The organism is Streptomyces sp. 8N706 (assembly GCF_052245415.1).
Classification (GTDB): Bacteria; Actinomycetota; Actinomycetes; order Streptomycetales; family Streptomycetaceae; genus Streptomyces.
The window spans coordinates 1-52,258 of sequence record NZ_JBQQBW010000048.1 but is presented as its reverse complement, the minus strand read 5'-3'; the positions used below and the strand labels follow the sequence as shown (position 1 = coordinate 52,258).

Sequence of the window (52,258 nt, the reverse complement as noted above, 5' to 3'; positions counted from 1 at the left end):
GCGGCCTCCCGTCGCCCGACTCCCCGTTCCGCGCCGCCTGTTCCGCCTCCGCGGCGGCCCGCAGCCGGCGCGCCCGGCGCCCCTCGCCCTCCATGGCCTGCGCCGTCACCGCCGCGGCCTCGTGCTCCGGCAGGTCGTCATCGACGTCCCGGCGCCGTCCCGGGAGGGCCAGCACCAGCACGACGAGCGCCAGCAGCCCCTGGGTCCAGACCCAGGCCGTGCGGGTCATCGGTGTCTCGTGCGTCAGGTCCAGCCGGCCGCCGCCCGCGGGCAGTTCGAAGCCCTGGGCCCAGCCGTCGACCGTGGTCCTCGTCAGCGGCGTGCCGTCGAGGGTGGCCTGCCAGCCGTCGTCCGCCTTGTCGGCGATCCGCAGCACCCGCCCGTCGCCGCCGGCCGGTACGTCGGCGTGCGCCTCGACCGGCCCGGCGGCCACCGGCAGCGCTGCGTCCGCACCCCGGCCCTGGTCCTGCCGCGGTCCGGACGACACGATCGTCGCCCGCGCGACCCGCTGGTCCAGCCGCCACAGCGCGCTGCCGTCCTCCTGGCTGAGCCGGGTCAGACCGGGCGTCGCGTCCAGCACCCGGCTCATCTCGCGGGGTGCGCCGTCCCGTACGAGCACATAGCGCACGGCGTAGCCACCCAGCTGGCTGGTCTGGTCCGCGCCCGATCCCGCGACCAGGTTCGCCACGATGCCGTCCAGCCTGGTGTCGCCGCCGCTCGCCGCCGCGACATCGGCGTCGCCGAGCCGCGCGCCGGAGCCGCGTACCAGGGAGTAGGACACCCGGGCCGCCTGGTCACCGCCGATGACGAGCGTGCGGGCCTGATCCCGGGTGCCGCTCTCCTCGGCGACGAACGCGGGCACCTGGACCGGCTCACGCCGCTCGACCGGACCGTCGGCGCCGCTGATCATCCATCCGACGGCGGCGACCAGCGGGGCCGCCCCCGCCGCGAAGGCGATCAGACCCGCGACGGGCTGCCGCCAGCCGAAGTTCTGTGCGGCGACCCGTTCACGCGCGCCCTCGGCTCCGACGGCGGCGGCCGCGAGCAGCGCGATGCCGTAGACGAGGGTGGCCGGTCCGGCCCAGGCGGAGCCGTTGGACAGCGCCGCGAACAGGAGGCCGGTCAGGGCGACGACCCACGCGGTACGGATCGCGGTCTGCCGCTCGTCCCGCATCAGGGCGGCGAGCGCGGCCAGCACCACACCGATCAGCAGCAGACCGCCGGTGGCCTTCGGACCGCCCGGGCTGAGGGCCAGCAGGTCCAGCGCGGAGGCGGAGCCGGTGCCGTAGTCCAGTCCGACCTCCTGCAGGAAGGCCGAAGGGCTGGTCAGCAGCGACAGCGACCAGGGGGCGAGGACGACCATGGGGGTCGCGAGCACCGCCAGGAAGCGCAGCCCGTAGGCCGCCAGCTGGTCCCTGCGGCCCCCGAGTACGAGGATTCCGACGGCCAGGACGAGGGCGATGGGCCAGACGACCGGGGTGAAGGCGGTGGCGAGGGTCAGCAACAGCGCGTACGCCCAGACGGCGCGCCAGCCGGGCCGCGCGTCCCCCTGCCGTGGGAGCCGCAGACCGCTCGCGGCCACGCCCGCACGGGCCAGGAGCGGCAGCAGCACGGCGAGGACCGCGGTGCCCAGCCGCCCGCCCGCGAGCGCACCGGTCGCGGCGGGCAGAAAGGCGTACGCGACGCTCGCCCAGGCCCGCAGCAGTCGGGACTCGACCAGCGGGCGGGAGGCGAAGTACGCGGTGAGCCCGGCGAGCGGCACCGAGCAGACGAGCATCAGGGTGATCGCCAGGCCGGTGCTGCCGAGCAGCACGGTCGCCAGTGAGGCCACGACCGCGAGATAGGGCGGCGCCGACTGGGTCCCGCCGACACCGACGGGATGCCAGGCCGCCGCGTACCGCGCCCACAGCTCCGAGGCGTCGCCGGGCGCGGGCAGCAGGGCGCCGCCGGACAGCGCGCCCGAGCCGAGCAGCCCGCGGCAGGCGATGAGCGAGACCAGCAGCAGGACGAGGAAGAGGACGGGGCCGGGCTTGCGCCCGATCCGCTTCAGCCGGGCGAACTGCTCGATCTCCAGGAAATCCGCGTCGTCTCCGCCGGGTCCGGACTCGACGGCCCCATGCCGTCCACCGGACGCCAGTTCGGGCTCCGACCGCCCGACGAAGTTGCCCGCGACGGACTCCACGGTGGCGCGCAGGGTCGCGCCGGGCGGCGGGAACAGCGGCCGGAGCTCGCTCGCCTCCACCACGGGCCGGCCGCGCCGTTTCCGCGCGGCCAGGATCCTGCCGGGCCGCAGCAGGACACCGAAGAGCCCGGCGACCTCGTCCAGTGCCTGACCGGGCACCTTGCCGACCAGATAGGCGAGGGTGCGCACCAGGGTGCCGACCACGAGCCGCAACAGCACGTACGGAAGGACGGCGCCGCGGCTGTTCACCAGCATCGTGTAGACCGCGCCCGCCTTGTCGACCCGGTGCGGGTTCGCCGCTGACCGGCCGACGCAGTCGATGGGGCGGCGCTCGCGGGCGGACGCCTCGGCGTGCCGCAGTACGGCGTCGGGGGCGATCAGGACCTGGTGCCCGGCGGCCTGGGCGCGCCAGCACAGGTCGACGTCGTCACGCATGAGCGGCAGCCGCCGGTCGAATCCGCCGAGCTCCTCCCACACATCACGGCGGATCAGCATGCCGGCGGTGGAGACGGAGAGGACGGGCTTGACCTGGTCGTGCTGCCCCTGGTCCTGCTCACGCCGCTCCAGGCCGGTCCAGCGGCGGCCGCTGTTGGCGATACTGACGCCGGCCTCGAGCAGCTGCCTGCGGTCGTACCAGCTGCGCAGCTTGGGTCCGACGACGGCGGTGGAGGGGCTGGAGTCGGCCACCCGCAGCAGTTCGGCGAGCGCGTCGGGCTCGGGCGCGCAGTCGTCGTGCAGCAGCCACAGCCACTGGACGGGCTCGCCGTGCGGCAGGTCCGGCAGGTCGTACGCGTCGTCGCGCCAGGTGCGGCTGACGGGGTCCCATCCGCTGGGCCGCTTCAGATACGGCAGGTCCTCCGGGGTCAGCACGCCCGCCGTGCGGACCGCCTCGTCCACGGCGGTGCCGAAACCGCTGCGGCGGGCGAGGTGCAGGACCCGCTCGGTGCCGAGGGCGTCGGCGAGGAGAGCCGCGGAGTCGTCCGCGCTGCCGGTGTCGGCGGCGATGACGTTCTGGACCGGGCGCTCCTGGCCCGCCAGGCCGGCGAGCGCCTGGGGCAGCCAGCGGGCGCCGTCGTGGGAGACGAGTACGGCGGTGACGACATGCCGCGGAAACTCGGGAGTGGCGGCCCCGTATTGGGCTGCCGAGTGGCTGTGCACGGACATCGAGGTACGGGCCCCGGTTCGCTGGACTGCGGTGGACGCGCACGCCCCACGGGGGCGTTGGTGCGTCTCGGACGGCCCTCACACTAACGGCTCGCCGGCGTGCCAAGACCTGCCGTGTACGGCGGTGCCGGCGGACAGCGGCGCACCTCCGCGCGCGCGGTTGGGGAATCGGCGGGGAAGCTGCGGGGAAGGCAGACCGGGCAGCCCGGGACATGGGCACGCATATGAGCGGCGACGTACGCGGTGGTCGCGGGTGCGCCCCGGAGTTCGTGCCGGTCCCTCCCCGATCCGTCGCGGCCGACCGGAGGGACCGTCAGACAGCGGCCTTCTTCAGCCGTCGGCGCTCACGCTCGGACAGGCCGCCCCAGATGCCGAACCGCTCGTCGTTGGCGAGTGCGTACTCCAGGCACTCGGAGCGGACCTCGCACGCCAGGCACACCTTCTTGGCCTCGCGGGTGGACCCGCCCTTCTCCGGAAAGAACGACTCGGGGTCGGTCTGCGCGCACAACGCGCGCTCCTGCCACCCGAGCTCCTCGTCCGCCTCCTCGACCAGCAGTTGCTGGAACAGCTCGGTCATGTGCGCCCCTGTCTGTCTTTGCGTCCCCGTGATGATGCCGTTACCGATCACGGCTGAACGACACGAGTGAAATTACAAGTGTGCGGATCCAGGCCAGTCAAGCCGAGATCTGCTATTGAGCCCCTTATTCACCCTGCGGAACCAAAGCCGTGCGGAAAGTGTTCAAATCGCCATAAACCACAATCCGCTCACGCTGAGCGGTCTTCGCTCCTCTCCTTTCGGAGAGGGACGCGACCGCCACCTGTTCCGTTGCGATTCGATCACGAAAGCAGAGTGGATCACAGTCTGGTGACGAGAAGGTAACGGCGTTTCAGGGCAGATGCTCCGCCGCCTGTCCGCCAACTCTTGCGCACAAACCTTTCGTCGGACGGAGCAACCGGATGTGGTGAAACATGACTGATAAAACGGGCGTCAAGTTGACATCGGAAGGGTGACACGCTGTCCTTGAGGGCATGCCAGTGACGCCCGCTCCCCTTGCCTCCGGCACGGGAGACCGCTTCCGGACCCGCCCCCGCGGGTTCCGTTGCGCTGTCCAGGCCCACTGTCGCTGTTCCAGCTGTTGATGCCTTCGAGCTCCAGCCATCTGTGCCCAAGACCTTCTTCCGAGGAAACCCTCCGCACATGAACAGCGACGTATCGATCGCCGGTGATCCGCTGGCCATCCCGCACCTGCTGCCGCCCGTCCCCGCGCACCCCTCCACCGTCGCGGAGTTCGCCGGCATCGCCCGCGCCATCGCCGCGGACCGCGCGAGCTGGGCGCACCTCGTCCAGTACGACGCCACCAGCCGCTGGTACCACCGGCTGCGCACCGGGCCCGGCTATGAGGTGTGGCTGCTCAGCTGGGTTCCCGGCCAGGGCAGCGGGTTGCACGACCACGGCCGCTCATCCGGCGTACTGACCGTCCTCGAGGGCGAGTTGACCGAGCAGTCGGGGCGGGTGCGTCGCACGCTCGGGGGCGGGGCCCAGCGGGTCTTCGGACCCGGCTACGTCCACGAGGTCACCAATGACGCGCTGACCCCGGCCGTCAGCCTCCATGTGTACTTCCCCGGTCTGACCGAGATGACCATGCACAGCGGTCAGTGCGCCGCCCGCACCGACGAGGCCGTCACCGCCTGACAGCGCCCCGGTCGCCGACGCCACGGTTCTCCGGCGGAACAGCCTCCGACCGACAGCCCCACCCCTCACCCACCACCACCCTCAACGGAACAGCCTCCGGCCGACAGCCCCACCCGTCACCCACCACCACCCTCAACGGAACAGCCTCCGGCCGACAGCCCCACCCGTCACCCACCACCACCCTCAACGGAACAGCCTCCGGCTGACAGACTGTCTTTATGCGCATTGTGGTTCTGGCCGGCGGCATCGGCGGCGCCCGTTTCCTTCGCGGTCTCACCTCGGCCGCCCCCGACGCGGACATCACGGTCATCGGCAACACCGGTGACGACATCCATCTCTTCGGGCTCAAGGTCTGTCCCGACCTCGACACCGTGATGTACACGCTCGGCGGCGGCATCCACGAGGAGCAGGGATGGGGGCGGGCCGACGAGTCCTTCGCGGTGAAGGAGGAGTTGGCGGCATACGGTGTCGGCCCCGAGTGGTTCGGGCTCGGCGACCGCGACTTCGCCACCCATATCGTCCGTACCCAGATGATCGGCGCGGGCTATCCGCTCAGTGCCGTGACCGAGGCGCTGTGCGCACGATGGCAGCCGGGCGTACGGCTGCTACCGATGTCGGACGACCGCATCGAGACCCATGTCCTCATCGACGCCCCTGAGGGCGAGGGGCGCAAGGCCGTCCACTTCCAGGAGTACTGGGTGCGGCTCCGGGCCTCGGTGCCCGCGTACGCGGTGGTGCCGGTCGGCGCCGAACATGCGAAGCCCGCGCCCGGCGTACTCGACGCCATCGCCGAGGCGGACGTCGTGATCTTCCCGCCGTCCAACCCGGTGGTCAGCATTGGCACGATCCTTGCCGTGCCCGGGGTGAGGGAGGCCATCGCCGACGCCGGAGTACCGGTCGTGGGCCTCTCCCCCATCGTCGGTGACGCGCCCGTACGAGGCATGGCCGACAAGGTGCTCGCCGCCGTGGGCGTGGAGTCGACGGCGGCCGCCGTCGCCCGCCACTACGGGTCCGGGCTTCTCGACGGCTGGCTGGTGGACACGGTCGATACCGCCGCCGTGGACGAGGTCGAAGCGGCGGGCATCCGCTGCCGGGCCGTCCCCCTGATGATGACCGACGTCGACGCCGCGGCCCGTATGGCGCACGAAGCGCTCGCGCTGGCCGAGGAGGTGCGGCCGTGAGCGGCACCCAAGAGGTGCCGTCGTACACCGTATGGGCGCTTCCGGGCTTTCCGGAGGTGCAGCAGGGGGACGACCTCGCCAAGCTCATCGCCGACGCGGCCACCGCGCGGGGTCTGCCCGGCCTCGCCCACGGCGATGTGCTGCTGGTGACGTCGAAGGTCGTCAGCAAGGCCGAGGGGCGCGTCGTCGAGGCCGCGGACCGCGAGGCCGCGATCGACGCGGAAGCCGTACGGATCGTCGCCCGGCGCGGCCCCACCCGGATCGTGGAGACCCGGCACGGCTTCGTCATGGCGGCGGCCGGAGTCGACGCGTCCAACACCCCTCAGGGCACGGTGCTGTTGCTGCCGGACGACCCGGACGAGTCGGCGCGGCGCATCCGGAAGGGCGTACGGGACGCGCTCGGCGTGGACATCGGTGTCGTGGTCACCGACACGTTCGGCCGACCCTGGCGCAACGGGCTGACGGATGTCGCCATCGGGGCTGCCGGAGTGCGCGTCCTGGACGACCTGCGGGGAGGCACCGACGCCTACGGCAACCCGCTGAACGCGACCGTCGTCGCGACGGCCGACGAGCTGGCCGCCGCCGGCGACCTGGTGAAGGGCAAGGCCGAGGGGCTGCCGGTCGCCGTGGTGCGCGGCCTTCCGCACATGGTCGAGGACGAGGACGGCGAGGGCGCGCGGACGGTGGTACGCGCCCCCGTGGACGACATGTTCCGGCTGGGGACCTCGGAGGCCGTACGGGAGGCGGTGACGCTGCGCCGTACGGTGCGGGAGTTCACCGACGAACCCGTGGACCCGGCCGCGGTACGGCGGGCCGTCGCGGCGGCGGTGACGGCGCCCGCGCCGCATCACACGACGCCGTGGCGCTTCGTCCTGCTCGAGTCGGCGGGGGCCCGGGAGCGGCTGCTGGACGCCATGCGCGACGCGTGGACCGCCGACCTGCGGGGCGACGGGTTCAGCGAGGAGAGCATCGCGAAGCGGGTGCGGCGCGGGGATGTGCTGCGGCGGGCGCCCCATCTCGTGGTGCCGTGCCTGGTGGCGGACGGCTCGCATCCGTATCCGGATGTCCGGCGCAGCACCGCCGAGCGGGAGATGTTCGTCGTGGCGGCGGGCGCGGGTGTGCAGAATCTGCTGGTCGCGCTGGCGGGTGAACGGCTGGGGTCGGCGTGGGTGTCGTCGACGATGTTCTGCCGCGATGTGGTGCGGGACGTGCTGGGGCTGCCCGGGGACTGGGACCCGATGGGTGCCGTCGCCGTGGGCCATGCGGCGGCGCCGCCGAAGCCCCGGCCCGGGCGGTCCGCGGAGGCGTTCATCGAGGTGCGGTAGCGCCGTCCGGCTCGGTTCCGGTCGGTCGGGTCTGCTCCGGCCGGTCCGGGACGGTCGGGTCTGCTCCGGCCGGTCCGCTCAGTTCCGGCCGGTAGGTCGGTTTGGTCGGGTCCGGGTTCCGGGTGGTTCGGCCCCGTGCCGGGTGCCGGGGGGACGCCCTAGAGCACGCTGATGTCCTTCGGCGCGAAGCGCGGGGCACGGCGGGGCGGGGTGCGGCCCGACAGGAGGATGAGGCGGCACGCGCGGTGGCGCTGGCCCTCGTACGGGGCCAGAAGCTCCAGCATCGCGGCGTCGTCCGTGCCGCGCCGCCCGGTCAGTGCATAGCCGACGATCTTCGGGACGTGCAGATCGCCGACCGTGATCGCGTCGGGATGCCCGTTGCTGCGCTGCAGGGTCTCCGCCGCCGTCCACGGGCCGATGCCCGGGATGAGCTGGAGGCGGGCGGACGCCGCGGGGAGGTCCATGGCCACGGCCTCTTCGAGGCGGCGGGCCACCCGGGCGGCGCGCACGACCGTCGCCGAGCGCTTGCCGTCCACGCCCGCGCGGTGCCACTCCCAGGACGGCAGCATGGCCCAGCCGCGTGCGTCCGGCATCACATACAGGCGGTCGAGCGGCCCGGGGGCCGGTTCGCCGTGGCGCTGGAGGAGCAGCCGCCAGGCGCGGTACGCCTCGTCGCTGGTGACCTTCTGTTCGAGGATCGAGGGGATGAGGGACTCCAGGACCAGCCCGGTGCGGGTGAGCCGCAGGCCGGGACGGCGGCGGTGCATGTCGTGGACGAGACGGTGGCGCGGTGTGAAGGCCGTGGGGTCGTCGTCGCCGCCGAGGAGGGCGGGGAGACCCTCGAGCAGCCAGTCGGCCCCGGGGCCCCAGGCCTCGGCCTCGATCTCTCCCGAGCGCTGGGCGAAACGGAGCGTGCCGGGGCCCGCGGGGGTGCGGCTGGCGCGCCAGACCGACCCGTCCGGGGTGACACGGAAGGCAGGATCCCCCGGGCCGCGGCGCAGCGGGCCGATGGTCACACCCAGTTCCAGGGGACCGGAAGGGGTCCAGCGGCGCACCGCCGGTGTCTCGCGCCGGGGGGTCGGTACGCGTAGCCGACCGCCTCGGACGGTGGTGCGGGTCAGCCGGTCGTCGGGGTTCACGGAAGCCTTCCTCGCCGGGGTCGCCCTTTGAGGGTAGGCGTGGCTACTGGTCGGAGGAGAAGCGGACCGCCCCCGCGGGGATCTCGGCACCGCACCATACGCGGACGCCGTCCCGCAGCTCGTTGTCGGCCCCGATCACGGCACCGTCGCCGATCACCGCGCCCGCGAGGACCGTACGGGCCCCGATGCGGGCCCGCGCGCCGATCAGGGAGTCCTGGACGTGCGCTCCGGCCTCCACGACCGCGCCCTCCAGAACCGTGCTGCCGTCGATCCGCGCGCCCTCGCCGACGCGTGCGCCCGGGCCGACGACCGTGCCGCCGGTCAGCTTGGCATCGGGGGCGACCTCGGCGCCCTCGAGGACGAGGCGGTCACCGCAGCGTCCGGGGACCGCCGGGGAGGGCGCGCGGCCGAGGACCAGGTCCGCGGAGCCCCGTACGAAGGCCTGCGGAGTGCCGAGGTCCAGCCAGTACGTGGAGTCGACCATGCCCTGGAGGTGTGCGCCGGAGGCGAGGAGGCCGGGGAAGGTCTCGCGCTCCACCGAGACCGGACGGCCCGCCGGGATCGAGTCGATCACGGAGCGGTTGAAGACATACGCGCCCGCGTTGATCTGGTCGGTGACGATCTCCTCGGGGGTCTGGGGTTTCTCGAGGAAGGCCGTGACCCGTCCGGCGGCGTCCGTGGGGACGAGACCGAACGCACGGGGGTCCTCGACCCGGGTCAGATGCAGCGAGACGTCCGCGCCGGAGGTCCGGTGGGTGTCGACCAGGGCGCGGATGTCCAGGCCGGTCAGGATGTCGCCGTTGAAGATGAGCACCGGCTCGTCGGGCCCGGAGCGAAGACGCGAGGCCACGTTGCGGATCGCGCCGCCGGTGCCGAGCGGCTCGTGTTCGGTGACGTACTCCAAGTGGAGCCCGAGGGAGGAGCCGTCGCCGAAGTACGGCTCGAACACCTCGGCGAGATAGGACGTGGCGAGCACCACGTGCTCGACCCCGGCCGCACGGGCGCGCGCCAACTGGTGGGTGAGGAACGGCACACCGGCCGCGGGGACCATGGGCTTGGGGGTGTGCACCGTCAGCGGGCGCAGCCGCGTGCCCTTGCCGCCGACCAGGAGAATCGCTTCTGTCACCTTGTCGTCTCTGCTTCCTGCCAGGGGTCGGCTGATGTCCCCGCGCCGGAGGCGAGGCCGACGGCCAGTCTATGCAGACGGCAGGCAGTCGATGCGGACTGACGCACAGTGCCTCGTCGGTGGACCGGAACAGCCGTCAGCGCCCCTGGAGCCGGGCGGATGTGGTCCGTGTCGTGCCGAGCTTGCTGTAGAGGTGGCGTCCCGGGCAGTCCGTGGCAAAGCCGTCGCGGTGTCCGGAGATGACGTTGAGCTTGACTTTGGTGCCCTTTTTGAACTTGTTGCTCCCGGCGGAGACCAGGTGGGTCTGGCCGCGGGGGTTTCCACCGAACAGTCCGAGCTTCCAGGCGGTGAGCGCGGCGACGGACTTCACCGCGGCGGCGGGCGGTTTGTCGTTGGTGAAGCTTCCGAGGACCGCGATGCCCATGCTGTTGCTGTTGAAACCGAGGGTGTGCGCCCCCATGACGGCTTTGGCCACACCTCCCGCACGGCCTTCGTAGACGGTTCCGCACTTGTCGATGGCGAAGTTGTAGCCGAAGTCACGCCAGCCGCTGCTCTTGACGTGGTAGCGGTAGATACTGCGCAGAACCGACGGTGCCTGCGCGCAGGTGTAGTTGTTGCCGCTCGCGGTGTGGTGCACGAAGGCGACCTTCACCGACTTGGTGTAGAGGAAGTCGCGCTCGCGCAGCTTCTCGTCCGCGCCCCATCCGGCCCGGGTGATGATGCGCGGCCGCGGGCCGATGAACGGGCGCCCGGCGGCGGGCCCGTTCGCCCCGTCGGCGGCGTCCGGGTCGGCTGCCGAGTCGTCCTTGGCGAGAGCCGAGATCTCCTTCGCTCCCATCGGAGCCAGCTCCGCGTTGACCGCGGAGGCCGCGGCCTCCTCCGGCGTCTGCCCGGGCGGGTCCGCGGCCGTCCGGCCGGCCGGGGAGTCCGGCGCGTCACCCGGGTCGACCAGTTCGATGCGCAGTCCGCCGGGGAGGGCGGGCGGTACGGCGCGGTCGGAGGCGGGTTCGGGAAGGGCCTGGACCTGCACCGCGTCGGAGTCGCCGACCCACAGGGGCGCGGTGCTGCCGCGCATACGGCCGCCGTGCCGCTCGGGCGAGTCCAGGTCGGGGACGTCGTCGTTGTGGGTCTGGAGGTCCTGCCACCGCGACCAGCGGCCGGTACCGGCGGCCCGGGTACGCACCCGTACCTGCCCGTGGAATTCGGCCTTGGCGTCGTCCCAGACGACACCGACCAGGGAGAAGGGCCGGACGTTCCGCTTCGGGAGACCTTGCGCTGCGCGGGTGCCCGGGGCCGCACTCAGGGCCCGGTCGGAGCCGTCGAGCGGCCCGAGGGGCAGCGACTGCGTAGTGCCGGGCAGTTGGGCGGCGGCGGGTCGGTGGACGGCCGCCGCTCCGACGGGCAGAGCGAGCGGGATCGCGAGTGCGGCCGTGCAGCCGACGCCGATCGAGGAAGCAAGGAGTGCACGCATGAATGAGATCGTGGACATACCTCAATAATTCTGTCTATTCGTGAACTGACGGTTCGTCTGCCGAACAGGTGACGGCAGCCTCTGCGTCCGCCCTCGCGAGCACTGGGCCGCCGCGTACGCTTGCGCGGATGAACGCAACCGACCGCACCCCTGCCGACCTGCTGCGATCCGCGCTCGCCGCGGACCCGGCCCGCCCCCTGGTGACGTTCTACGACGACGCCACCGGCGAACGCGTCGAACTCTCCGTGGCGACCTTCGCCAATTGGGTGGCGAAGACCGCCAATCTGCTGCAGGGCGACCTCGGAGCCGAGCCCGGCGACCGGCTGGCCCTGCTGCTGCCCACCCACTGGCAGACCGCCGTATGGGTACTCGCCTGCTCCTCCACCGGAGTTGTCGCCGATCTGGGCGGTGACCCCGCCTCCGCCGACCTGGTGGTCAGCGGCCCCGACACCCTGGAGGAAGCGCGCGCCTGCACCGGGGAGCGCATGGCACTCGCCCTGCGCCCGCTGGGGGGCCGCTTCCCGCAGCCCCCGGCGGGCTTCACCGACTACGCGGTGGAGGTGCCCGGCCAGGGCGACCGCTTCGCGCCGTACGCGCCGGTGGACCCGGACGCCCCCGCGCTGGCCTTCGCCGGATCCGGTGAACTCACCGGATCCGAAGCGGTGGAGCAGGCCCGTACGGATGCGGCGGCCCGGACCCTGACCCCCGCCTCCCGGCTGCTGTCGGGCCTGCCCTACGGCACCTGGGACGGTCTCTCGGCCGGGCTGCTCGCCCCGCTGGCCGCCGGCGGCTCGGTCGTGCTCTGCCGCCATCTCGACCAGCTGGCGCCGGAGGCGCTGGACCAGCGGCGGGAGGCCGAACGGGTCACCGCGACGGCCGTCTGAGCGCCCTCCCGGCGCCTCCCGGCAGCACCACCCGTCCGGCGCACAGCGGGCCTGGCCTGCGGGATCCGCCGCAGCCGCGGAGTGATGATGGGCGAAAGTGCGACCCCACGCACAACCAAGCGAGGGGCTCGGCCGTCTGCTCCTGTGACCGGCGGGCCCGCGCGGAGCGACACCGCCTTACTCCGTGAGGGATGGACGCAGACGTGACCGACAGCGCTGGCACGCCCGACGGGCCGGACGGCCGCACCGACGCGGAGACGCCGGACGGCACGCCCGGGCCCGCCGCGGAGACGCCGGCTGCCGGAGGGCGCCGGGACGACGGCCCACCCGAGCCCATCGCGGAGCCCCAGGACGACAGCGCATCGGGACCCGGGGCAGAAACCCCGGACGCCAGCACACCCGGACCCGACGCAGAAACTCCGGACGACAGTGCATCGGGACCCGGGGCAGAAACTCCGGACGACAGCACACCGGGACCCGAGGCCCTACCGCACGACAGCGAAGCCGTCCCGCACGACAGCACACCCCCACCCGACGCACAGACACCGCACGACAGCACACCCGCACCCGACGCACAGACACCGCACGACAGCACACCCGGACCCGACGCACAGACACCGCACGAGAGCGCACCGGGGCCCGAGGCCCTACCGCACGACGGCGAGGCCGTACCGCACGACAGCGCACCCGCAACCGGGGCCGAAGCTCCGGACGACAATGCACCGGGGCCCGAGGCCGTACCGCACGGGCGGTGGCGGCCGTGGCTGCGCCGGACCGCGCTCATCTCCTCGGTGCTGGTCCTGGTCGCCGCCGGCGCGAGCTGGATGATCTACCAGAAGCTCGAAGGCAACATCACCACGGACACGGGCACGGCCGAAGAGCTGAAGCGGTACGAGGCCGAGCGCCCCACGGCGATGGTGCACAACGCCAGAAACGTCCTGCTCATCGGCTCCGACACCCGTGGCGACGGCAACGACAAGTACGGCCGGGACAACGGCACCCAGCGCTCGGACACCACGATCCTGCTGCACTTGGCGGCCAACCGGAAGAGCGCCACCGCCGTCAGCATCCCCCGCGATCTGATGGTGGACGTCCCCTCCTGCCGGAAGCCGGACGGCAGCCGCAGCGAAGCGCGGTTCGCCCAGTTCAACTCGGCCTTCGAGGTGGCGGGACCGGCGTGCACGATCCGTACGGTCGAGAACCTCACGGGCATCCGTGTCGACCACCACATGATCGTGGACTTCAACGGGTTCAAGAGGATGGTGGACGCGGTGCACGGCGTCGAGATCTGCCTCAAAGACCCCATAAGCGACGCGGAGGCCCGTCTGGAGCTGCCGGCCGGCCGGCAGAAGCTCGACGGCGAGCAGGCACTGGGCTACGTACGCGCCCGCTACAGCATCGGTAACGGCAGCGACACCGAGCGCATGGACCGGCAGCAGCAGTTCCTCGGCGCGCTGGTGAAGAAGGTCCAGAGCAACGGCGTCCTGCTGAACCCGACCCGGCTCTACCCGGTGCTGGACGCCGCGACCTCGTCGCTCACCACGGACTCGGGGCTGGACTCCCTGCGGGAGCTGTACGAACTCGTCCGCGGTTTGCGCAAGATCCCGACCGACCACGTACAGTTCCTCACCGTGCCGCGCCGGGCGTACTCGCTCAACGCAAACCGTGACGAACTCGTACAACCCGATGCGGCCCAGCTGTTCAACCTGCTGCGCAACGACCTCGGTGTGACCGTGTCACCGAAGCGCCGGCAGGGCGAAGCGGACGCCACCGCCACCGCCCGGCCCGACGCCGAGCCCGGGACGAGGGCCGAGGATCCGAAGCCGGACGACCCGAGCGCCGAGCCGACGGATCCGGCCCCCACGTATCGCGGAACAACCGCGGCGAACAGCATGTGCGGATAAAGAAATACAGGGGGTGCAAGGCCCGGCGCGAAGGATTGGGTGGATTGCCCAGGTGTAGGGGAGGGGAATTTGTCACCGGCGTCGCTCGACGCTGAACTGGGCGGATAGTGTGAGCGACCCGGTGCTGCTCGACCTGCGGAGCCGGGCACCCGAAGACGATGGATCGAGCGCCTTGAGGGGGAGGCGCCGCGTGGCACCGACGGAGGATTCAGGCAACCGTGGACGCGCAAGAACGTGGGCGGGCGGGCGATATCGACCCCGCCGACCAGTGGGTGTTCGACCCGAACACCGGTAATTACGAGCTGCGACTGGGTCCTTCCACAGAGGAGTCGGCTGCCCCCACGTCGCGCAGAGCGTCCAGAAGGGCCACCCCGGCCGAAGAGGGCACCCGCCGTCGTCGCGAGGTCCCTCCGCAGCGCGGCGGCCGCCGCGCCGCCGGAGGACGCGGCACCCCGCCCGGCAGCAGCCGGCGCAAGCCGAAGCCGCAGCCGACGGGCAAGAAGAAGGCGATGTACTGGACCGGCGGAGTGATGGCCTTTGTGCTGGTCGCCGGCGGCACGGGCGCGTACTTCGTGTACCAGCACTTCAACGGCAATCTGAACACGGTCGACATCGGGGACGCGGGCAGTGGCGACGCGATCCCCGACGGGCCGATGAACATCCTCGTGCTCGGTACGGACGTCCGTACCGGCAAGGGCAATGAGGGCTACGGCGACTCCGGCAGCGTCGGCCACGCCGACACCACGATCCTCTTCCATGTCTCCGAGGACCGCAGCAACGCCACCGCGCTGAGCATCCCCCGCGATCTCATCACCGACATCCCCGACTGCCCGACCAAGCAGAAGGACGGTTCGATGAAGGTGATCCCGGGGACGCCCGAGACCCGGTTCAACAGCAGTCTCGGGCAGGAGGGGCGCGACCCGGGCTGCACGATGCGGACGGTCAAGAAACTCACCGGCCTCCAGGTCGACCACTTCATGATGGCCGACTTCAACGCGGTCAAGACGCTGACCTCCGCGGTGAACGGCGTCGATGTGTGCCTGGGCAAGGACATCGACGACCCGGACTCGCATCTGAAGCTCAGCAAGGGCCTCCACACCCTCAAGGGCGAGCAGGCGCTGGCGTTCGTACGGACCCGCCACTCCGTGGGTCTCGGCGGCGACTTGAGCCGGATCGAGCTCCAGCAGCAGTTCCTCAGCTCGATGATCCGCAAGATGAAGTCCAACGACACCCTCACCGACACCAGCAAGCTGTGGAAGCTGGCCGACGCCGCGACCAAGGCCCTGACCGTCGACACCGGCATAGGCAGCATCAAGAAACTCAGCGATCTGGGCAGGAACCTGAGCGGGGTCGACACCAAGAACATCACCTTCGCGACCCTGCCCGTGATAGACAACCCGGCCGAAAATGTCCCGAGCACGGTCGTCCTCAACAAGCAGCCCGCCGAGCAGCTGTTCGCCATGATGCGCGCGGACAACTCCCTGACCGAGGTGAAGAAGAAGGCGAAGGCCCGGGAGGCGGCCCGGCTCAAGGGCCCCAAGGCCGATCCGTCCGAGGTCAGGGTCGAGGTGCTCAACGGCGGAGGGCCGTTCGGAGCCGCCCAGGACACCGTCGACTGGATGCAGAACACCGAGGGTGTGCTCAAGTCCAGCAACGGCGGCAACGCCCCGGGCCCGAAGCAGGAGAAGACCACTCTGGAGTACGCGCCCAACCAGGCCGACCAGGCACGCCGGCTCGCCGACATGATGGGAATGCCGGCCTCCGCCCTGCGGCCCGGGACCAAGGACGCCGAGCCGACGGCGAGTATGAAGCTGACGCTCGGGGCCGACTTCAAGGGCGCCGGCACTCCCCTCACCGCTCCGGAAAAGGCACCCGAGGGAGTCCAGAAGGTGCACGCGGACAAGGAAATCTGCGCGAAGTGACACGGCCCCCCATCGGGCCGTCCAGGACAAACGGAATTCACGGGGGAGGCCCGATGCGGCAGAGCAGTGTTCGAGGACCGGGGGCGCAGCGTGGCGCCCCCCAGGCCGAAACGGTGGACGGGGACGCGGGAGCGCACGGCGGCCCGGGCGGAGCGGGAGCGCGGGGCGGGGAGCCGGGGGATACGCCCGACGGCGGTCATCATCGCGGCGGCCCCCCGCAGCGCAGGGGCAAACGCCGGATACTCCGGTGGTTCACCACCACCCTGTCCGTACTGATACTGGGCACGGCCGGCGCCGGATACCTCTACTACGAGCACCTCAACGGCAATCTCGACAAGGACGATCTGAACCTCGGCGACAACAGCCTCGACAAGAGCGCACCGAACGCCGAAGGACAGACCCCGCTCAACATCCTTCTCCTCGGCTCCGACAGCCGGAACTCCAAGGAGAACGTCCGGCTCGGCGGCTCCCGGGCCGAGGCGGACCGCCCGCCCCTCGCCGATGTGCAGATGCTGCTCCATGTCTCGGCGGACCGCAGCAACATGTCGGTGATCAGCGTCCCGCGCGACACTCGGGTCACCATTCCCAAGTGCACCGACACGGACGACGGCAAGGTGTACCGGGAGACCAGCGCGACCATCAACTCCAGCCTGCAGAACGGCGGTCCGGGCTGCACGGTCGCCACCTGGGAGGAGTTGACCGGCATACCGGTCGATCACTTCATGATGATCGATTTCGCCGGCGTGGTGGACATGGCCGACGCGGTCGGCGGGGTCCCGGTCTGTGTGGACAACAACGTGTTCGACAGCAAGTCCGGTCTCCGACTCAGGAAGGGCGAGTCCGTCATCAAGGGCGAGCAGGCCCTCCAGTGGCTGCGTACCCGGCACGGCTTCGAGGACGGCAGCGACATCGGACGCGCCAAGGCGCAGCATCTCTATATGAACTCCATGGTCCGACAGTTGAAATCCGGGACGAAGCTCACCGATCCGGACAATCTTACCGACCTCGCGGAGGCGGCCACCAAGGCACTCACCGTCGACAACGGCCTCGGCACGGTGAAGAAGCTCTACGACCTGGGCAACGACCTCAAGCGTGTCCCGACGGGGCGGATCACCATGGCGACCATGCCCTGGGTCCCCGACGAGCAGAACCCGGCGCACGTCGTTCCGAAGCCGAAGGACGCCGACAAGATCTTCTCGCTGATGCGCAATGACATCGCGCTCGACGGCAAGGACAAGAAGAAGAAGCCCGGCGCGAAGAAGAGCCCGGAGCCCAGTGACCCGGCGGCACCGAACGGCGAGATTCCGGTGACCGTCCAGAACGGCACGGGCACGGCGGCACAGATCGCCGTCCGCGGACGTGCCGCCTTCGTCGCGAGCCATCTTGTCCAGCTCGGCTTCGCCCAGGCCGTCGCGGACGCGACTCCGAAGTCACGGGCGGACACCACGGTCTCGTACCCGACGGCGGATCTGCGCGGTGACGCCCTGGCCGTGGCGAAGGCGCTCGGACTGCCCGAGAGCGCGGTCCGGCACTCGGCTGACGTGTCGCAGATCACCCTCGTCATCGGCGCGGACTGGCGTACGGGGACGGCGTACCCGAAGTCCGACGGCTCCGGCACCGACGACAACAAGGCCCCGGACAGCGCGGACGCACTCAAGGGCGATGACAAGTCCGCCTGTATGAAGGTGAACCCGGCGAACGTCTGGTAGCCGACCCGCCCATGCCGAGGGGCCGGGCCCGTGGGGTCCGGCCCCTTTGTCCGTACGCGTTTGTGCGTGCGCGTTCGTCCGTACGAGCTTCCCGCCGCGCGCGGAGGAGACCCTCCGCGCGGCGCGGCCCTCCGCGCGAGAGGGTTACCCGGCCGGCACCGCCGGACGCCGGCTCGCGATGACCTTCTTCGCGAGGGCCCGCGGACTCGTCAGAAAGCCCCAGCCCCACGACAGGTGCATCGTCGCCAGCGCCACCGGGATCCGCAGCCGCGCCTTCAGCGGCAGGCCCCTGCCCGCCGGGACCGAGCCCGCCACGATCGCCGCGAGGTAACCGCCCGGAACCACGAATCCCCACCGGGACACCGCGGCGCCCACGACCAGACCCGCGACGATGGCCGCCAACGCGGTCGGCGGAGCCAGATAGCGCAGGTTGATGGAGCCTTGGTGGTAGCGGGCGACCACATGACGCCAACGCCCGTAGTCCTTGTACTGCTTGGCGAGGGCACGTACGTTCGGCCGGGGCCGGTAGGAGACCTTCAGCTCCGGCGAGAACCAGATCAGGCCGCCCGCCTCCCGGATCCGGAAGTTCAGCTCCCAGTCCTGGGCGCGTATGAACTCCTCGTTGTAGCCGCCCTGCTGCTCCAGCGCCTCCCGGCGGAAGACACCGAGATACACCGTTTCGGCGGGACCCGCCTGGCCGCCCGTGTGGAAGGCCGCGTTGCCCACGCCGATCCGCGAGGTCATGGCGGCGGCGACGGCGTGCTCCCAGTCGTTCTCACCCTCGGCGTGCATGATGCCGCCGACATTCTGCGCGCCCGTCTCCTCCAGGAGCCGGACCGCGGTCGCGATGTAATCCGGCGACAGCATCCCGTGCCCGTCGACCCGCACCACGACCGGATGCCGGGACGCCTTGATCGCCGCGTTCAGCGCGGCGGGCGTACGGCCCGTGGGGTTCGGCACCGTGTGCACGCGTGCGTCGTCGCGAACGAGCTCGGCGGCGATCTCGTCCGTACGGTCCGTCGACGGGCCGAGAGCGATCACCACCTCCAGTTCACCGGCGTACTCCTGCTCCAGGATGTGCCGGACCGCATTGCGCAGATGGCGTTCCTCGTTCAGCACCGGCATGATCACGGAGACCGCCGGGAGCTTCGATTCGGGTGCTGCGGGCACGGAAGTCCTCGGGGGTACGGGGGTCGCCCCCCGGGAGAGTGCAGTATCGCTCTCACGTTACCGCGAATGGCGGACACCCCCGTACGCGGCGGAGTGCACGGCGGCCGGCGGGCGGCGTGGGGCCACGAGACGCAGATCCTACGGACCTACCGTGAGTTCGGTCACTCCCCACGCCCCAGCTGAGGTGTCCCCTGTGACCACACCGGCTCGCTCCTCCCAGCCGCACCCCCACCCCGTCCCCCCACGGCGCCGACGGCGTTGGAGAGTGCAGCTGGCCACTGTGGCCGCGGTGCTCCTGCTGGCCGGCGCCGGAGCGGGACACGCGATCGTCTCCGGGCTGGACACCGCCATCGGCCGAGTCGACCCGTTCGAAGGCCTGAACGACCGCCCGCGGGGCAGTGAGGGGCTGAACTTCCTGTTGGTCGGCACCGACAGCCGGAAGAACCTCACCCCGGAGGCCCGGAGGAAGTACCGCCTGGGGGGAGCCCCTTGCCACTGCACCGACACGATCATGCTGGTGCATCTGTCGGCGGACCGGAACCGTGCCAGCGTCGTCAGCATCCCGCGCGACTCGTACGTTCGGCTGCCCGCGTACACCGACCGGTCCACGGGAGAGAGGTTCCCCGCTCACCCGGGGAAGATCAACGCTGCGTACGCCCAGGGAGGCCCGAGGCTGACCGTACGCACGATCGAACAGATGACCGGCCTCCACATCGACCACTACCTCGAAGTGGACTTCACCAGCTTCATGAAGACCGTCGATGTCGTCGGCGGGGTCGAGGTCTGCTCGGTGCGCCCGATGCGGGACAGCTACACCGGGCTGCGTCTGCCGGTCGGCACGACCAGACTGAACGGTGGCCAGGCCCTGCAGTACGTACGCGCCCGCTATGTCGACGGCGCCGCCGACCTCGGACGGATGCGGCGCCAGCAGCGCTTCCTCGCGGCCCTTGTCCACCGGGCGACCAGCAGCGGCGTGTTGATGAACCCCGTGAAGTTCAATGAGGTCGCCTCCACCCTCGTCGGCTCGGTACGCGCCGACCGGGGCTTCGGCACGGACGAGCTGGTGGACCTCGGCCGAGCGATGCGCCGCTTCAGCGCGGCTTCCTCGGAATTCGCCTCCGTGCCGATCGAGGACGCCGCATATCCGGTCCCGGGCCTGGGCTCCACCGTGAAATGGGACGCCCGGAAGGCCGGGAAGATCTTCCGTGCCCTGCGCGCCGACCGGCCGCTCGCCGTGCACCGACGGCCCGGGGAGCGCGCGGCCCTGGTGGACGTCGCACCCCAGCGGGTACGGGTGCGGGTCGAGAACGGCACGGACCGGCCGGACCTGGAGGAGCGGGTGAGCCGGGAGCTGCGCGCGACCGGCTTCCTGGTCAGCGCCCGCTCACGCGACACCGCCCGCGCCACCGGCGACCGCTCACGCAACGCCGTCGTGGGCTCCCGCGACACCGGCCGATCCCACGACACCGGCGGATCCCACGACGCCCGCGGATCCCACGACGCCCGCGACGGCTCCCGCGACGCGGATGCCCCGGCCGGCCGCACGGTGATCGCCTACGACCCGGGCTGGGACCGCTCGGCGCGTACGGTCGCGGCGGCCCTCCCCGGAGCCAAGCTCCGGCGCGTCTACGGGCAGGGCCCGGTGATGCGTGTCACGGTCGGCGCGGATTTCCGCCGTGTGCAGCGGGTGCATGTGGAGACCGTGATGGATGACACGGCGGTCCGGGGCGACGAGGTCATCTGCCACCGGGCACGGCCCCGCCCGTAGGCGACTGACGGGGCGCCGGGTGTCGGACATCGGGCGTCAGGCGTCAGGCGTCAGGCGCGCGAGCCTCCCCCGCCCCTATGTCCCCGGATCCCGGGCCCCGGGCTCCCGGCAGAGTCCTCGATGCCTCAGTCCTCGATGCCCTCGGCCGCCCGCTTCCGGCGGAGCTCCTTGATGGCACGGCGGCGGGCGAGCCGGTGTGTACGCCGGATCTGCGCCTCCTGGTAGCGCCGCTTGTCCTGCTCGGTCTCGGGCAGCACGGGCGGTACGGGGCGCGGCTTGCCGTCGGCGTCGACCGCCGCGAAGACGAGATAGGCGCTGCCGACCTGGGAAGCCGGCGTGGATTCGTTCCAGCGCTCGGCCAGCACCCGGACGCCGACCTCCATCGAGGACCGGCCGGTCCAGTTCACCTGAGCCTTCACATGGACGAGATCCCCGACCCGGACGGGCTCCAGGAAGACCATCTCGTCCATGGACGCCGTGACCGCCGGCCCGCCCGAGTGCCGCCCGGCGACGGCACCCGCCGCGTCGTCCACCAACTTCATGATCACGCCACCGTGGACGGTGCCGAGGAGATTGGTGTCACTCCCCGTCATGATGTGCGACAGAGTGGTACGGGAAGCGGAGGTGGGCTTGCCCGGAATCTCAGCTTCCGGGCGATGGGCCTGGTCAGTCATGCCGTCCACCCTATGCGGGCATCCGCCCCGACCCCGCCCTCTCCCCTTTGCATCAGGTCTGCTACAGCGGCGGTGCGATTCGCCACTCGGCCTGTATCGGAGGCGGCCGGGAAGGCACACTTCCCTCTATGAATGATTGGCCCCAGGGATGGACCGGCGACAGCAGGGACGGTTACGGGCGCGGTAGCGCCAGTGCCCGGCCCGAGTCAGCGCGCGCCATGCGCCGTGTGCAGCGTGGCGGCGGTGGCTACGGCGGTCAGCAGTACGCGGAGCCGGCGCTGCCGCCGCAGATGTCGCCGCACCGCGGTGGCATCCCGGGCCAGCGGGGCTATGACGACTACGACGACGGCTACAACACGGGCCAGGTCTACGGCGGTGGCGGCGGGCGCGGCGGCGATCCGTACGGCCGCCCGGCGCCGAACTGGCGCCGCCGCTTCAAGATAGGCACGATCACTCTGCTGGTCGTCGCCCTGGCAGCCTCCCTCACCACCTACTTCTGGGCCGACTCCAAGCTCAAGCGTGAGGTGGATCTCAGCAAGGTGATCGAGCGGCCGGAGACGGGCGACGGCACCAACTACCTGATCGTCGGCTCCGACAGCCGCGAGGGCATGACCGCCGAGGAGAAGAAGAGGCTCCGCACCGGGTCCGCCGAGGGCAAGCGCACCGACTCGATGATGATCCTCCACGTCGGTAGCAACGGATCCACCATGATCTCGCTGCCGCGCGACTCGGACGTGGAGATTCCCTCCTTCCGCGGCTCCGACTCCGGCAAGCTGTTCCCGGCGGAGGGACGGCACACCAAGCTCAACGCGGCCTACTCGGAGGACGGCCCGGAGCTGCTGGTCCGCACCGTCGAGTCCAACACCGGACTGCACATCGACCACTACGCGGAGATCGGTTTCGGCGGCTTCGCCAAGATCGTCGACGCGGTGGGCGGCGTCGAGATGAACATCCCCAAGGGCTTCAAGGACGAGAAGTCCGGTGCTGACTTCACGTCGGGCAAGCAGACCCTGGACGGCCAGCAGGCCCTCGCCTTCGTCCGTACCCGCTACGCCCTGCCGGGCAGCGACCTCGACCGTACGAAGAACCAGCAGAAGTTCCTGTCGGCTCTCGCGAACCAGACCGCGACACCGTCGACCGTGCTCAACCCCTTCAAGCTCTACCCCACGATGGGCGCGGGCCTGGACACCCTCGTGGTCGACAAGGACATGGGCCTGTTCGACCTGGCCGAGATGTTCTGGGCGATGAAGGGCGTCTCGGGCGGCGAGGGCAAGCAGATGAACATGCCGGTCTCGGGCAACAGCGCCAACGGCAACCTCCAGTGGGACAGGGCCAAGGTCAAGCAGCTCGTGAACGAGCTCAAGAACGACGAGAAGGTCACTGTCTCCAGCGACTGACCTCAGCGCTTGCCGCAAGCGACCGGGCCCCCGCCGATATGCGCGATATCGGGCGGGGGCCCGTCGCGTGGACAGGGGCCTGTCCGGTGGATCTCCGCCCTGCGGTCAGGTGATCGGCGGCTTCCGCCCGTGGGCCCGGCTCCCCGCTCCCGGGGAGATCGCGGGATCATGACCTGGCCCCGGTGAGCTCCGGGGGCAGTACGGGCGGCGTGCCCTGTGTCCAGGTGATGTGCAGGTCGGCGCGGTGCAGCCGCCAGCCGTCGGCGGTCCGCACCAAGGCGTTGTCCGCGCGGCCGGCGGAGATGAAGACGTCTTCGCCGCCGACGAGTACATGGGTGCTGAGCTGGTGCGCGCGCAGGAGCGCCCGATCGCCGTCCACCTCGATGACGTAGTCCGAGCCGACGTGCACGGTGCGGTCGAAGAGGCTCATGGCCGTGCGGACGTTCTCCAGAACGGCGTTGCGCCCCTGGACCTTTCCCGCGGGGGTCGCGGTGCTCGCGTCCTCGGTGAAGAACCTCGCGGCCCACGCCTCGTCGAACTCCCGGTCGTCGAGGGAGTGCAGATAGCGACCGAACAAGTCGGCGATCTCGGAACGGTCGGTCAGAGCCCTGATGTCGGCGTGCAGTGTCTCGATGTCCATGCGACGAGCCTCACCCCTCAAGTTGACTTGAGGTCAAGCCCCGGGAGCGCACCGTACGACCCCACGCGAAGCGGCCGTGTCACCCCTCGTGCGCCCTACTCCACGCAGTGCGCGCTGTATTCGTTCTGGTAGGCGTCGCGTTGCGAGATATCCGACTCCAGCTCGCGTTCCAGCAGTTCTGTCCGCTCCTCCAACGACGCAATGAGCTGGAGGTCCGGTTGGGGCCGGCCCTGCAACTCGGCGATCCGTTCCCGCAGAAATCCGATGTGGTCCAACTTGGACTCGATCTGCTGCTGGATGTACTCGATCGCTTCTTTCATCATCGTGCATGCCGAGCGGATTCCGGTCTGCGTCATCGCGGCCCTCCTTGGATGCACCCCCCGCAGCCCCGCACCCAGCCCCCGGGCGCCCGTTCTGTCCAACGTAAGCCCGGCCGGACACCCCGGCAACCGCACGCTTCCCCGTCGCGTCGGGACAGTTCGCCGCGCCGGAAGGGAGCACAGGCCGCAAGGTGACGGGATGTCAGGAGTACGTCGGGCGAGCGCACGTATCCCCCGCTCTCCGGCATGCGCTGGTTCATCCACCCCGACGCGCCCGTACGGCGGAACGTCGACCGAGCCCGTGGGGATCCGTCACGGTCCGGTCAGGCAGTCGAAGCACCGAAGAAGCCCCGGCCGGTGACCGGGGCTTCTTGATTCTCTCGGCAGGAGCAGTGCTCCGGGAGCTCTACGGCAGGTTGCGCGCCATCACGATGCGCTGGACCTGGTTCGTGCCCTCGTAGATCTGGGTGATCTTGGCGTCGCGCATCATGCGCTCCACCGGGTAGTCGCGGGTGTACCCGTAGCCGCCGAGCAGCTGGACCGCGTCCGTGGTGATCTCCATGGCGGCGTCCGAGGCATAGCACTTGGCGGCCGCCCCGAAGAAGGTCAGATCGGCGTCGAGGCGCTCGGACTTCGCGGCCGCCGCGTAGGTGAGCTGACGAGCGGCCTCGAGCTTCATCGCCATGTCGGCGAGCATGAACTGGACGCCCTGGAAGTCCGCGATCGGCTTGCCGAACTGCTTGCGCTCCTGGACGTAGCCCTTGGCGTAGTCGAGCGCCCCCTGGGCGATGCCGAGCGCCTGCGCGGCGATGGTGATGCGGGTGTGGTCGAGGGTCTTCATCGCGGTGGCGAAGCCGGTGCCCTCCTCGCCGATCATGCGGTCCGCGGGGATCCGGACGTTGTCGAGGTAGACCTCACGGGTCGGCGAGCCCTTGATACCGAGCTTCTTCTCCGGGGCGCCGAAGGAGACCCCCTCGTCCGACTTCTCGACGACGAAGGCGGAGATGCCCTTCGTCCGCTTCTCCGGGTCGGTCACGGCCATGACCGTGTAGTACTCGCTGACACCGGCGTTGGTGATCCAGCGCTTCACGCCGTTCAGGACGTAGTGGTCACCGTCACGGACCGCCTTGGTCTTCATGCCGCCCGCGTCCGAGCCCGCGTCCGGCTCCGACAGGCAGTACGAGAACATCGCGTCGCCCTGGGCGAGCGGCCCCAGGTACTTCTTCTTCAGGTCCTCGGAGCCCGACAGGACGACCGGGAGGGATCCGAGCTTGTTCACGGCCGGTATGAGGGAGGAGGACGCACAGACACGCGCCACCTCCTCGATGACGATCACGGTCGCCAGTGCGTCCGCGCCCGCGCCGCCGTACGACTCGGGTACGTGGACGGCGTGCAGATCGGATGCCACCAGGGCGTCGAGGGCCTCCTGCGGAAAGCGGCCCTCCTCGTCGACCTCGGCGGCGAACGGCGCAATCTTCGTCTCCGAGAGCGCACGCACCGTGTCGCGGAGCATGTCGTGCTCCTCGGACGGCCGATAGAGGTCAAAATCAGTCGCTGTGCCGTTCCCCGAGGGCGCCACGGTGTCCTCACTCCCAAAAATGCTAACTACCGTTAAGTAACTCAATTCTAGGGGCGGAGCCCCGCCGGGCATAGGTGAGCTTGCCGACAGCGGGCCCCATGCCCGGTCACGGTCCCGACTATGCTCGGGCCCGCAGTCCAGCCCGTACGACCATGGAGCACACATGGCCCCGAAGATCACCGTGATCGGCACCGGATACCTCGGTGCCACCCATGCCGCCGCCATGGCGGAGCTGGGCTTCGAGGTGCTGGGGCTGGACATCCTCCCCGAGAAGGTCGAGATGCTCTCGGCGGGCCGGGTGCCGATGTACGAGCCCGGGCTGGAGGAGCTGCTGCGCCGGCACGTCGCGGGCCTGGAGGGCTCCAGCGGGCGGCTGCGCTTCACCACGTCGTACGCGGAGGCCGGCGAGTTCGGGGACATTCACTTCGTCTGTGTGAACACACCGCAGAAGCACGGCGAGTACGCCTGTGACATGAGCTTCGTGGACAGCGCCTTCGAGTCGCTGGCCCCGCATCTGCACCGGCCCGCGCTGGTGGTCGGCAAGTCCACCGTGCCGGTCGGCAGCGCGGCGCGGCTGTCCGCCCGCCTCGCGGAGCTGGCCCCCGTCGGCCCGGACGCCGAGCTGGCCTGGAACCCGGAGTTCCTGCGCGAGGGCTTCGCCGTCGACGACACCCTGCGCCCCGACCGGATCGTGGTCGGCGTCACGAGCGAGCACGCGGAGAAGCAGCTGCGCGAGGTCTATGCGACGCCCATCACGGAGGGCTCGCCGTTCGTCGTCACCGACTTCCCGACCGCCGAGCTGGTCAAAACCTCCGCGAACTCCTTCCTCTCCACCAAGATCTCCTTCATCAACGCGATGGCGGAGGTCTGCGAGGCGGCCGACGGCGATGTGGTGAAGCTCGCGGAGGCCATCGGCTACGACGAGCGGATCGGGAAGAAGTTCCTGCGGGCCGGGATCGGATTCGGCGGCGGCTGCCTGCCCAAGGACATCCGGGCCTTCATGGCCCGGGCGGGCGAGCTGGGCGCCGACCAGGCCCTGACGTTCCTGCGCGAGGTCGACTCGATCAATATGCGCAGCCGTGGGCGCATGGTGGAGCTGGCCCGCGAGGCCGTGGGCGGCGGCAGCTTCCTGGGCAAGCGGGTGGCGGTGCTCGGCGCGGCGTTCAAGCCGGACTCCGACGACGTGCGGGACTCCCCCGCGCTCAATGTCGCCGGGCAGATCCACCTCCAGGGCGGCCAGGTCACGATCTACGACCCCAAGGCCATGGAGAACGCCCGCCGTCTCTTTCCCACGCTCGGCTACGCCCCGACGGCGCTGGACGCGGCGCACGGGGCGGATGTGGTGCTGCATCTGACCGAGTGGCGCGAGTTCCGCGACCTCGACGCGGCGGCGCTGGGCGAGGTCGTCGCGGAGCGGCGGATGCTGGACGGGCGCAACGCACTGGACCCGGAGCGGTGGCGCGAGGCGGGCTGGACGTACCGGGCCCTCGGGCGTCCGCGCGCCTGACCTCAGGGGCCCGTACGGGACGTACGGTCTGGCCCCGGGGACCGGACGGGACGTACGACCTGGCCCGGGACCGTGCGAGCGGCAGGGGCCCTGGTCCGTTCCGGCGCGCCTGACCCACCCGGGACCGCTCCCGCTTCCGCCCCCCGCGGGCCGGGGAACCCGGGCCCAGGAGCCCGGAGGCCGTCAGCCCTCCACCGTGAGCCCCCGGCCCTCAGCCGTCGAGCTGTTCGATGGTCGCGTTCGAGGGGCGGCATCGCGGGTCCGCCTGGAGGCCGCGCGCGACGTCCTCCGCCGCCCGGAGCGTACGGACCGCGTTCTCCCAGGTCAGCTTGGCCAGGTCGGACGATGACCAGCCTCGGAGCAGCAGCTCGGCGATCAGGTGGGGATAGCCCGCGACGTCCTCGAGGCCGTCGGGGGTGAAAGCGGTGCCGTCGTAGTCGCCGCCGATGCCGATGTGGTCGATGCCCGCGACCTCGCGCATATGGTCGAGGTGGTCGGCGACGGTGGCGGCGGTGGCGACCGGCCTCGGGTGGGCGGCCTCGAAGGCGCGCTGGACCCTCATACCGGCCCCGGTGGTGTCGAGCGGGTGCAGTCCGTGGGCGCGCATGTTCTCGTCGGCGGCCTGGGTCCACTCGATCGCCGCGGGGAGGATGAACTTGGGCACGAAGGTGGCCATCGCCACACCGCCGTTGGCGGGGAGCAGGGCCAGGACGTCGTCGGGGATGTTGCGGGGGTGGTCGCAGACGGCGCGTGCAGAGGAGTGCGAGAAGACCACCGGTGCCGAGGTGACGCGCAGTGCGTCGCGCATCGTGCCCGCCGAGACATGCGAGAGGTCCACGAGCATGCCGGTGCGGTTCATCTCGCGGACGACCTCCTCGCCGAAGCGGGTGAGGCCGCCCGCCTGGGGCTCGTCGGTCGCCGAGTCCGCCCACGGGATGTTGTCGTTGTGGGTGAGCGTCATATAGCGGACGCCGAGGTCGTGAAAGGCGCGCAGGGTGGCGAGCGAGCAGTTGATGCTGTGGCCGCCCTCGGCACCCGTGAGGGATGCGATACGGCCCTCGGCGCGGGCGGCCTCCATGTCGTCGGCGGTGAGCGCCCGGCGCAGGTCGGCGGGGTAACGGTCGACCAACTGCCCGACGACGTCGATCTGTTCGAGGGTGGCGCTGACGGCCGCGTCCCCGGTCAGGTCCGTACGGACGTACACCGACCAGAACTGCGCGCCGACGCCGCCCGCCCGCATCCGGGGCAGGTCCGTGTGGAGATGGGCGCTCTGGTCGGTGGCGATGTCGCGCCGGTCGATGTCGTAGCGGACCTGCTCGCGCAACGCCCAGGGCAGGTCGTTGTGGCCGTCGACGACGGGGTGGGCGGCCAGGAGTTCGCGGGCCCGGGCGAGGTGGTCGGTCATGGACGGCGGCCTACTTGCCGAAGCCGAAGCCGGCGCTGCCGTCGACCTTGGCCCGCAGCCGCTTGCCCTTCTCGGTGGCCTGGTCGTTCAGGTCGCTCTGGAACTGCCGCATACGGTCGCGGAGTTCATCGTCGTGCGCGGCGAGCATCCGGACGGCGAGCAGGCCCGCGTTACGGGCACCGGCGACGGAGACCGTGGCGACCGGGACGCCCGCCGGCATCTGGACGATGGAGAGCAGGCTGTCCATGCCGTCGAGGTGCTTCAGCGGTACGGGGACGCCGATCACCGGGAGCGGGGTCACCGAGGCGAGCATGCCGGGCAGATGGGCGGCGCCGCCCGCGCCCGCGATGATCGCTCTGAGACCGCGGTCCGCCGCCTGCTCGCCGTAGGTGATCATCTCGCGGGGCATCCGGTGGGCGGAGACGACGTCGACCTCGTAAGGCACCTCGAACTCGTCGAGCGCCTCGGCAGCGGCCTCCATCACCGGCCAGTCGGAGTCGGAACCCATCACGATGCCGATGAGAGCGGAGGGACGCGCGTCAGCGCCCGTACCGGGTCGGTCGCCGGGTGACGGGCGGGCACTGCTCATCTCTGGGCTCTCCTCTTCGGCCGCGGGACTACTCAACGATGATCCCGCGCAGATAGTCGGCGGCATGCCGGGCGCGCTCGCGGACGTCGGCCAATTCGTCGCCGTAGGTGTTGACATGCCCGACCTTACGGCCCGGCTTCACGTCCTTGCCATACATATGGATCTTCAGCTGCGGGTCCCGGGCCATGCAGTGGAGATAGGCGCCGTACATGTCGGGGTAGTCACCGCCGAGGACATTGGCCATGACGGTCCATGGGGCGCGCGGACGGGGGTCGCCGAGCGGGAGGTCGAGGACGGCCCGCACATGGTTGGCGAACTGGGAGGTGACGGCGCCGTCCTGGGTCCAGTGACCGGAGTTGTGCGGACGCATCGCGAGCTCGTTGACGAGGATCCGCCCATCGCGGGTCTCGAACAGCTCGACCGCGAGATGGCCGACCACGCCGAGCTCCTTGGCGACGGTCAGGGCCAGCTGCTGCGCCTGGACGGACAGCTCCTCCGGCAGGCCTGGCGCGGGGGCGATCACGGTGTCGCAGACCCCGTCGACCTGGATGGACTCCACGACGGGGTAGGCGACGGCCTGCCCGTGCGGGGACCGTACGACGTTGGCCGCCAGCTCCCGGACGAAGTCGACCTTCTCCTCGGCCAGGACCGGGACTCCCGCCTTGAAGGCCGCTCCACCGGACTCGGGCAGCCTCGCCTCTTCCGCGCTGCCGACGATCCAGACGCCCTTGCCGTCGTATCCGCCGCGCACGGTCTTGAGGACGACCGGGAAGCCGTCCCCCGGCCCGCCTCCGAGGCCTTCGGAAGCGAACCGCACGACATCGTCGGGATCCGACACGATCCGGTGGCGGGGGCAGGGCACGCCGATCTCCGTGAGCCTCGCCCGCATCACGCCCTTGTCCTGGGCGTGCACCAGCGCGTCGGGGCCGGGGCGCACGGGAACGCCCTCCGCCTCCAGCGCCCGCAGATGCTCGGTGGGCACATGCTCGTGATCGAAGGTGATCACATCGCAGCCTTGTGCGAACGCACGAAGCGTCTCCAGGTCGCGATAGTCGCCAACGACGACCTCGTTCACGACCTGGGCCGCAGAGTCCTGCGGGGTGTCGCTGAGGAGCTTGAACTTCAGGCCGAGGGGGATGCCCGCCTCATGGGTCATACGGGCGAGCTGGCCGCCGCCGACCATGCCGACTACCGGGAACGTCACCCACCCAGAGTATCCGGCGGCCGGAGCGGACCTCACCCACCCTTGGAGGATCCTCCGACGGCGGGGGTGGTTCCGCTTGCGCTCATTTCCGTGCGGTACGGGCGCTTCGGCGCTGTCCGAGCGGCGCGACGAGGGGCCGCTGGTTAGCATGAGGAGGCCGGGCCAAGCCGATCAACGCCAACAACGGAGCCAGACGATCACCATGAGTGAACGGCGCACACTACGTTCGCGGCTGCAGCAGCTGGCCCGCGAACTCGCCAAATTCGGGACGGTCGGCGCCGTCGGCTTCCTGGTCAACTTCGTGGTCTTCAACCTGTGCGTCCACGCCTTCGGCCTGGCGGTGGTCCGCTCCGGGGTGATCGCCACGATCATCGCGATCGGCACCAACTACATCGGCAACCGCTACTGGACCTACCGGAGCTGCGACAAGTCCCGGCGCAGCCGTGAGCTCTCGCTCTTTCTGCTGTTCAGCGGGATCGGACTGATCATCGAGAACGGCATCCTGGCCCTCTCGCACTACGGCTTCGGGTTCACCTCGACGGTCGCCGACAACGTGGCGAAGAACGTCATCGGGCTCGGCATCGGCACGGCGTTCCGCTTCTGGTCGTACCGCACGTGGGTGTTCCGGGCGCAGCCCGCGCGTGAGGCGGTCGAGACCGCTGAATCGTTCCTGGAGGAGGACGCTCTGCTGTCCGACCCCACGTACCGGGTGAACCGGCTGAAGTAGCGCGGCGGACCGCCCTCCGGTTCCGCGGTCCGGCAGACCGCCTCACCCCCGGTCCACACCATGCTTCCCGCCCGTCCGCACCCCGCCGCGTGCCCGGTCCGCACCCCACCTCACGCCCGTCCGCTCCCGCCTCACGCCGGTCCGCTGCCCGTCTCATGCTGGTCCGCCTCGCGGCTCAGGAAGAGCGCGAACACCGGCGGGTGCTGCTGGAGCAGCTCCAGACGGCCGCCGTCCGCCTCCGCCAGATCCCGGGCCACCGCCAGCCCCAGCCCCGTCGAGTTCCGCCCGCTGACCGTGCGTTCGAAGACCCGAGCCCCCAGGTCCGGCGGTACGCCCGGGCCCGCGTCCGTCACCTCCACGACCACCTGGTTGCCGGTGACCCGCGTCCGGATGGCCACCGGGCCCGCGCCGTGCATCAGTGAGTTCTCGATGAGCGTCGCCAGCACCTGCGCGACCGCACCCGGGGTGCCCACCGCCCGTAGCCCCTTCTTGCCCGAAAAGACAATGTCCCGCCCGGCGCTCCGGGAGGCGGGCCGCCACTCCTCGATCTGCTGCTTGACCACCTCGTCGAGATCGAAGGCCACCGCGGATCCGGTACGCGGATCCCGTGCGTTGGTCAGCAGCCGCTGCACCACGTCCGTGAGCCGCTCGACCTGCCCGAGGGCGATCGTCGCCTCCTCCTTGACCGTCTCCAGCTCATCGGTCCCGGAGATTTCCTCCAACCGCATGGAGAGCGCCGTGAGCGGTGTACGGAGCTGGTGGGAGGCGTCCGCGGCGAGCCGTCTCTCCGCCGTGAGCATGCGGCCGATACGGTCCGCGCTGGCGTCGAGAACGTCCGCGACCCGGTCCAGCTCCGGCACGCCGTACCGCCTGTGCCGCGGCCTCGGGTCGCCGGAGCCGAGCCGCTCGGCCGTCTCCGCGAGGTCGGTGAGCGGCGCGGTCAGCCGGTGCGCCTGGCGTACGGCGAGCAGCACCGCGGCGACGACGGCGAGCAGCGCGACCGCGAGAATGATCAGAAGAGTGCGGCCGATCTCCTCACTGACCGTGTTCGCGGACACCTGGACCGTGACGGTCTCGCCCTCCTCGCCCCTCTGACGGGACTCGATGACGTCGCCCCCGGGCCGCTCGCCGAGCTCGATGGGCTGCCGGCCGGGTACCTCGATCCGGGCGTAGCGCTCGGGAGTGATCTGGTCGCGCAGCACTTCCGTGCTCACCCGCTCACCGCCCAGCAGCCGGCTGTCGACGATGCTGACCAGACGTACGGCCTCGGAGCCGACGCTCTCCCGGGCACTGTTCTCGATCGTGCGGGTTTCCACGATGACGAGGGAGACGCCGAAGACGGCGATGACGACGAGCACCACGGCGAGCGTGGAGTTGATCAGACGGCGGCGCACTGTGCCCTCCGGGCGGGGTCATACGGGTCGGGGCTCCGCGGGAGCGGAGCGCGGCGGGTGTTCCCCGCCACCCGGTACCCGATGATGTCGCATCCCCGGCGTCCGCCGGGCGGGCGCGGCGGGCGGCTGACCGCCACCGGATGCCGCGCCGCCCCTTAATGAGGGCCCGCGGGGCAGGCCTCAGCTCTTCTCGAACCGGAAGCCGACACCTCGCACCGTGGCGATGTAGCGCGGGTTCGCAGCGTCGTCGCCCAGCTTCTTGCGCAGCCAGGAGATATGCATGTCGAGCGTCTTGGTGGACGACCACCACGTGGTGTCCCAGACCTCGCGCATCAGCTGGTCACGGGTGACCACCCGGCCCGCGTCCCGCACCAGCACCCGCAGCAGATCGAACTCCTTCGCCGTGAGCTGCAGCTCCTCCTCGCCCATCCAGGCGCGGTGCGACTCGACGTCGATCCGTACGCCATGGGTGGCGGCCGGCTGCTGCTGGGCCTCGACGGCGCCCCGGCGCAGCAGCGCCCGCACCCGCGCCAGGAGTTCTGCCAGACGGAACGGCTTGGTCACATAGTCGTCGGCGCCCGCGTCGAGGCCGACGACGGTGTCCACCTCGTCGGCCCGGGCGGTGAGGACCAGCACCTGGAAGCCGTGGCCCTCCGTCCGGAGGCGCCGGCAGACCTCGAGACCGTCCATGCCCGGCAGCCCGAGATCGAGGACGAGGAGGTCGACACCTCCCTGGAGGCCGGCGTCCAGTGCGGTGGGCCCGTCCTCCCGCACCTCGACCTCGTATCCCTCACGGCGCAGTGCGCGGGCGAGGGGCTCCGAGATGGATGCGTCATCCTCGGCGAGCAGTACTCGGGTCATGGGGTGATGGTAGTCCGCGCAGGTGGTGGGGCGGGCCGCACTGACGGAGCCGGGCTGCTCGGCCGAACGATCTGTCAGCTGCCCCTCGGACGGGCGCCACGGTCCGGCGTCGTCTGTGATCCCTCGCCCAAGTCCGTCCGCATACGGCTCCGGTGTGACGTATGGTTTTGAGGCGTCCATAGCACCACCGAGGGACCTTTGGCACGTACGACACGCCGAGGGTCCTTTTTGGTGCCGGGCCGGCATCACCGGCATTGGACAGAGTGAATGACCTGTGGGCCGGGCCCGCGCGCCACAAGCGCGACGGCGTGGCTCCCCGTGTACTTACTTGCTCCGGTGCCGCCTCCCCCCCATTGCGGGCGCGCACCCCACCCGGCGGCGCGTCCCGAGCAAGCAAGGAACCACCATGGCGTCCAGCCTGACGAAGGACGCCGCATCGCAGGAGACCCCTGCCGGCGGCAAGACCTTCTTCGGCCACCCCCGCGGTCTGGCCACTCTCTTCATGACCGAGATGTGGGAGCGTTTCAGCTTCTACGGCATGCGGGCCCTGCTCGTCGTGTACCTCATCTCCGGCGGCCCCGACGCGAAGCCCGGCAGCCAGGGCGGCGGCCTGGCGATGCCCGAGGGCAACGCGGTCGCCATCTACTCCGTGTACCTGGCCATGGTCTATCTGCTGGCCCTGCCCGGCGGCTGGTTCGGCGACCGGGTCTGGGGACCGCGCAGGACGGTGGCCGTCTCCGCCGGCGTCATCATGGCCGGTCATCTGGCGCTGGCCGTGCCCGGCCGGGCCATGTTCTTCGTCGGACTGGGTCTCGTCGCCCTCGGCTCGGGTCTGCTGAAGGCCAATATCTCGACGATGGTGGGCCACCTCTACAACGGTCCGCAGGACCCGCGCCGTGACGGCGGCTTCACCATCTTCTACATGGGGATCAACCTCGGTGCCTTCGCGGCCCCGCTGGTGATCGGCACCGTCGGCCAGAGCGTCAGCTGGCATCTGGGCTTCGCACTCGCCGCCCTCGGCATGGGACTGGGTCTGGTCCAGTTCCTCATCGGCTCCCGGCATCTGAGCGACCGCAGCAGCGTGGTCCCGACGCCGCTGTCGGCCGAGGAGCGCAACGCCACCCTGCGCAAGGGACTGCTCTGGCTCGTCGTCGCCACCGTGTTCTACGGCGCCGTCGCCCTCAGCGGCAGCTTCACCCTCAACTGGGCGCTTGTTCCCATCACCTTGCTCGGCCTGGTCATTCCCACCGCGGTCCTGGTCCGCATCAAGCGCGACAAGGAACTGACCGCCGCCGAGCAGACCAGGATGAGCGGCTACATCTGGTTCTTCGTCGCGGCGGCGGCCTTCTGGATGATCTACGACCAGGGCGGCTCCACCATGGCCGCCTTCGCCGAGACCAGGACCGCGGACACGCTGCTCGGGATGAGCTTCCCGTCCTCCTGGTTCCAGTCCCTGAACCCGCTGTTCGTCATGGCGCTGGCCCCGGTCTTCGCCTGGCTGTGGCTGTGGCTGGCGCGGCGGGACCGGGAGCCGAGCACCACGGTGAAGTTCGCTCTGGCCCTGGTGTTGATCGGCGCCTCGTTCTTTGTGTTCGTCGCGCCGATGATCATGGTCGGGGACGGTACGAAGGCCAGCCCGATGTGGCTGGTCTCGATCTACATGCTCCAGACCATCGGTGAGCTGTGCCTCTCGCCGGTCGGCCTGTCGGTGACCACCAAGATGGCGCCCGCCAAGTACGCGAGCCAGATGATGGGGGTCTGGTTCCTGGCCGTCACCGCGGGCGACTGCGTCACCGGGCTGCTCTCCCTCGCCGGTGTCGACCTGGGCGGGGCGGGTGTGGTGGCGGCCGAGGCCTCCCTGGCCGCACTGGCCGGGTTCGCGGTCCACCTGTACCGCAAGAAGGTCATGCGGCTGATGGGCGACGTCCACTGACGCGGCCGGCAGGCCGTTGACACGGTCCGTACGCCGCCGGCGCGGTGGGGTGTACGGACGCCGCTGACGTACGGCCGGCGCCAGGCCCCCGGGGCTACGTTCCCCGGGGGCCTGGCGTCCCCCGGGCGGCATTTCCGGGGCCCTGGCGTGCGCGGCCCCAGGACTCCTCGGCCGTATGTGCCGCGGTGTCACGGGCGTGGCGCCGGGTCGCGCGCGTCCTCCGGAACGGCCGTACGTTCCCCTGTGCGCCGGGCGCCGGAGCGCGCGCCCGGGGCACTGCGGCGCCCGTGATAGGCTCACGGAGTTGCAGTTGTGGTACCCATGAACTCTGTGTGCGCCTGGTGGATTGTAATCCCTGGGCGCGCTTTGTTTTTCCGGGCCTGATCCGGAGCGGGGCGATCATCTCGGCGACGCGGAGGCCGCACCGTGCGGCCCCGGCAGTGCCCCACGAAGGAGAAAACTATGGCTTCCGGCACCGTGAAGTGGTTCAACTCGGAGAAGGGCTTCGGCTTCCTGGAGCAGGACGGCGGCGGCCCCGACGTCTTCGCCCACTACTCCAACATCCAGGCCCAGGGCTTCCGTGAGCTCCTCGAGGGCCAGAAGGTCGAGTTCGACGTCACGCAGGGCCCGAAGGGCCCCCAGGCGGAGAACATCCGCCCGGTCTGACGTTCGTCCGACGCTCCCGGCGTCGAGGGCCCGCGCCACGGTGCGGGCCCTTCCGCTTGCGCGGCCGACCGGTCGCGAGACCCTGCCGCAGAGAGGTTGTCCGTGCCCCGGCCCACCGTGTCGTTCGCAGAACTCCCCCTGGCCCCCGCTCTCGTGACCGCTCTGGCCGAGCACGGCGTCACCGAGCCGTTCCCCATTCAGGCGGCCACGCTCCCCGACTCGCTCGCCGGACGGGACGTCCTCGGCCGCGGCCGGACCGGCTCCGGCAAGACGCTCGCCTTCGCGCTGCCGTTGCTGAGCCGTACGGCCGGACAGCGCGCCGGGAGCAAGCGCCCGCTCGCGCTGGTGCTCGCCCCGACCCGCGAGCTGGCCACCCAGATCACCACGGCACTCACGCCGTACGCCGCCGTGCTGGGCCTGCGCACGGCCACCGTCGTCGGCGGAATGTCCATCAACCGCCAGGTCGAGGCGGTGCGGAAGGGCGCCGAGGTACTGGTCGCCACCCCCGGCCGGCTGGCCGATCTCATCGACCGGCGCGCCTGCATGCTCGACCAGGTCGCGATCACCGTGCTCGACGAGGCGGACCAGATGACCGACATGGGCTTCCTGCCGCAGGTCACTCGGCTGATGGAGCAGGTCGCACCCGGCGGGCAGCGGATGCTGTTCTCCGCCACCCTCGACCGGAACGTCGACAAACTGGTCCGCCGCTTCCTGGTCGATCCCGTCACGCACTCCGTGGATCCGTCGGCCGCGACGGTCACCGCCATGGACCACCACGTCCTCCAGGTGAACGACACGGACAAGAAGGCCACCGTCACCGAGATCGCCGCCCGCGACGGCCGCGTGATCATGTTCGTGGATACCAAGCGCGGCGCGGACCGGCTCACCAAGCACCTGCTCGCCTCGGGCGTACGGGCGGTCGCCCTGCACGGTGGCAAGTCCCAGCCGCAGCGCACCCGGACGCTCGAACAGTTCCGTACTGGCCATGCCACCGCGCTCGTGGCCACCAATGTCGCCGCTCGCGGCATCCACATCGACGGGCTCGACCTGGTCGTCAACGTCGACCCGCCGACCGAGGCCAAGGACTATCTGCACCGCGGCGGGCGCACCGCCCGGGCCGGAGAGGCCGGGACGGTGGTCACCCTCGTCACGCCGAGCCAGCGCCGGGACATGAGCCGGCTGATGTCGCAGGCCCGCATCACCCCCGGTACGGCGCGGGTGCGGCCGGGGGATCCCGAGCTGATCAGGATCACCGGGGCCCGTACGCCGTCGGGACAGGCCGTGGTGATCAACGCTCCGGCTCCGGAGACGGCCGCGCCGACGCAGCAGAAGCAGAAGCAGCGGGCACCGAGGGCGGGGGGCGGCGCGCCGTACCGTCCGCGCAGTGGTGAGGGCCGCAGCAGGCGCCGCCGCTCGAGCCGCGGCAGCGGCAACGGCAACGGCAACGGCAGCGGGCCCCGCCGCGTGGCCTGAACCGCAGGCGGCAGGACGGAAACCCGGGCAGCCGCGGGACGACCGTCGCTCGATCGGCGATACGGCGCCCTTGTTCCTGATCGTGGTCCTGCACTGGGAGTCGACTCGGCGGGGCGGCGGGGGCCGCCCAGAGCACGGCCGAGGCGGACACTGCCGCGGCCACCGCGAGCGCTCCCCGCGGCCGCCCGGCGCTTCGTAGGGGACACCTGGGCTCCCCTCTCCTCGGGTGCCGCCGACGGATCTCCCCAGGTGTCAACTCGCAGCGCGCCGACGGAGCGCGACCGGGCCGCGCGGAGGCGGCCGCAGCTCGCAGATTCTGACGCCACATCAGATCGGTGCCGACAGAACGCCGGGGACCTTGCGGAGGGAAGACAAAGAACACGCCGATCGGCGTGTTCACAAGGAGAGATGAGAGAAGGGGCCCACGCTAAGCCGGTGCGGCCAGCTCCGCCCATACGGTCTTGCCGGTCCCGCCCTCGGGGTTGCGCACGACACCCCAGTCGAGACACAGCCGCTGGACGATGAACATGCCGTGGCCGCCGGGCCGGCCGGCGCGATGCGGTGTGCGGGGCGCGGGCGACCCCGTACCGAGGTCCACGACCTCGAGCCGGAGGACCTTTCCCACGACGCCGACCCTCAGCTCCTCCGGGCCCTCGGCGTGCAGACAGGCGTTGGTGACCAGCTCGGAGACCACGAGCAGCACATCCTCGGCCGCGGCGCGCTGGTCACCGGTGGCGGCGGGCAACCAGCCCCAGTCGTAGAGAGCCTGCCGCGTGAAGTCCCGGGCGCTCGGGACGATGCCGCTGGCCCCGTTGAGCCGCAGTCTGCGCACCTGTCCAGCCGCTGGAACGGCAGGGGAAGCACCGTCCGACTCCGGGCCACGATCGCCCGGCGAGTACGGCCGAGTGGTGCTCATCAGCGCTTCACCTCACCGATTCGCCGATAGACAGGTAACCAGTACCTGACAGATTCATCAGATTCAGCTGTCTCCTGCCCGACCGATCCATGAGAACACCCACTTCTTCGGTAGGAAACGTGTGACGCGCGTAACGCGCGCATCACACACCCCGGGCGGGAGGGGTGGAGCGGTCAGTCGGTCGGCGAGTCGGCGAGCGCCTCGTCGAGGGTGTCATGCACGGTGAAGACCGCCTCGGCACCCGTGATCTCGAACACTCTTGCGACTACAGGGAGCATGCCGGTCAGGTGGACACCACCACCGGCCGCCTCGGCCTTGAGCCTGGCACCGAGCAGCACATTGAGGCCCGTGGAGTCGCAGAACTCGAGCTGGGAGCAGTCCACCACGAGCCGTGAACGGCCCTGGTCCACGCACTCATCCAGCGGCTCCCGCAGCAGCTCGGCCGTGTGGTGATCGAGCTCACCCGCCGGTATCACGACCGCGCTGGAACCCTGGTGCCGAACCTCGACCTGGAGTCGGCCCCTGTTGGTACTGCCGACCATCCCGCGGTCCATGCGCACCCCTTCTGGTTGCTTGCGACGGCGCACTACGAACCCTACGCCTTCGATACGCCGTCTGGTAGCCGAACATCCCCTCGAAACGGGCATACCATCATAACTCGGCCTTGCTTTGTTCGGGTCGGACCGGGTAGGGCTAGTAGGGACACGTTCAAGCACGGCCGGCTCGGAGGCGCCGCACACCGCAGGAAGAGATATCGGCATCGGCAGCCATATGCCGAGAATGATGGAGGAGACCATGTCACCCCGGCTCGACGAACCGCGCACCGTTGACAGCGCCCATGAAAGCGCACGGATGGCGACGTCGACAACCGCCCCCTCCCCGCGGGTGGACCCCCTGCCCGAGCAGATTGACGCAGAGCAGATCGAGCACGAGCTCCAGGACCACAGCGAAGAGCTCTTCGCCGGCCTCCCGGACATCCCGCCGTACGGCGAGGTGGGCCCGGTGGACGCGAGGGCCCTGTCCAAGACTCTCTTCGAGCGGCTGGAATCCCTCGAGGAAGGGACGCACGAGCACGCGTACGTCCGTAACACCCTGGTCGAGCTCAATCTGGCGCTGGTGAAGTTCGCGGCCTCCCGGTTCCGCTCCCGCAGCGAACCGATGGAGGACATCGTCCAGGTCGGCACCATCGGGCTGATCAAGGCGATCGACCGCTTCGAGCTCAGCCGCGGCGTCGAGTTCCCCACCTTCGCGATGCCCACGATCATCGGTGAGATCAAGCGGTTCTTCCGCGACACCAGCTGGTCGGTGCGGGTACCGAGGCGGCTGCAGGAGCTGCGGCTGGACCTGGCCAAGGCGGGCGACGAGCTGGCGCAGAAGTTCGACCGTGCCCCCACCGTGGGCGAGCTGGCCGAGCGCCTGGGGATCACCAAGGACGAGGTCGTCGAGGGCATGGCGGCGAGCAACGCGTACACCGCGAGCTCGCTGGACGCCCAGCCCGAGGAGGACGACACCGAGGGCGCGCTGGCGGACCGGATCGGCTACCAGGACCACGGGCTCGAAGGCATCGAGTACGTCGAGTCGTTGAAGCCGCTGATCGCCGAACTGCCGCAGCGCGACCGGAAGATCCTGTCGCTGCGCTTCGTCTGCAATATGACGCAGTCGGAGATCGGCGAGGAGCTGGGGATCTCTCAGATGCATGTGTCGCGGCTGCTGACGCGGACGTTGGGCCGGCTCCGCAAGGGTCTGATGATCGAGGAGTGACGGACCGTCTCCGACGAGGAGCGCGCGCACGACGCGCATACAGTGAAGGGCCCGCCCCGGCGAGGGGACGGGCCCTTCAGCCGTGACGAACGGCTCGTCGGTCCGGACCGGCGCTCAGCGCGGAACACCCGACGCCGTACGCCCTTCCCCGCCCGGACACCGTATGCCCGTCCCTGCCGGGGGAGGTGCGAGCCGCCTGCCGCGTCGCACGTGGCCCGGCAGGGAGGCGTCCGGAGCGGGTGCGGTCAGACGAGTTCGCCCCGGTGCCAGACGGCCGACACCAGCGGCACGCCGGGGCGGTACGCGAGGTGCACATGCGACGGGGCGTCAAGGAGGACGAGGTCGGCACGGGCTCCCGGGCTGATCCGCCCGACGTCGCTGCGGCGCAGCGCCGCTGCGCCTCCGGCCGTCGCCGACCACACCGCCTCGTCGGGTGTCATGCCCATCTCCCGTACGGCGAGGGCGATGCAGAAGGCCATGGAGCTGGTGAAGGACGAGCCGGGGTTGCAGTCCGGGGACAGGGCCACGGTCGCGCCCGCGTCGAGCAGGCGGCGCGCGTCGGGGTACCGCGCGCGGGTGGAGAACTCGGCGCCGGGGAGCAGGGTCGCGACCGTCCCGCCCTGCGCCAGGGCGTCGACGTCGGCCTCGGTGAGGTGGGTGCAGTGGTCGGCGGAGGCGGCGCCGAGTTCGACGGCGAGTTGCACGCCGGGGCCGTAGGACAGCTGGTTGGCGTGGACCCTGGGGGTCAGCCCGCGGGCGGCACCGGCGGTCAGAACCGTACGGGCCTGGTCCCCGTCGAACGCGCCCTTCTCGCAGAAGACATCGATCCAACGGGCGTACGGGGCACAGGCGTCGAGCATCGGACCGGTGACGAGACGGACGTAGGCGGCGGGGTCGTCGGCGAACTCCGGGGCGACGATATGCGCGCCGAGGTACGTCACCTCGTCGGTGTGGGCGGCGGCGATGCTCAGCGAACGTGCCTCGTCCTCGGTGGTCAGGCCGTAGCCGGACTTGATCTCGAGGGTGGTGGTGCCCTGGCGCAGCGCCTCGCGGACGTAGCGGGCGGCGTTGGCGTGGAGGACGTTGTTCGAGGCGGCGCGGGTGGCGGCGACGGTGGTGCGGATGCCGCCCGCGGTGTAGCCGCGGCCCGACATACGGGCGTTGAACTCCTCGGTGCGGTCACCCGCGAAGACCACATGGGAGTGGGAGTCGACGAAGCCGGGGACGGCGGCCCGCCCCTCGGCGACGACGCGGTTGTCAGTGCCGGGTGCTTTGCTCGATGCACCGACCCAGGCGATGCGGTCGCCGTCGATGACGACGGCCGCGTCCTGGATCAGTCCGAGGGGGCCCGCGCCGAGGGAGGGGTCGTTGGTGACGAGGCCGGCGATGTGGGTGATGGCGGTGGTGGCCATGAGCGCGCTGTGCTCCTTCAGCCGCTGGTCTGTCGGTGGCCCGGCGGCGGCTTGCCGGCGGGTCAGGTGCGGAGGGCGGCGATCGCACCGGCCAGTGCCGCCGGGACGTCGGGTACGAGCTGGTGGGCTCCGTCACGGACGACATGACGGCCCGCGACCACGGTGTGCCGCACGTCCGCGTTGGTCGCCGCGAATACGGCGGTCTCGGTGCCGAGCCGGGGCAGCGGTCCCGCCGTACGGACCGAATCCAGCGCGACCGTGGTGAGGTCGGCGAGGGCGCCCGTCTCGATGCGTCCCGCCTCGTCCCAGCCGAGCGCGGCGTGCCCCTGTTCGGTGGCGGCGCGCAGCAGTTGGGACGCCGTCCAGTGGCCTCGCGCGCGGGTGCGCAGGCGCTCGTCGAGCTCCATGGCGCGGGCCTCTTCGAGCAGATCGATGACGGCGTGGCTGTCGCTGCCGAGGCAGAGCGAGCTGCCCGAGGTCTGGAGCCTCTTGGCGGGTCCGATGCCGTCGGCGAGATCCCGTTCGGTGGTGGGGCACATGCACACACTGGTGGACGAGCCGCCGAGAAGGCCGATGTCGTCGGTCGTGAGGTGGGTGGCGTGGACGGCGGTGGTGCGGGGTCCGAGGACGCCGTGGTCGGCGAGGAGCCGGGCGGGGGTGACGCCGTGGACGGCCAGGCAGGAGTCGTTCTCGGCGGTCTGCTCCGAGAGGTGCACATGGAGCGGGGCCTCCCGGTCCTTGGCCCACTGGGCGACGGTGCCGAGATCCGCGGCCGGGACGGCCCGTACGGAGTGGATGGCGGCGCCGGTCCGGGCGTGATCGCCGTGTGCGGCGGCGGCGAGGGCCGAGACGCGCTCGGCCCAGGCGTCGGCGCTGCCGTCGCTGAAGCGGAGCTGGTGGCGGTTGGGGGCCACGCCCCTGCCCCGTTTGCCGATGTCGGAGGAGAGATAGCAGGTGTCGAGGAGAGTGATACGGATACCGGCCTCGGCGGCGGCCGCGATCACGGCCTCCCCCATGGCGTTGGGGTTGTCGTAGCGCGCACCGCCCGGGCGGTGGTGGAGGTAGTGGAACTCCCCGACGGTGGTGACGCCCGCCAGGGCCATCTCGGCGTAGACGGCGCGGGCCAGGTCGAAGTAGCTGTCGGGTGTCAGGCCCGCCGCGAACTGGTACATGATCTCGCGCCAGGTCCAGAAGGTGCCGGAGCCGACCTGGACGGTGCCGCGCAGGGCGCGGTGGAAGGCGTGCGAGTGGGCGTTGGCCAGACCGGGGACGGTCAGGCCTCGCAGGGTGACCGATCCGGCCGGCGGTACGGTCACACCGGTCCGTACGGCCGTGATCCGGCCGCTGGTCGCGGTCTCGATCACGACCGCGGGTTCGACGACTCCATTGAGCCAGGCGTGCTCCGCCCAGTAGGTCTGCGCCGTCAGTGACACGCCAGGCCCTCCAGTACGTCGGCGAGTGCCTGCACCCCGGCGAGGCAGTCGTCCTCGGCGGCCGTCTCGGCTGGTGAGTGGGAGACACCCGTGGGGTTCCGTACGAACAGCATGGCGGTGGGCACGGAGGCGGACAAAATGCCCGCGTCGTGGCCCGCGCCGGTGGGGAGGAGCGGGACGGGGGTGCCGTCCCGGCCGAGCAGGCTCGCGAGGGTGTCGCGCAGTCCGTGGGCGAACTCGACCACGGGGGTGAAGGACTCGCGGGTGACGCTCACCTCGACACCGTCGAGCGTGCCGCGCTCGACGGCCGCACGCTGGATCCCGTCCACCACTGCGACGAGGGTCTCCTCGTCCGCGGCGCGGGAGTCGAGCCAGCCACGGACGAGGGAGGCGATGGCATTGACGCCGCCCGGCTCCACGCTGACTTTGCCGAACGTGGCCAGGGCACCGGCGAGGCGGGCTGTGGTGCGGGCGGCGAGCACGGTGTCGGCGTAGGTGAGCATCGGGTCCCGGCGGTCCTCGATACGGGTCGTCCCGGCGTGGTTGGCCTCTCCGTGGAAGTCGAACCGCCACCGACCGTGCGGCCAGATGGCGGAGGCCACGCCGACCGGAGAGCCGGTCCCTCCGACCGGGCCCTCCGAGGGCAGTGCGAGGGCCCGCCCCTGCTCGATGTGGAGTTCGATGAACGCGCCGATACGGGCGAGGCGCTCGGGGTCGGGGCCGATGGCCCCGGGGTCGTACCCGGCGCGCTCCATGGCCTGCGGGAGGGTGAGGCCATCGGAGTCGCGCAGCTCCCGGGCCTGGGCGGGGGTGAGCAGCCCGGCCGCCAGCCTGGAGCCGACGCAGGCGACTCCGAAGCGGGCGCCCTCCTCGTCCCCGAAGTTGACGACGGCCAGCGGCTTCGCGGGGCGGGCACCGCGGGCGCCGAGCTCGTCGAGTGCCGCGAAGGAGGAGACGACGCCGAGAGGGCCGTCGAACGCGCCACCGTCGGGCACCGAGTCCAGGTGGGAGCCCGTGACCACGGCGTCCCCGGCCGTGGGGTCACCGAGCCAGGCCCACTGGTTGCCATTGCGGTCCAGCTCGTAGGTGAGGCCACGGGACTCGGCCTGCGCCCGGAACCAGGCGCGGCAGTCGGTGTCCGCTCCGGTCCAGGCGAAGCGGCGGTAGCCGCCGGTGGCCGGGGAGCGGCCGATGGGCCGGAGGTCGGCCCACATCTCGTGGAACGAGGTGCCGCGGGGTGTCGGCAGCCGTTCCGCGGAGGTCCCCCCGGGCGGGCCCTCTGCCCCAGCACAGGCAGCAGCCCCGGACACGGACCCGGCTCCGGTGGTGGCATCGATACCGACACCGATACCGACACCGACACCGACACCGGCACCGGCACCGGCGGAGCGCTCGCCGACCGATCTCATGCTTCCTCCCGCATGGGAATGGGGACGCCTCGCTCCCGGGCGACGGCATCAGCGGACTCGTAGCCCGCGTCGACGTGGCGGATGACTCCCATGCCCGGGTCGTTCGTCAGCACCCGGCGGATCTTCTCGCCGGCGAGCGGCGTGCCGTCGGCGACAGTGACCTGGCCCGCGTGGAGGGAGCGGCCCATACCGACCCCGCCACCGTGGTGGATCGACACCCAGGACGCCCCCGACGCGACATTGACCATGGCGTTGAGCAGCGGCCAGTCGGCGATGGCGTCCGAGCCGTCGAGCATGGCCTCGGTCTCGCGGTACGGGGAGGCGACGGAGCCGCAGTCGAGGTGGTCCCGGCCGATGGCGAGGGGTGCCTGGAGGGTGCCGTCGGCGACCATCTCGTTGAAGCGCTCGCCCGCCCTGTCCCGCTCGCCGTAGCCGAGCCAGCAGATGCGGGCGGGCAGGCCCTGGAAGTGGACCCGCTCCCCCGCCATCCTGATCCAGCGCGCCAGGGACTCGTTCTCCGGGAAGAGGTCGAGGATCGCCTTGTCCGTCGCCGCGATGTCCCTGGGGTCCCCCGAGAGGGCCGCCCAGCGGAAGGGGCCCTTGCCCTCGCAGAACAGCGGGCGGATGTAAGCGGGGACGAAGCCCGGGACGGCGAACGCACGGTCGTATCCCGCCACTTGCGCCTCGCCGCGGATGGAGTTGCCGTAGTCGAAGACCTCGGCGCCCGCGTCCATGAAGCCGACCATCGCCTCGACGTGCCGGGCCATGGACTCGCGGGCGCGCTGGGTGAAGTCGGCGGGCTTCTCGGCGGCGTAGGACGCCATGTCGTCGACGCCGACGCCGAGCGGCAGATAGGCCAACGGGTCGTGGGCGGACGTCTGGTCGGTCACGATGTCGATCGGGGCACCCTCGGCGAGCATCCGCGGCAGCAGCTCGGCGGCGTTGCCGAGGAGACCGATGGAGAGCGGCGCGCGCCGATCGCGCGCGTCGGTTGCGAGGGCGAGCGCATGCTCCATGCTGTCGGCCCGCACATCCAGATAGCGGTGCTCGATACGGCGCTCGATCGCCCGCGGATCGCAGTCGACACAGATGGCGACGCCGTCGTTCATGGTCACCGCGAGCGGCTGGGCGCCGCCCATACCGCCGAGGCCGGCGGTGAGGGTGATCGTCCCGGCGAGCGTGCCGCCGAACTTCTTCGTGGCGACGGCGGCGAAGGTCTCGTAGGTGCCCTGGAGGATGCCCTGGGTGCCGATATAGATCCACGAACCGGCGGTCATCTGCCCGTACATGGTGAGGCCGAGGGCTTCGAGCCTCCGGAACTCCTCCCAGTTCGCCCAGTCGCCGACGAGGTTGGAGTTGGCGATCAGCACGCGCGGCGCCCATTCATGGGTCCGCATCACACCGACCGGACGGCCGGACTGGACCAGCATCGTCTCGTCCTGCTCCAGCGTCCGCAGGGTGGAGACCATGGCGTCGAAGGAGCGCCAGTCACGGGCGGCCCTGCCCGTGCCGCCGTAGACGACGAGCCGGTCCGGATGCTCGGCGACCTCGGGGTCGAGGTTGTTCTGCAGCATCCGCAGGGCGGCTTCCTGCTGCCATCCCCGGGCGCTCAGTTCCGTACCACGCGGTGCTCGCACGGGTCGCGGTCCTGACATGGGCACTGCCTCCCTGCCGTCGGCCGGATCGGTCGAAGAAGCCTTCGCCTCCGCTATGAATAGGACACTGCACATACTCCTGGCATGAATAAGGGTAGTCAACAGGGGGGTGGGCCGCTACGGCCCGCATCAGGCGGGCCGGGAGGGGCGGGCCGAGGATCGCGAGGCACCGACGAGGGGTTCGACGACGTGCGGGCGGCGGGCCGCCACCGTGCCGCCGGGCAATTCCTCGCCGGCCGACGGCCCCACGGTCACCAGCCGCGGGACGCCCGGCACCGGAAAACCTGGGCAGAGACGCCCGGTGGATGGTGGAGTGGCGTCATGACCCCTGCGGACAGTGACGACCGGCCCCGGAGCCCGGACAGTGACCAGTGGCACCGGAGCCCGGACGGTGACGACCGGCACCGCAGCCGGGGCAGTGACCACCAGGACCGCCGCACACGGCGTGAGCAGGCCGTACGGTCAGCGGTCCGGCAGGGGCTGATCAGCCCCGAGGAGCCCGTCGCCGGCCTGCTGGACGTCACGGGCATCCGGCGGTCGGCCACCGCACTGCGCGAGGCCTTCGCGGAGCTCACCGCCCCCGGTACGCCCGTGCTGCACGCCTTCGCCGTGAAGGCCACCGCCCTGGTGCCCGTCCTCCGGCTGCTCGCCGAAGAAGGCCTGGGCTGCGAGGTGGCCAGCCCCGGCGAACTGGCGCTCGCCCGCGCGGCCGGTGTGCCCGTCTCCCGTACGGTGCTGGACTCTCCCGCCAAGACCCCCGCCGAGCTGCGCGAGGCCCTCGCCCTCGGGATCACCGTCAACGCCGACAACCCCCAGGAACTGGCCCGCATCGACGCGCTCGTCCGATCCGCGCCCACCGGCTCCCCGCTGGGGCTGCGGGTCAATCCGCAGGTCGGCGGGGGCACCATCGACGCGATGAGCACCGCCACCGCAACCTCGAAGTTCGGGGTTGCGCTCCTGGACGAAGGGGCGCGCGACTGGGTGGTCCGCGCCTTTCTCGACCGCCCCTGGCTGACCCGGTTGCACGCCCATGTCGGCTCCCAGGGCATCCCGTTGGAGCGGATGGCCGCGGGGGTGCGGGCGACGTACGAACTGGCCGAGGAGATCAACGCGGCCGCCGGGCGCCGGCAGATCGACACCCTCGACATCGGCGGCGGACTCCCGGTGAATTTCGGCTCCGACGAGGACACCCCCGCCTTCGCCACTTACGCGCGGCTGCTGCGCGACACGGTGCCCGGGCTCTTCGACGGACGCTACGGGCTGGTCACCGAGTTCGGACGGTCACTGCTGGCCAAGAACGGCCTGGTGATCGCCCGCGTGGAGTACGCCAAGACAGCGGGCGGCCGCCCCATCGCCGTCACCCACGCCGGTGCGCAGCTCGCCACCCGTACGGTCTTCGCCCCCGGCTCATGGCCCATCCGGGTGGAAGCGTACGACGCGGAGGGCCGGCCCAAGTCCGGCCCGGCGGTCGCCCAGGATGTCGCGGGCCCCTGCTGCTTCGCGGGCGACCTGGTGGCCGAGAACCGTTCACTACCGCTGTTCGAGGCCGGTGACCTCGCCGTACTGCTCGACACCGGCGCGTACTACTTCACCAACCACTACGCGTACAACAGCTTCGCGCGCCCGGCGGTCCACGGCTTCACGGCCGACCCGGCGGCTCCCCAGGGCGTGCGCTTCTCAGTCGCGCGCCCCTCGCAGACGGTCGAGGAGATCGTGGCCGAGAGCGGGGGCGGGCAGCGCGACGCGTTCATCACGGAGGGTTGACCCGGAGAGGGTGAAACCCGGCGAACGGGGAAACGCTCTCCCATGCAGACACCGGACACCCACACCGCCGAAAACGGCACACCGCTCAAGCGGGCCATCAGCCTGAAGCTGATGATCCTGTTCGTCATCGGCGACATTCTCGGTACCGGCATCTACGCCACCACCGGCGCGGTGGCCGGGAAAATCGGCGGCGCGCTGTGGCTTCCGTTCGCGATCGGCTTCGTCGTCGCGGCGCTGACGGCCGCGTCGTACGTCGAACTGGTCACCAAGTACCCCAGGGCGGCCGGGGCCGCGCTCTACACCCAGAAGGCGTTCAAGGTCCCTTTCCTGACCTTCATCGTCGCCTTCATGGTGATGTGCTCCGGCCTGTCGTCGGCGAGCGCGGCCGCCCGCGCGTTCAGCGGCGACTACCTCCAGGAGTTCGTGGACATTCCACCGACGCTCGTCGCCATCCTGTTCGTCGTGGCGCTGGCGTCCCTCGCTCTGCGGGGTGTCTCGGAGTCCGTGAAGACCAACGTCGTACTGACACTGGTCGAGTTGACCGGCCTGGTCGTCATTCTCGCCATCGGGGTGTGGGCGGTGCTCACGGGTGAGGGCGAGCCGTCGCGGCTCGGCGACATCCACACCGACGGCTCGGGTTACAGCGTGCTCACCGGCATCATGGGGGCGACGGCGCTGGCCTTCTTCGCGTTCGTCGGCTTCGAGGACTCGGTCAACATGGCCGAGGAGACCAAGAATCCGGGGCGCACCTTCCCCCGGGCCATCTTCATCGGTGTGGCGGTCACCGGCACGATCTACGTCCTGGTCGGATTCGTCTCCTCGCTCCTCGTCGACTACCGGGTGCTCGAGGAGTCCTCCGGACCGCTCCTGGAGGTGGTCAAGGCAGGCGGGCTCGACTTCCCGCCGAAGGCCTTCGCCCTGATCGCGCTGTTCGCCGTGACCAACTCCGCGCTGATCAACATCATGATGGCCTCACGGCTCTGCTACGGCATGGCGAACGAACGCATTCTGCCCCGTGTGATGGGCCGGGTCCTGCCGCGCCGCCGGACCCCGGTCGTCGGCATCGTCTTCACCGCCGCGATCGCGGTCGTGCTGGTGTCGACCGGCGAGATCGAGGGCCTCAGCGACACCACGTCCTTCCTGCTGCTGTGTGTCTTCGCGGTGGTCAACGTGGCGGTGCTGGTGCTCCGCAGGGACCCTGTCGACCATCCCCACTTCCGCACCCCGACGGCCCTGCCCGTGCTCGGCGCCCTCACCGCCGCCCTGCTCGCCAGCCCGCTCTCGGACCGTGCGGCGGACGTCTACGTCCGGGCCGGTGTGCTGCTCGCGGTCGGTATCGGGCTGTGGGCGCTGAACAAGCTCGTACTGCGGCTCAGGGGGGAGTGACACTCACTCACTTACGAACAGCGCACTTCGGGCGCAGGCCACGAAAAGGCCGGGAGCAGTCCAGGAAAACAGGACGCTCCCCCCGCGGCCTCACTCCGCGAACAGGCCCCGTGCGGCGGCCTGCGCGTCGAAGTCCTCCAGCCGCGCCTGCGCGTCCGGCAGGGCGTCGCACACTGCCTCCAGCAGGACCCTGCCCAGCAGCATCGGCGCACAAGCTGTGTCGAAGGCCAGCCCGGTCCCCACGGCCGCGGGCAGCAGCAGGTCGGTGTGCTTGGCGACCGGGGCGAACGCGCTGTCGGCCACCGTCACCACGGTCAGGCCCGCCGCCCGCGCGTGCTCGAGGGCTTCGACGACCTCACGCGGGTGGCGCGGCAGCGCGAAGCACAGCAGCGCACTCGCGCCCGCGCGCACGGCCGCGTCGATCCGGTCGGCGAGCATGGTGCCGCCCTCGTCGAGCAGCCGTACGTCCGGGTGCACCTTGGCCGCGAAGTACGCGAAGCCGCGCGCCTGGGCGGAGGCGGCCCGCAGCCCGAGCACCGGCAGCGGGCGGGACGCGCCGAGGACCCGGCCGGCGCGCTCGACGGGCCCGGTGTCCGCGAGCAGCGCCGAGAGGTGCCGCAGATTCTCGATCTCGGCCTGTACCGCCTGCTGGTACTCGTTGAGCACGTCGCCCTCGGCCGGTCGCTCCACGGGCGCGACCTCCCGCAGATGTCTGCGCAGCGCGGGGTAGCCGTCGAAGCCGAGAGCCACCGCGAACCGCGTCACCGACGGCTGGCTGACCCCGGCGAGTTCGGCCAGCTCGACGCTCGACAGGAACGGCGCGTCCGCCGCCCGCCGCACCATGCAGTGGGCGATGCGCCGTTGCGTCGGCGTCAGCCGGTGCCCTTCGAAGAGCTTCTGCAGGCGGGTGGACGCACTGGTCGTACCGCCGTCCGCGTCGCTCATCCGGTCCTCCTGTCCGTCGTGCGGAAGCTCTCCCACTGTCACAGCTCGCTGAACCGATCGAGCACCCCGGCCGCCGCCGTCACATCATCCGTCAGCGGCCGGTCCCGCAGGTCCGGGGCCAGAACCTCCGCGGCCGTCCGGTAGGCCCGGCCCACCGGGGGTCCGGGGCGGGCCGGCGGATCGCGCCGGCACAGCGCCCGTACGGCGGCGACCGGTTCGCAGCCGAGCACGAGCCGGAAGAGTTCTCCGTACGGGCCGTACCGGCCGTACGGGCCGTAAAGGGTGCCCGCGGCGTACGAGGCCGGCCACCCGGGAGGGTCCGGCCGTCCAGGACGGCGGCGGCAGCGCAGGGCGGAGCGATCCACCAAGCGGTCCGCCCTGCGGGAAGACATCATCGCGTGCTCCTCCCCTTCCGGACACCCTGTCTCGCCGGCCGGACGGACGTGCCCTGCGTCCACCGCGGAGCACCGAGACCTATTCACCCACCAAGCACTCTGCATGAGCATATGCAGGCCCGGCAAGGGACTGCTGAGCACCCTCGGACGGGCCGCACGGTCGGGCCGCCTGAGCAGGACGTACGGGGGCCCGGGCTACGGCGCCGGGTTCCACGGGCCGGGCGGGCGCCGGGGGCCACGGGCGCCCGGGTCACCCGTCACCGGCCACCGCGTCACCGGCCGCCGGGCCACCGGGGCCGGGGACGGACCGTGACCACGGCACCGCCCCCTCCCCTTCACACCCCTCACACCGGTGGCAGCAGTCGCTTCTGCGGCTTGCCCATCGCGTTGCGGGGCAGCGCATCGAGGAAGACCACACGCCGCGGCCGCTTGTGGGCCGACAGGTGCCCCGCCACGAAGTCGATCAGGTCGCGCTCGGTCACCCCGTCCGCGACGACATACGCCACGATCTGCTGGCCCAGATCGTCGTGCGGTGCGCCGACGACCGCGGCCTCCTGGACCGCGGGGTGGTCCAGCAGGGCGTTCTCGACCTCGCCCGCGCCGATGCGGTAGCCGCCGGATTTGATCAGATCGGTGGACGCCCGGCCCACGATGCGGTGTGTGCCGTCGGGGTCGATGGCCGCTATGTCGCCCGTACGGAACCAGCCGTCGTCGGTGAAGGAGGCCGCGGTCGCCTCGGGGCGGCCCAGATAGCCGCTGAACAGGGTCGGTCCGGTGAGCTGGAGCTCCCCGATCCCGGCGCCCTCCTCGGCGGCGATCCGGGTCGCGATGCCGTGCAGCGGAGTGCCGACGCAGCCCGGGCGCCGGTCCCCGCCCGCCCGTGCGCTGACGGTGATCAGCGTCTCGGTCATGCCGTACCGCTCGACCGGCCGCTGCCCGGTGAGCCGCTCCAGGTCGCGGAAGACGGGCGCGGGCAGCGGCGCACTGCCGGAGACCAGCAGCCGGGCACCGCTCAACTCCCGTGCGGCCGAGGCGTTCCCCGCCACCCGTCCCCACACCGTCGGCACACCGAAGTACAGCGAGCCGCCCGCGGCCGCGTACGCCTCGGGCGTCGGCCTGCCTGTGTGCACCAGACGGCTTCCCACCCGCAGCGCGCCCAGCACACCGAGCACCAGCCCGTGCACATGGAACAGCGGCAGTCCGTGGACCAGCGTGTCATCGGCGGTCCAGTCCCACGCTTCCGCCAGCGCGTCGAGATCGGCGGCGAGGGCCGCGCGCGGCAGCAGCGCCCCCTTGGGCGCGCCGGTCGTGCCGGAGGTGTAGAGGATCAGGGCCGTGCTGTCCGGCGCGGGCTCCGGACGGCTCCAGTCCACGCGCTCCCCCGCGTCCACCGGTACGCCCTCGACGCCCTCCACGGAATCGCCCCCGAGCAGCAGCGCGGCCCCCGAGTCCCGGAGGATGTGCTTCCGCTCAGCGGGCCCCGCATCCGGGGGCAGGGGCACCACCGGCACCCCGGCCAGCAGCCCGCCGAGGACCGCCACGACGGTCTCCAGCGACGCGTCGGCCCGTACGGCCACGGCCGGGGCACCGGCGATACGGCGTGCGACCGCACCGGCCGCGCCCCTCAGCCCGCCGAGGGAACACGACCGTCCGGCGACGGAGAGCACGTCGGGACGGTCGTCGTCGTACGGCCCGGCCAGGGAGGGCAGCAGAGCTCCGGCCACGGATTCGCTCCTTCACACATCCGGGGAGGCCCCGGTACGGATCGGGGTCCGGCCCCCGTTTCCGCCGGGCCCCGCTACAAGCGCTATCCGCGACCGTAGCGTGACGCGTTGCTGAGCCCCCGCTCCGGAGTCAGCAGTGCTCCGGAGTCAGGAATGCTCCGGAGTCAGGAATGCCGGACCCGCTCGCCCGGAGGAAGCCGACGAGGCCGCACGCCCGTGCGGCCCCTGATCTGGGTCAGGGGCCGCACCGGGGAAGATGCGCGGGGACCGCCGCACCCCGGCAGTGGCCGGGGGCGGGACGACGGCGGTCCCCGCGGGGGACGCGGGCCTCGGGTCCGCCGGGTTCGGGAATGGTGATCGCTTGCATAGGCATGGCCGCGAGGCTACTCCGCGCCGTCCGGCACAGCGATCACCGCTCGACGGGCCGGTACGACGCATCGGGGCAGACTCG

41 protein-coding genes are annotated in these 52,258 nt (G+C 71.2%); 17 read left to right on the top strand and 24 right to left on the bottom strand.

Features of this window, described 5'->3' with window-relative positions; genetic code table 11:
- The coding region (locus tag ACTWQE_RS19425) for a glycosyltransferase (RefSeq protein WP_443330245.1) at window positions 1-3,346 on the bottom strand (3,346 nt) is incomplete at its 3' end.
- A gap of 313 nt (window positions 3,347-3,659) precedes the next feature.
- The gene (locus ACTWQE_RS19420) at window positions 3,660-3,923 is read right to left on the bottom strand and encodes a WhiB family transcriptional regulator (RefSeq protein ID WP_004952403.1); all 264 of its coding nucleotides are present in this window, start codon (window positions 3,921-3,923) and stop codon (window positions 3,660-3,662) included.
- 621 nt (window positions 3,924-4,544) lie between these two features.
- Here ACTWQE_RS19420 and ACTWQE_RS19415 point away from each other — a divergent pair.
- The 3 genes from ACTWQE_RS19415 (at window position 4,545) to ACTWQE_RS19405 (ending at window position 7,545) form a co-directional block, all read left to right on the top strand.
- Window positions 4,545-5,039 carry a cysteine dioxygenase gene (locus tag ACTWQE_RS19415; RefSeq protein WP_443330244.1) on the top strand — a complete coding sequence of 165 codons (495 nt, stop codon included), beginning with the start codon at window positions 4,545-4,547 and terminating at the stop codon, window positions 5,037-5,039.
- A 218-nt stretch (window positions 5,040-5,257) separates the two neighbouring features.
- Window positions 5,258-6,220, top strand: coding sequence for a 2-phospho-L-lactate transferase (gene cofD / locus ACTWQE_RS19410; protein WP_443330243.1), 963 nt, complete (start codon window positions 5,258-5,260; stop codon window positions 6,218-6,220).
- The gene (locus tag ACTWQE_RS19405) at window positions 6,217-7,545 is read left to right on the top strand and encodes a coenzyme F420-0:L-glutamate ligase (protein ID WP_443330242.1); all 1,329 of its coding nucleotides are present in this window, start codon (window positions 6,217-6,219) and stop codon (window positions 7,543-7,545) included. Before cofD ends, ACTWQE_RS19405 begins: the two co-directional genes overlap by 4 nt.
- A 158-nt stretch (window positions 7,546-7,703) precedes the next feature.
- On the opposite strand, the gene ACTWQE_RS19400 is transcribed toward ACTWQE_RS19405, so the two are convergent.
- From ACTWQE_RS19400 to ACTWQE_RS19390, 3 genes are all read right to left on the bottom strand, one after another.
- Window positions 7,704-8,684, bottom strand: a complete 981-nt coding sequence (locus ACTWQE_RS19400) for a DNA-3-methyladenine glycosylase family protein (RefSeq protein WP_443330241.1) — start codon at window positions 8,682-8,684, stop codon at window positions 7,704-7,706.
- Window positions 8,685-8,727: 43 nt separating this feature from the next.
- Window positions 8,728-9,810 (bottom strand): sugar phosphate nucleotidyltransferase, encoded by a 1,083-nt coding sequence (locus ACTWQE_RS19395; RefSeq protein WP_443330240.1) that lies wholly within the window; start codon window positions 9,808-9,810, stop codon window positions 8,728-8,730.
- A gap of 136 nt (window positions 9,811-9,946) precedes the next feature.
- Window positions 9,947-11,281 (bottom strand): peptidoglycan recognition protein family protein, encoded by a 1,335-nt coding sequence (locus ACTWQE_RS19390; RefSeq protein WP_443330239.1) that lies wholly within the window; start codon window positions 11,279-11,281, stop codon window positions 9,947-9,949.
- Between the two features lie 128 nt (window positions 11,282-11,409).
- Here ACTWQE_RS19390 and ACTWQE_RS19385 point away from each other — a divergent pair, with 128 nt between their 5' ends.
- From ACTWQE_RS19385 to ACTWQE_RS19370, 4 genes are all read left to right on the top strand, one after another.
- Window positions 11,410-12,165, top strand: a complete 756-nt coding sequence (locus ACTWQE_RS19385; protein ID WP_443330238.1) for a TIGR03089 family protein — start codon at window positions 11,410-11,412, stop codon at window positions 12,163-12,165.
- A gap of 203 nt (window positions 12,166-12,368) precedes the next feature.
- Window positions 12,369-14,069: an LCP family glycopolymer transferase gene (locus ACTWQE_RS19380; protein ID WP_443330237.1), complete on the top strand. Its 1,701-nt coding sequence runs from the start codon at window positions 12,369-12,371 to the stop codon at window positions 14,067-14,069.
- Window positions 14,070-14,287: 218 nt separating this feature from the next.
- Window positions 14,288-15,991 carry an LCP family glycopolymer transferase gene (locus ACTWQE_RS19375; RefSeq protein ID WP_443330236.1) on the top strand — a complete coding sequence of 568 codons (1,704 nt, stop codon included), beginning with the start codon at window positions 14,288-14,290 and terminating at the stop codon, window positions 15,989-15,991.
- Window positions 15,992-16,044: 53 nt separating this feature from the next.
- On the top strand, window positions 16,045-17,700 hold the full coding sequence (locus ACTWQE_RS19370) for an LCP family protein (RefSeq protein WP_443330235.1): 1,656 nt from the start codon (window positions 16,045-16,047) through the stop codon (window positions 17,698-17,700).
- Between the two features lie 144 nt (window positions 17,701-17,844).
- On the opposite strand, the gene ACTWQE_RS19365 is transcribed toward ACTWQE_RS19370, so the two are convergent.
- A complete protein-coding gene (locus tag ACTWQE_RS19365) occupies window positions 17,845-18,870 on the bottom strand; it encodes a glycosyltransferase family 2 protein (RefSeq protein ID WP_443330234.1) in 1,026 nt (341 codons plus the stop codon).
- Between the two features lie 193 nt (window positions 18,871-19,063).
- Here ACTWQE_RS19365 and ACTWQE_RS19360 point away from each other — a divergent pair, with 193 nt between their 5' ends.
- Entirely contained in the window at window positions 19,064-20,638 is a 1,575-nt protein-coding gene (locus ACTWQE_RS19360; protein ID WP_443330233.1) for an LCP family protein, read from the top strand.
- Window positions 20,639-20,763: 125 nt separating this feature from the next.
- On the opposite strand, the gene ACTWQE_RS19355 is transcribed toward ACTWQE_RS19360, so the two are convergent.
- Window positions 20,764-21,312: an acyl-CoA thioesterase gene (locus ACTWQE_RS19355; RefSeq protein ID WP_443330232.1), complete on the bottom strand. Its 549-nt coding sequence runs from the start codon at window positions 21,310-21,312 to the stop codon at window positions 20,764-20,766.
- 128 nt (window positions 21,313-21,440) lie between these two features.
- Here ACTWQE_RS19355 and ACTWQE_RS19350 point away from each other — a divergent pair, with 128 nt between their 5' ends.
- A complete protein-coding gene (locus ACTWQE_RS19350) occupies window positions 21,441-22,709 on the top strand; it encodes an LCP family protein (RefSeq protein WP_443330231.1) in 1,269 nt (422 codons plus the stop codon).
- Between the two features lie 166 nt (window positions 22,710-22,875).
- Here ACTWQE_RS19350 and ACTWQE_RS19345 read toward each other — a convergent pair whose 3' ends face one another.
- From ACTWQE_RS19345 to ACTWQE_RS19335, 3 genes are all read right to left on the bottom strand, one after another.
- Window positions 22,876-23,349, bottom strand: a complete 474-nt coding sequence (locus tag ACTWQE_RS19345) for a nuclear transport factor 2 family protein (RefSeq protein ID WP_443330230.1) — start codon at window positions 23,347-23,349, stop codon at window positions 22,876-22,878.
- Window positions 23,350-23,444: 95 nt separating this feature from the next.
- Window positions 23,445-23,705 (bottom strand): hypothetical protein, encoded by a 261-nt coding sequence (locus tag ACTWQE_RS19340; protein WP_443330229.1) that lies wholly within the window; start codon window positions 23,703-23,705, stop codon window positions 23,445-23,447.
- 370 nt (window positions 23,706-24,075) lie between these two features.
- Entirely contained in the window at window positions 24,076-25,248 is a 1,173-nt protein-coding gene (locus ACTWQE_RS19335; protein WP_443330228.1) for an acyl-CoA dehydrogenase, read from the bottom strand.
- Window positions 25,249-25,411: 163 nt separating this feature from the next.
- Between ACTWQE_RS19335 and ACTWQE_RS19330 the strand changes: the two genes are divergently transcribed.
- Window positions 25,412-26,755, top strand: coding sequence for a UDP-glucose dehydrogenase family protein (locus tag ACTWQE_RS19330; RefSeq protein ID WP_443330227.1), 1,344 nt, complete (start codon window positions 25,412-25,414; stop codon window positions 26,753-26,755).
- A 211-nt stretch (window positions 26,756-26,966) separates the two neighbouring features.
- Here the strand turns inward: ACTWQE_RS19330 and ACTWQE_RS19325 are convergent, their stop codons facing one another.
- From ACTWQE_RS19325 to ACTWQE_RS19315, 3 genes are read right to left on the bottom strand one after another with little or no spacing between them, the layout of a single operon-like run.
- On the bottom strand, window positions 26,967-28,160 hold the full coding sequence (locus tag ACTWQE_RS19325) for a dipeptidase (protein ID WP_443330226.1): 1,194 nt from the start codon (window positions 28,158-28,160) through the stop codon (window positions 26,967-26,969).
- A gap of 10 nt (window positions 28,161-28,170) precedes the next feature.
- Window positions 28,171-28,749 carry a 5-(carboxyamino)imidazole ribonucleotide mutase gene (gene purE / locus ACTWQE_RS19320; RefSeq protein ID WP_443330225.1) on the bottom strand — a complete coding sequence of 193 codons (579 nt, stop codon included), beginning with the start codon at window positions 28,747-28,749 and terminating at the stop codon, window positions 28,171-28,173.
- 28 nt (window positions 28,750-28,777) lie between these two features.
- Window positions 28,778-30,004, bottom strand: a complete 1,227-nt coding sequence (locus ACTWQE_RS19315; RefSeq protein WP_443330247.1) for a 5-(carboxyamino)imidazole ribonucleotide synthase — start codon at window positions 30,002-30,004, stop codon at window positions 28,778-28,780.
- Window positions 30,005-30,155: 151 nt separating this feature from the next.
- Here ACTWQE_RS19315 and ACTWQE_RS19310 point away from each other — a divergent pair, with 151 nt between their 5' ends.
- Window positions 30,156-30,680, top strand: coding sequence for a GtrA family protein (locus ACTWQE_RS19310; protein WP_443330224.1), 525 nt, complete (start codon window positions 30,156-30,158; stop codon window positions 30,678-30,680).
- 131 nt (window positions 30,681-30,811) lie between these two features.
- On the opposite strand, the gene ACTWQE_RS19305 is transcribed toward ACTWQE_RS19310, so the two are convergent.
- Both ACTWQE_RS19305 and ACTWQE_RS19300 read right to left on the bottom strand, forming a co-directional pair.
- A complete protein-coding gene (locus ACTWQE_RS19305; RefSeq protein WP_443330223.1) occupies window positions 30,812-32,074 on the bottom strand; it encodes an ATP-binding protein in 1,263 nt (420 codons plus the stop codon).
- A 180-nt stretch (window positions 32,075-32,254) separates the two neighbouring features.
- Entirely contained in the window at window positions 32,255-32,935 is a 681-nt protein-coding gene (locus tag ACTWQE_RS19300) for a response regulator transcription factor (protein WP_443330222.1), read from the bottom strand.
- Between the two features lie 406 nt (window positions 32,936-33,341).
- On the opposite strand from ACTWQE_RS19300, the gene ACTWQE_RS19295 reads away from it, so the two are divergent.
- The 3 genes from ACTWQE_RS19295 to ACTWQE_RS19285 all read left to right on the top strand — a co-directional run bounded on the left by ACTWQE_RS19295 (window position 33,342) and on the right by ACTWQE_RS19285 (window position 37,007).
- Window positions 33,342-34,868 (top strand): peptide MFS transporter, encoded by a 1,527-nt coding sequence (locus ACTWQE_RS19295; protein WP_443330221.1) that lies wholly within the window; start codon window positions 33,342-33,344, stop codon window positions 34,866-34,868.
- 462 nt (window positions 34,869-35,330) lie between these two features.
- A complete protein-coding gene (locus ACTWQE_RS19290) occupies window positions 35,331-35,534 on the top strand; it encodes a cold-shock protein (protein ID WP_443330220.1) in 204 nt (67 codons plus the stop codon).
- Between the two features lie 102 nt (window positions 35,535-35,636).
- The gene (locus ACTWQE_RS19285; RefSeq protein ID WP_443330219.1) at window positions 35,637-37,007 is read left to right on the top strand and encodes a DEAD/DEAH box helicase; all 1,371 of its coding nucleotides are present in this window, start codon (window positions 35,637-35,639) and stop codon (window positions 37,005-37,007) included.
- Between the two features lie 427 nt (window positions 37,008-37,434).
- On the opposite strand, the gene ACTWQE_RS19280 is transcribed toward ACTWQE_RS19285, so the two are convergent.
- Complete coding sequence (locus tag ACTWQE_RS19280; RefSeq protein WP_443330218.1) at window positions 37,435-37,923, bottom strand: ATP-binding protein; 489 nt, start codon at window positions 37,921-37,923, stop codon at window positions 37,435-37,437.
- Between the two features lie 173 nt (window positions 37,924-38,096).
- On the bottom strand, window positions 38,097-38,477 hold the full coding sequence (locus ACTWQE_RS19275; protein ID WP_443330217.1) for an STAS domain-containing protein: 381 nt from the start codon (window positions 38,475-38,477) through the stop codon (window positions 38,097-38,099).
- Window positions 38,478-38,706: 229 nt separating this feature from the next.
- On the opposite strand from ACTWQE_RS19275, the gene ACTWQE_RS19270 reads away from it, so the two are divergent.
- Window positions 38,707-39,684 carry an RNA polymerase sigma factor SigF gene (locus ACTWQE_RS19270; protein WP_443330216.1) on the top strand — a complete coding sequence of 326 codons (978 nt, stop codon included), beginning with the start codon at window positions 38,707-38,709 and terminating at the stop codon, window positions 39,682-39,684.
- Between the two features lie 245 nt (window positions 39,685-39,929).
- Here the strand turns inward: ACTWQE_RS19270 and hutI are convergent, their stop codons facing one another.
- From hutI to hutU, 4 genes are all read right to left on the bottom strand, one after another.
- Complete coding sequence (hutI, locus tag ACTWQE_RS19265) at window positions 39,930-41,096, bottom strand: imidazolonepropionase (RefSeq protein WP_443330215.1); 1,167 nt, start codon at window positions 41,094-41,096, stop codon at window positions 39,930-39,932.
- A 62-nt stretch (window positions 41,097-41,158) separates the two neighbouring features.
- The gene (locus ACTWQE_RS19260) at window positions 41,159-42,529 is read right to left on the bottom strand and encodes a formimidoylglutamate deiminase (RefSeq protein WP_443330214.1); all 1,371 of its coding nucleotides are present in this window, start codon (window positions 42,527-42,529) and stop codon (window positions 41,159-41,161) included.
- On the bottom strand, window positions 42,520-43,743 hold the full coding sequence (locus ACTWQE_RS19255; RefSeq protein ID WP_443330246.1) for an allantoate amidohydrolase: 1,224 nt from the start codon (window positions 43,741-43,743) through the stop codon (window positions 42,520-42,522). The genes ACTWQE_RS19260 and ACTWQE_RS19255 overlap by 10 nt, the downstream gene beginning before the upstream one ends.
- A gap of 191 nt (window positions 43,744-43,934) precedes the next feature.
- The gene (gene hutU / locus ACTWQE_RS19250) at window positions 43,935-45,593 is read right to left on the bottom strand and encodes a urocanate hydratase (RefSeq protein ID WP_443330213.1); all 1,659 of its coding nucleotides are present in this window, start codon (window positions 45,591-45,593) and stop codon (window positions 43,935-43,937) included.
- Window positions 45,594-45,914: 321 nt separating this feature from the next.
- Between hutU and ACTWQE_RS19245 the strand changes: the two genes are divergently transcribed.
- Together ACTWQE_RS19245 and ACTWQE_RS19240 are read left to right on the top strand one after the other, a co-directional pair.
- Window positions 45,915-47,357 (top strand): diaminopimelate decarboxylase, encoded by a 1,443-nt coding sequence (locus ACTWQE_RS19245; protein ID WP_443330212.1) that lies wholly within the window; start codon window positions 45,915-45,917, stop codon window positions 47,355-47,357.
- A gap of 42 nt (window positions 47,358-47,399) precedes the next feature.
- Window positions 47,400-48,743: an APC family permease gene (locus ACTWQE_RS19240; protein WP_443330211.1), complete on the top strand. Its 1,344-nt coding sequence runs from the start codon at window positions 47,400-47,402 to the stop codon at window positions 48,741-48,743.
- A 90-nt stretch (window positions 48,744-48,833) separates the two neighbouring features.
- On the opposite strand, the gene ACTWQE_RS19235 is transcribed toward ACTWQE_RS19240, so the two are convergent.
- From ACTWQE_RS19235 to ACTWQE_RS19225, 3 genes are all read right to left on the bottom strand, one after another.
- Window positions 48,834-49,688 carry a MurR/RpiR family transcriptional regulator gene (locus ACTWQE_RS19235; RefSeq protein WP_443330210.1) on the bottom strand — a complete coding sequence of 285 codons (855 nt, stop codon included), beginning with the start codon at window positions 49,686-49,688 and terminating at the stop codon, window positions 48,834-48,836.
- Between the two features lie 38 nt (window positions 49,689-49,726).
- Window positions 49,727-50,080, bottom strand: a complete 354-nt coding sequence (locus ACTWQE_RS19230) for a hypothetical protein (RefSeq protein ID WP_443330209.1) — start codon at window positions 50,078-50,080, stop codon at window positions 49,727-49,729.
- 347 nt (window positions 50,081-50,427) lie between these two features.
- The gene (locus ACTWQE_RS19225; protein ID WP_443330208.1) at window positions 50,428-51,807 is read right to left on the bottom strand and encodes an acyl-CoA synthetase; all 1,380 of its coding nucleotides are present in this window, start codon (window positions 51,805-51,807) and stop codon (window positions 50,428-50,430) included.
- Window positions 51,808-52,258 lie beyond the last annotated feature (451 nt).

Excerpts from the sequence above, each read along its gene's own strand:
- ACTWQE_RS19420 (WP_004952403.1), bottom strand. The coding sequence starts at position 3,923 with ATGACCGAGCTGTTCCAGCAACTGCTGGTCGAGGAGGCGGACGAGGAG.
- ACTWQE_RS19415 (WP_443330244.1), top strand. The coding sequence starts at position 4,545 with ATGAACAGCGACGTATCGATCGCCGGTGATCCGCTGGCCATCCCGCAC.
- cofD (WP_443330243.1), top strand. The coding sequence starts at position 5,258 with ATGCGCATTGTGGTTCTGGCCGGCGGCATCGGCGGCGCCCGTTTCCTT.
- ACTWQE_RS19390 (WP_443330239.1), bottom strand. The coding sequence starts at position 11,281 with ATGCGTGCACTCCTTGCTTCCTCGATCGGCGTCGGCTGCACGGCCGCA.
- ACTWQE_RS19385 (WP_443330238.1), top strand. The coding sequence starts at position 11,410 with ATGAACGCAACCGACCGCACCCCTGCCGACCTGCTGCGATCCGCGCTC.
- ACTWQE_RS19370 (WP_443330235.1), top strand. The coding sequence starts at position 16,045 with ATGCGGCAGAGCAGTGTTCGAGGACCGGGGGCGCAGCGTGGCGCCCCC.
- ACTWQE_RS19355 (WP_443330232.1), bottom strand. The coding sequence starts at position 21,312 with ATGACTGACCAGGCCCATCGCCCGGAAGCTGAGATTCCGGGCAAGCCC.
- ACTWQE_RS19350 (WP_443330231.1), top strand. The coding sequence starts at position 21,441 with ATGAATGATTGGCCCCAGGGATGGACCGGCGACAGCAGGGACGGTTAC.
- ACTWQE_RS19345 (WP_443330230.1), bottom strand. The coding sequence starts at position 23,349 with ATGGACATCGAGACACTGCACGCCGACATCAGGGCTCTGACCGACCGT.
- ACTWQE_RS19340 (WP_443330229.1), bottom strand. The coding sequence starts at position 23,705 with ATGACGCAGACCGGAATCCGCTCGGCATGCACGATGATGAAAGAAGCG.
- ACTWQE_RS19330 (WP_443330227.1), top strand. The coding sequence starts at position 25,412 with ATGGCCCCGAAGATCACCGTGATCGGCACCGGATACCTCGGTGCCACC.
- ACTWQE_RS19325 (WP_443330226.1), bottom strand. The coding sequence starts at position 28,160 with ATGACCGACCACCTCGCCCGGGCCCGCGAACTCCTGGCCGCCCACCCC.
- purE (WP_443330225.1), bottom strand. The coding sequence starts at position 28,749 with ATGAGCAGTGCCCGCCCGTCACCCGGCGACCGACCCGGTACGGGCGCT.
- ACTWQE_RS19310 (WP_443330224.1), top strand. The coding sequence starts at position 30,156 with ATGAGTGAACGGCGCACACTACGTTCGCGGCTGCAGCAGCTGGCCCGC.
- ACTWQE_RS19300 (WP_443330222.1), bottom strand. The coding sequence starts at position 32,935 with ATGACCCGAGTACTGCTCGCCGAGGATGACGCATCCATCTCGGAGCCC.
- ACTWQE_RS19295 (WP_443330221.1), top strand. The coding sequence starts at position 33,342 with ATGGCGTCCAGCCTGACGAAGGACGCCGCATCGCAGGAGACCCCTGCC.
- ACTWQE_RS19290 (WP_443330220.1), top strand. The coding sequence starts at position 35,331 with ATGGCTTCCGGCACCGTGAAGTGGTTCAACTCGGAGAAGGGCTTCGGC.
- ACTWQE_RS19280 (WP_443330218.1), bottom strand. The coding sequence starts at position 37,923 with ATGAGCACCACTCGGCCGTACTCGCCGGGCGATCGTGGCCCGGAGTCG.
- ACTWQE_RS19275 (WP_443330217.1), bottom strand. The coding sequence starts at position 38,477 with ATGGACCGCGGGATGGTCGGCAGTACCAACAGGGGCCGACTCCAGGTC.
- ACTWQE_RS19270 (WP_443330216.1), top strand. The coding sequence starts at position 38,707 with ATGGAGGAGACCATGTCACCCCGGCTCGACGAACCGCGCACCGTTGAC.
- hutI (WP_443330215.1), bottom strand. The coding sequence starts at position 41,096 with ATGGCCACCACCGCCATCACCCACATCGCCGGCCTCGTCACCAACGAC.
- ACTWQE_RS19255 (WP_443330246.1), bottom strand. The coding sequence starts at position 43,743 with ATGTGGGCCGACCTCCGGCCCATCGGCCGCTCCCCGGCCACCGGCGGC.
- hutU (WP_443330213.1), bottom strand. The coding sequence starts at position 45,593 with ATGTCAGGACCGCGACCCGTGCGAGCACCGCGTGGTACGGAACTGAGC.
- ACTWQE_RS19245 (WP_443330212.1), top strand. The coding sequence starts at position 45,915 with ATGACCCCTGCGGACAGTGACGACCGGCCCCGGAGCCCGGACAGTGAC.
- ACTWQE_RS19240 (WP_443330211.1), top strand. The coding sequence starts at position 47,400 with ATGCAGACACCGGACACCCACACCGCCGAAAACGGCACACCGCTCAAG.
- ACTWQE_RS19235 (WP_443330210.1), bottom strand. The coding sequence starts at position 49,688 with ATGAGCGACGCGGACGGCGGTACGACCAGTGCGTCCACCCGCCTGCAG.
- ACTWQE_RS19230 (WP_443330209.1), bottom strand. The coding sequence starts at position 50,080 with ATGTCTTCCCGCAGGGCGGACCGCTTGGTGGATCGCTCCGCCCTGCGC.